Here is a 57,671-nt window from a genome sequence, read left to right as displayed (position 1 = left end):
CCAGCACCTCCATTGCCTCAACGACTACGGCCGGGCATCGCTTGTTATTCAGGAACTTGGCCAGGGCGACACCGATACGGGCAAAGGCCTTGTCTTCGGGTGACTGGCCGTCGAAGGCCTGCGCGACGCGCATCCCCAGCGTCAATGCGCCCTCCCAGTCCAGCACGAGATCAGCCAGCACAGCGCGCATCAAGGGCTGGTCGATCAACCGGCGCTGAAAAGCGCTGCGGTGGGCGACCCAATGATGCGCTTCGCTGAGGGCTGCGCGCATCAGGCCCGCCGGGGCCACGGCTGTATCCAGTCGGGTGTGATGGACCATCTCGATAATTGTTCGCACGCCCGCGCCTTCGTCCCCCAGTTGGTACGCCAGTGCGTCGTGATATTCGATTTCGGACGAGGCGTTGGATTTGTTCCCCAGCTTGTCCTTGAGCCGCATCAGGTGAATGGCGTTGCGTTCACCGTCCAGCCAGCGGGGGACGAGGAAACAGGTCAGCCCACCGGGCGCTTGTGCCAGCGTCAGAAAACCGTCCGACATGGGGGCCGAGCAGAACCACTTGTGCCCGCGCAGACGCCAGTGCTCGCCGTCTCGAGTAGCGATGGTGGTATTGGCGCGCACGTCCGAGCCGCCCTGCTTTTCGGTCATTGCCATGCCCAATGTGGCGCTGGATTTTTGTTCGATCGGTTTAGTATTCGGATCATAGCTGCGCGCCATGAGCTTAGGCCGCCACTCGGAGGCGATCTGTTCATTTGCAGCAAGAGCCGGGATTGCCGCGTAGGTCATGGTCAATGGGCAGCAATGGCCCGGCTCAACCTGGCTGGCCAGATACATCATCGCGGCGTGGGTCGTGTGGCCGCCGGACTGACCGTCCCAGGCCAAGGCCGCATAGCCGGCAGATTGGCTGATCTGCATCATCTCATGATAGGCGGGGTGAAACCGTACCTCGTCCAGGCGCCTACCGCCCTGATCGAACAATCGAAGTTCGGGGAGGTGCCGATTGGCCTCGCGCCCCAGCTCGCGGGTTTCCACCCGTCCCAACGTTTCCCCGTAAGCCGCCAAAGGCGCTTCGCGACCGCCCGTGAAATGCACGGCGTTTCGCAGAACGGGATCTGAAGACCAGAGATTAGAATCCGCGCGCACAGGCGGCTGATTCAATACGTCATGTGTCGGCAGGGAATGGCGGGCGTCGGATGTCATCTGAACCTCGGGCAGTACGGGTTCAAGTGTTCAGCGCATGTCCGAATGGGTCAAGGCTGACGGAGGGTCATAAAGATCAGCTGTCGTCTTCCTTGCGGTTGGGTACGGGGTCGTACCCATCGCCGCCCCAGGGATGGCAGCGGCTAATCCGCCGTGCCGCCAGCCAGCTTCCCTTGATGGCCCCATGCTTTTCCAGTGCTTCCAGCGCATAGGCCGAGCAGGTGGGCTGGTATCGGCAATTGAAGCCAACCCAGGGACTGAAGACCAGCCGATAGGCCCTTACAGGTAGAGCCACGATATGAGAGAAGAGGGTCATTTCCGCCCGCTGTGCACTTTGCGAAGCGCATAGCGCAGATCGTCCAGAAGTGCCTCATAGGGTCGCGCGGCTGTGGTTTCGGCCCGACCAATCAGAACGTAATCCCACCCGTCATGTCCAATGACGGGCAGAACAGCCCGAGCGGCCTCGCGCAACCTGCGCTTGGCGCGGTTGCGTGCTACGGCATTGCCAACCTTTTTGGAACAGGTAAAGCCTACCCGAATTCCGGTCGCCTCGTCCGGGGTACGTTTGCGAGCCTGCACCATCATCGAGGATGTGCCCTGCCTGCGGGCACGCGCTGCCTTAAGGAAATCAGATCGTTTCCTGAGAACGGTCAAAAATTCAGGCGCGCAAACGGACGCCGCCGGGGGCGTTTCCCCGGGCTGGTTCTTACCATCCACGAGGGGCCTCCGGCGGCGTCATGTTCATAACCTGATCGGTGAGCGGTTTACGCGCTCAGCGACTTGCGGCCGCGTGCGCGGCGCGAATTCAGGATTTTGCGACCGGCCTTAGTGGCCATGCGCGCGCGGAAACCGTGGCGGCGTTTGCGAACCAGGTTCGAAGGCTGATAGGTGCGTTTCATCGCTCCGTCTCCAATCTATGCGGTCGGGTGCAGCGCGGATTCGCCTGCCCGTGGTGTTCGAAGCCCGTCCTCTACTGGGTAGTGGGGGGTAAGTCAAACCCCTAGGTGGGGGTTTTCGTGGCTTTTGCAACAATTCTGTAGTCGGGTCGGACAAAACGTTTCAAAACAGCGGGATTATCGCCCCAAACCCTCACATTCCTTACCAAAAACATCAAGGCAGCGTGAGCCCCCTGTTGCGTAGGGCGCAAGCAGCGCATGTTGGGGTCAGAATGAAACGTAACAAACCGGACAGCCTTATGAGCGAAACGACTCAGGCACCGCGCAATGGGTTGGCGCGGCATATTCCATTGCTGGTGATTCTCGCCGTCGCTGCGGTGGGGTTCTTCACACTGGGCGACTACCTGACTTTTGAGACGCTGCGCGACAATCGTGAGGCGCTATTGACCTGGCGCGACGCCAACTATTGGGCAATGGCTGCAGCTTTCGTTGGCATTTACATTATCATCGTCGCGTTTTCGCTGCCGGGTGCCGCAGTGGCGTCAATGACCGGCGGGTTTCTTTTCGGCCTGTTCGCCGGAACCGTGTTCAACGTGTTTGCGGCAACCATCGGAGCCTCTGCAATCTTTCTGGCGGCGCGCTGGGGGTTGGGCGAATCCCTGACAAAACGGCTTGAGTCCTCGGAAGGGACGATCAAGAAACTGAAAGACGGGCTACGCGAGAATGAGATCTCGGTGCTGTTTCTATTGCGTCTTGTTCCCGTTGTGCCGTTTTTTGTGGCCAACCTAGTGCCGGCGCTGGTCGGCGTGAGGTTCCGCAACTTCCTGATCACCACCGCGCTGGGCATTATCCCGGGCGGAATCGTCTACACATGGATCGGCGTCGGGCTGGGTGGTGTGTTCGATCGGGGCGAAACACCTGATGTATCGCTGTTATGGGAACCATTTGTGATTGGCCCGATCATCGGCTTGTGTGTGCTGGCCACGCTGCCAATTGTCATCAAATCCCTGCGTGGCCGAAAGGACCGCTGAAATCATGCAAGAATTGAAAACCGACATCCTGGTGATTGGCGCCGGGTCCGGGGGGCTGTCAGTCGCTGCTGGCGCCAGCCAGATGGGGGCCGATGTGATTCTGCTGGAAGGTCACAAGATGGGTGGCGATTGCCTCAACTTCGGCTGCGTCCCTTCCAAGGCTCTGATTGCCAGCGGCAAGGCAGCTTACGGTCAGGCACATTCTGCCGCGCTGGGCGTGGCTGACGTGGTACCGCAGGCCGACTACGCCGCCGCCAAAGACCACGTTCACGATGTTATCGCTCAGATCGAGCCGATGGACAGTCAGGAACGGTTTGAAGGTTTCGGCGTAAATGTGATCCGGGAATTCGGCAGCTTCGTCTCTCCGACACAGGTGCAGGCGGGCGACAACATGATCACCGCACGGCGCATAGTGATCGCGACGGGCTCTTCGCCTTTGGTGCCTCCGATTCCGGGATTGGATCAGGTGCCATTCTATACCAATGAGACGATCTTTGACCTGCGCGACAAGCCTGAACATCTTTTGATTATTGGTGGCGGACCGATCGGGATGGAGATGGCGCAAGCGCATGTCCGACTGGGCTGTAAGGTCACGGTTGTCGAAGGCCTGAAGGCGCTGGGCAAGGATGACCGCGAGGCCGCCGCGGTCGTTCTGGACAGCTCGCGCGCCGAAGGTGTGGTTATTCATGAACAGGCTATGGTCGCCCAGATTCGCGACAACAAAGGGGCCATAGAAATTGTGACCGAGGCGGGTGAGATCTATTCGGGGTCTCATTTATTGTTGGCCGCCGGGCGTAAGGCCAACACAGACCGTTTGAACTTAAAGGCTGCCGGGATTGAACCAACCCGCAACGGGATCAAGGTCGATGACGCGCTGCGCACGACGAATCGCAGAGTTTACGCCATTGGCGACGTCGCTGGTGGTCTGCAATTCACTCATGTCGCTGGATATCACGCAGGGATCATCATCCGTTCTGCGTTGTTTGGCCTGCCCTCGAAGGCAAAAGCCGCACATATCCCTTGGGCGACCTACACCGACCCGGAATTGGCGCAGGTGGGCCTGACCGAGGCTCAGGCCCGTGAACAACATGGTGACAAGGTCGAAATCGCGCGCTTCGACTATCACCATAACGACCGGGCAATCTCTGAGCGGAAAACCAAAGGGTTCATTAAGGTCATGGTCGTAAAGGGTCGGCCTGTGGGGGCCACAATCGTAGGGCATCAGGCCGGAGAGCTGATCAACTTGTGGTCGCTTGCGTTGGCCAATAACCTGAAGATGGGTCAGATCGCTGCGATGGTTTCGCCCTATCCGACGATCGGAGAGCTTAACAAACGGGTGGCGGGTGCCTATTTCTCGCCAAGGCTGTTTGAGAATCAGATGGTTAAACAAGTGGTCAGGTTCGTCCAACGCTGGATGCCCTAGCCAAGAAGGGAGAGCAGATTGAATTCGCTGTCGGGCCGATTTCTGATCCTGACGACGGTCTTCGTGATGTTGGCCGAGATTTTGATCTTTGTTCCTTCAATCGCGCGCTTTCGCGAAGACTTTCTGCTGAACCGGCTTGAGCGCGCGCAGATCGCGTCATTGGCGCTGCTGGCTGACGATATGCTGGCTGAAGACCTTGAGGCCGAACTGCTGGCCAACGCGGGTGTCTATAACGTCGTGCTGCGCCGCGATGAGGTGCGCCAGCTTATGCTGTCTTCGCCGATTCCGGAACAGATCACCAAGACCTACGATCTGCGCGACGCAGGGCCTTGGGTGTTGATCCGCGACGCGCTGGCGCGACTGTTCACTACTGAGAACGAAGTCATCCGCGTTATTGGCGAACCCGTCAAAGGGGCAGGTCTGCTGATTGAGGTCACCATAGAGAGCATGCCGCTGCGAATGGCGATGACAGATTATGGCCTGCGCATTCTGGGGCTGTCCTTCGTAATTTCCATCATCACCGCGTTCTTTTTGTTTTTGGCTGTGCGCGTCGTTTTGGTGAAACCGATCAAAAGTGTTGTTGGTTATATGCAGCGCTATGCAGAGGCGCCCGAAGACGCGAGGGGAATCATCTCGCCCAACTCCAAAGTGACCGAACTTCGTGAGGCCGAGGAGGCGCTGCAGCAATTGCAGACCGAGCTGACGCAGGCCTTGAAGCAACGTGAACGGCTGGCGCAACTGGGCGGCGCGGTGGCCAAGGTCAGCCACGATTTGCGGAACATACTGACTTCGGCACAGTTGTTCACCGACCGGATTGAGACCAGCGATGATCCCTTGGTGCGGCGTATGGCGCCCAAGCTGGTGAACTCGATCACACGGGCAGTGTCGTTGTGCGAAAGCACGCTGGCCTTCGGACGTGCGGAAGAACCTGCGCCGACACTTACCATGGTGCGCATGCACGATGTCGCCGCAGATGTCGTCGCCAGCGAACAGCTGGCTGTTGCGGATGCTTGCGTCGAGATCGTGAACGACGTGCCCAAAGATCTTGTGGCCCGGGCCGACCCAGAGCAGATATTCCGTGTCATGATGAACCTTGTGCGCAATGCGCGTCAGGCCTTGGTGGCATCCGGGAAGCCGGGAAACATCACGATCGCCGGCTGCGAATATAAAGACGACTGGTGCGTCGAGATCAGGGATGACGGCCCCGGATTGCCGCCCAAAGCACGTGAGAACCTGTTCACTCCATTTCAGGGCGGGGTGCGTAAGGGAGGCTCTGGGCTAGGCCTTGCCATCTCGCAGGAGCTGGTACGTGGGCATGGCGGAGACCTGATATTGGCGCATACCGGGGCCGAGGGGACAACCTTTGAAATCAGGCTTCCGCGGGGCGATGGGACTTTTTGAAAACTTTTTGAAGAATCGACTTGCGTGTCCCGAACACCGGGTCTAAATACCGCCTCACCAACGCGGACCGATAGCTCAGCTGGATAGAGTACTTGACTACGAATCAAGGGGTCGGGGGTTCGAATCCTCCTCGGTCCGCCACTGGTTTCCTGTGTAAGGCGACACATAGTTCTGCCACCATCGACAGAACCTTGCCATTTTCGCCTCACTTCCTTCATCCAGTAACCAGACCGATTTCATTGATCCTGACTTCCTTTTGGGAAAATCAGGGTGATTTGCAGATCAGTCGCTGAAGGCGCCTGTTCCTGCTGATCTGCCACGTGGCGAACGCGGATGGGCGCGAATAGTCCCGAGCTTAATCTAAAGGCCTATCTCGATGAGATGTGGAGCGAAGACGAAACTACTACTGTTTCTTTGGGGACTGGAAAGGGTCTCGCTCGACGAGACGAAAAAATTGCGGAAGATCTTGAGGCCCAATTCAAGATGATTTCGGTCGCCTATGCCACTGGAGAATTGGATGAGATCGACCGCGTAGTTAACTACCTAGCGTTCATACGTCGCATGAAAAAGCAGGGCGTTTACGAGATTGGACACTGGAGTGATGAGGACCCAGATGGGTGACGATGTAACTAGAAGGTGGTTCACGTAACACCCGTTCAGCAATGTCCAATGGCTTTTATCTAAGGCCTTCCCTCCGAGAACTCAAAACCTGACATTTAGGCGGGACGCGGCGAATGTCTCGAAGGAGCCCAAAGCAGAAACGCCATGCGATTAAGCAGAAGAACCTGCTAGCACCAAAAATCAGTGGTCAACAATCTTACTCAATTTCCGAGGATCGCGCCCAGAGATTGATTTCCTCTTCCGAGCTTACCTCGTCAATCTTAGCGAGTTCCGCTTCGGTAAATTCCAAATTCTGGACCGCACCTACGCAATCCACGATCTGCTCAGGACGCGAAGCGCCAATAAGGGCTGTCGTAATCCGGTCACCTCTCAGCACCCAAGCAAGCGCCATCTGAGCTAATGATTGACCGCGTGACGCCGCTATATCGTTTAGAGCCCTGACACTCGTCAATGAACGTTCGTTGATCATGCCGTCCAATAGAGACTTGCCTTGGGTCGCACGACTGTCTTCGGGAATGCCGTTCAGATACTTCGATGTCAAAATACCCTGGGCAAGTGGCGTGAACGCAATCGATCCCACGTTCAATTCGTCAAGCGTATCCAACAGCCCGTCCCGCTCAACCCAACGGTTGAGTAGGTTATACGACGGCTGATGAATCAGGCACGGCGTGCCAAGGTCTTTCAAGATGGCCAGCGCTTCGCGCGTTCGTTGCGAGTTGTAGCTTGAAATTCCGACGTAAAGTGCGCGCCCAGAGCGCACTATATAGTCTAAGGCCCCCATAGTTTCTTCCAGAGGGGTATCTGGATCGTAACGGTGGGAATAAAAGATATCTGCGTATTCTAACCCCATCCGCTTGAGCGACTGATCACAAGAGGCCACAAGATACTTTCGTGATCCCCACTCCCCATAGGGGCCCGGCCACATATCATACCCTGCCTTGGTAGATATGATGAGTTCGTCCCGATAGCCTGCGAAATCAGTTTTTAAAATTTCACCGAATGCTTCTTCCGCCGATCCCGGCGGCGGGCCATAGTTATTTGCTAAATCAAAGTGCGTTATACCCAAGTCAAAAGCAGTGCGGCAGAGATCGCGCTTTGTCTGGTGCGGGGTATCCCCACCAAAGTTGTGCCATAGCCCAAGGCTTATCGCGGGTAGCTTTATGCCAGACTGCCCACAACGGCGATAGACCATTTGCTCGTAGCGGTCCGGATTAGGAAGAAATGGGCGTGGCCGAGGCTTCGGGGGGCGTTGTAATTTGCTCATCTGCCCATAATCCGAGATCATCACCCCGTGTCAATTCAACGAGATAGTAATCGGCAATCAGCGAGGCCTGCCGTATAGACGGAACATGCCTCAGGCATTGCCAGCGCAAATTGTCAAACTGCAAACTAGTCCTCGAATAACGCGCGAACCTTCGACATGTCATAGGCATGTTCCGTCAGGTTTTCAGGATCCCATTCGCTCCGCTCAGCTTCAAAAAAATCCCCGCCGTATACGTGGATTGCTCCGGTCAACTTGGGGATAGGGTTTGTAACCGAGTGAATGAGGTCCTTACCAAGGGGAGCATATTCACCCGTCGACAATGCTCGAGCCCCCGCCGCTTCAATGCGTCCGTTAGGGTCATCTGCTACGCGCCGCCAAAAAATGTTATCTTCTCGACCACCATAAGTACCGATCACGGCCCACATTTCGTGATTGTGGGGCATTATGGTCATTCCTGGCTTCCATACGACGTTGACGATTGTCAGATCACCTGACTTGTAAATGGGAAAGATACCGCTTTCGGTCGGCTCTCCCAAGGTTTGCGTCACGCCCGCGGGATCGCGCATCGCCCGGTCCACCACCTCAGCCACCGATTTGTGAGACGCGTCCTGATCTACTGCGGTCCGGCAGTCCGCTACAAACTGTTCCATGTTCCACATATCTTCAGCCCCCAATTGCATACGATAAATGCAACAGGGTAGCACATGCTGTAAAATAGACGAAATTGGGACCCAGATTGTAACTGCATGGATCGGGCATCTAAGACTTCCAATGACTGCTTGGCTTGCTTAGCGTTCTTTCGCCAGATCGGGGCGGATGTCTAATTTGCGGAACCATCCGTCGATTGCATCGCATATATTAGGCTGTCTGTTTGCTTAATCGAAAATGCGTTCGCCCTGCTCGTCGATCACCTGTTTCGCCTTTGCGATGCTGAAGCTTTCGCCCTGATCCCGGGTCTCAAAAACATCCGCCCGGATCACTGTATGGGTCTTGCGATTTCCGCCGATGGTCTTTTCGATACGGGCTAGAAGGCGGTACTTGCCACCTTCGGGCATCAGGTCCGGAAAGATTTCGAACCCTCTGTAAGAGACTGGCTCCGGCTCCGACTTTTCACCACCACCGAAGAGTTTAGAGAAGAGGGACATTGGGCGGCTCCTTTCAGCGTTGCTATGACGGGAGACTAGCGCCGCTTAGGACAGGCGTGAAGCATGTCGTGCTATCACAACATTTGCCTTCGATCCGTTGGCACGCTCCTTGCGTTGCCTAGTACGTCCAGATCCGCGGTAGAAGTCCATTCCCCACACCACGCTCCCTTGTAAGACTGTCCAGACCGCCATTCTTACACGCCGCCGCCGACGACCGCTTTGAGCCCAAATGAGACTAGAGTTTACCCCGTTTTACCTATTTTAAGGAACTAACTCAGGCTCTTGGCAGCACTGATTACACAATGCGACCATAGACAGCCGGATGGGTCACTTGGTTAACCGATCTTCTGAGTATACGAGAGGGTCTATGATCGCGACTATGTCGCTTCCACTGTCCTCCAAGCCAAGTCTTTCGCAAAGCCGTGCAGAAGGAATGTTGCCCGGAGCGATGCCTGTCTTGAACCCTGTGGCCCCAAGCTTTTCATGCGAGTGAATTAGAGCTATCGCCCCCAAGACTTTTGCAATGCCCTCGCCCATGCGTTCAGGTTTGGTCGAGAGTTGCCCCCATTGTGCGCGACTACGCAGCCGACTGCTGGAGGGATGACACAGAACTGAACCCGCAGTTGCGACTGGGGCACCTGATTTATCAACGACGACCATAGCAAATCCGGGCCGAGACAATCCGCGCATCACCGGACCTATTGGCGGTAAAACACCGTGGCTCAACGCGACTTCTGCGAAAGCTTCAAGCCATTCTGGCGGAGAGCTACGATCAATCACTCGTATGGATAAATCTTCGGGCAACGCCTGAGTTGCGACCACTTGCCGAGCGGCTTCGACACAGTTCAGACCGCCAAGATAGCAAGCAATCGTGTCGGTCTTTAAACCCTCGCTTTCAATTCGTTCGCGCGCCAACGCAACCTCCTCACGCGGTATGCTTTCTATCGCCGTGATGCCAAGAATTCGGGCCATTGCGACGGCATCATCCAACGCCCCGCTATATTCGTTGGCAATCTGTATACCACGCCCATGGCTACAAAACCGAGGGTCATCACCCAACAGCTGCATAAGATGCTCGCCCATGGTTGACATGCGTCGTTGTGCTTCACTTCCGAATACTTCCATGAGATTTTCCTCGAAGTACCACATGACAGTTCGGAGATGATCGTTTGATAGGGGTCGTGTCGTCAAGCGGACGTCACGCGCAAGACTGCGACACAAAGAGGATTTTGGGAAAGGGCGAATGGCAGCTATGTCCGCGAGAGAGCCATTCGCAATGATCCCTGTGAATGGCGACCACTCAACCAGAGATCGCTTCACATAACACCCGTTCAACGACGTTCGCGGTTTGTTGCCGAGGCGTCGAACATCCATGGGCAGCAGAACTCCGGGCTCTGTGACGGACCGGCAGCGCCCGGATTGACGTCAAACTTCTAACTGTTGTCTTCCTCGCTTTCACCCAAACATGTTGATCCATCGGATCACCATCGGTGAAAGGCAGATCAGCAGAAGAACGGGCATCATACACATGGCCATAACAGCTGACATCTGCACTGGCAGTTTGTTGGCCTTTTCCTGTGCCCGAAGTTCGCGATCCACACGCATGTCGGTGGCAAACCTCCGTAGAGAAGCAGAAATGCTGGTACCGTATTGGTTGGATTGCAGGAAGGCGTTCGCGAAGGAGTTTACCTCATCAATGCCGACGCGTTCCGCCATGTCCATAAAGGCGGCTTGGCGCTCTTTGCCAGCTTGCAGTTCCAGTTGGAGTATCGTGAATTCTTGCGAAATTTCCGGTGCTGCGTGCGCCATTTCATGCGACACACGCACCATCGCGGCGTCAAATCCTAATCCTGCCTCTATCGCTACTTGCAACAGGTCCAGCGCATTTGGAAGACTGTGTTCAATGGCCTGACGGCGCTTTCTAATACGGTACCGCAGCCACAGAGCAGGGCCGTAGAATCCGACTACCATCAGCGCGGTGACAATCTGCAATGCATTTACCCAGGAGATGCTCTGCAAAAGACTAGCAATACCAAGCTGAACCTGAATTTCTAACGGCAATGCCAACGCCGTAACGAAAGCGGCCGGTAGCACGAACCCCATAACCACACGAAACAAATAGAAAGTGCGGATGGCGTGTTTGCGCTGAATACCAGCCTGCTTAAGCATTCTGCCAATTCTGGAACGCTCACGTTTCGACGAGGGCACAAAAGCCTTTAGAAGACCATGCGGGTCGCTGTTATCCCCCTGGATGAGGTCGAAATCTGCGCCATGCCCCCGAGAAATTGATCCGACCCGCATCCGGCGTGCAGCCGTGTCATCAGTTGCGGTCATGCCGGAAATCCCGAGGATTACAAAGAATACGCTTACGGCGATCCCGCCCAGCACGAGATACTGAAGGGGAAGATCTTGGCTGTTCAGAAAACCTTGAATAAATTCCATTTTTCCGCTCCCTCTCAGAATTTGAACTTTACGAGCCGTTTCAGAATAAGCCCTTGAGCAATTGTCAGGCCGATGATCGCACACGCGAAATAGGGAAATAGCGGATCGTTTCGCACATCGCCGTAGAACGTAGGTGTGGACATCTCGATTGAGAAGTAGATGAACACCGGCAAGACCGTAAGAATAAGGCTGCTAAGACGGCCCTCGGCAGAGATTGCCTTGATCTTTTTTTGCATGGTTTGCCGGTCGCGGATGACTTGGGACAAAATGCTTAGGACACGTGCAAGGTTGCCGCCGGTTCCGTGCTGAATACCGATGCTGACCGCAAGATAGTTTGCGTCCTCTGTTCCGACACGTTTCGAGAAATCCTGAAACGCCGTTGCGACGTCGTCGCCGTAGTTAATTTGGTCTTGAATAATGCCAAACTCGGAACCTATCGGATCCGGAAGATCTGATGCCACATTCCCGACCGTTACAGCCACCGGGTGTCCGACCTTCAGGCCACGGGCCATAAGGTCCAATGCATCCGGCAACTGTTTTGTCAGTTTCCTGGATCGGGCATCCTTCATGGCGATCAGTACCAGCACCGGGAGAATAACGGCCAGAAAGCCGCTAAGAACTGCGGCAATTTCCGGGGCTAGGAGCCGGGATATTGCAACGAAGGCCGCTAGGGCTACACAAGTGGCTGCAAGGACTATCCAGATCGGATTGATCGTCAGCCCGGCTTGGACAAGCAGACGTCGAAAGCGCGCGATCAAACTGGGTTTTTCGCCAGGAGCCATCATTGCAGGGTCGCGTAACAATTGCAGAACCTGATCGGTCGAGGCGCCCCCCTGGATCAGCTTCATGCGCCGGTTTCTGGCCTCGCTGAGGGATTCCTTGCGCAGGAAAAGCTGCTGTAATCCTTCGTATGCAAGAAGAATTCCAAGGAAAATCGAAATGTAGAACAGAATGTTCAGGGTGTTCGGTTGCAGGTCAATCATAACGACATAGCCCCACGAATAAACATGTTGGTATCTACGTTGACCCCTGCGGCAACCAACTGATCGAAGCATTTTGGCCGAATACCCGTAGGCAGGAATTCCCCAAGAATCTGCCCGTCCTCCGACTTGCCGCGACGTTTGAAAACAAAAATGTCCTGCATGGTGATTGTGTCATCTTCCATGCCGGTAATTTCCGAAATGCTGACGACTCTGCGGGAGCCGTCACTAAGGCGGCTGAGCTGGAGTACAATCTGTATCGCCGAAGCAATCTGTGATCGGATGGTTTTCATCGGCAAGTCAGTGCCAAGCATTGTTACCATCTGCTCAACCCGGCTTAGTGAATCACGCGCCGAGTTTGCGTGAACGGTAGTCATAGACCCGTCATGGCCCGTATTCATGGCTTGAAGCATGTCAAAACACTCTGACCCACGAACTTCTCCTACGATGATGCGGTCAGGCCGCATCCTCAGGGCATTGCGAACTAGGTCACGTTGGGTGATTACACCTTGCCCTTCAGCATTCGGAGGGCGGGTTTCAAGACGAACAACGTGGCTTTGCTGAAGCTGAAGTTCGGCAGCGTCTTCGATAGTAACAATACGCTGATTGCCATCGATAAACGACGATACAGCGTTCAGCATGGTTGTTTTACCCGTGCCAGTGCCGCCTGAAATGAGAATATTCAACCTTGCTTCGACAAGGGCCGCAAGGAGTTTGGCTGCCTGATCATTCATGCTGTTCTGATCAACAAGCTTTTTTATTGTTAAAGGGTTGCGGGAGAATTTGCGAATTGACAAAGCTGGTCCATCGACGGAACACGGCCGAATAATTGCGTTAACGCGGCTGCCGTCTTCCAAGCGCGCATCAACCCAGGGCTGAGACTCATCGATACGCCGACCAACTTTGCTGACGATCTTGTCGATAATCCGCAGCAAGTGACGTTCATCGCGGAAGCGAACAGTAGAAAGCTCCAGAAGACCAAAGCGTTCGACGTAAACCTGATCAAAAGAGTTTACGAGAATATCGTTGATAGTCGGGTCTTCCAGCAACGGCTCCAATGGCCCCAGACCCATAACTTCGTGAATAAGCTCATCAACCAGCGCAGTGAAAGCCTCAGAGCGCATGTGCAGGTTTTCAGCCTCAATCAGACCGGTTACCAAAGATGCGATCTGGCGCTTCAATTCCGATCGTTCAACCTTATCGATAACTGAAAGATTGAGCCGGTCCAGAAGCTCACCATGCAAGCGGCTTTTGAGTTCCAGATGCGCCTGCAAATCGACATCTACTGGATCAGGAGTCGCCTTGGATTTGGTGGGCATGTCAATGGGTCGATCCAGTGTCAGCACATTCGACTTGGAAGCAACCTTGCGTGATCTAAATTCGTTGAACACGTTGATCTCCTTTTACGCTTTCTTCGTTGCCACGGGCTGAGTTTCAGCCGAGACCGCAGCGGCCAGTTTTGCCAAGGCTTTTCCAAGATCCGTTTGCCGCTTCAAGTCCACAATCGGCCGTCCAAGATCTACGGAGTTTCTGGCAACTTTCGAATTCTCGGGCAGCCAGTGTTTCAGGCTTGTCTTCAATACCTTCTCGGCCTCGCGGACATGCGAAGGCTTGATCAATGTGTTCCGCTCTCTGTTGACCACGAACTCCACCGGAAGGCCGACGTTTGCCTCGCGGTAGAAATCAATCAACCGCCGCGCCTGGCGCACGCAGGGGACAGTAGTATCGGTAACCAAAGCCAATTTGGTGGCCCGTTTGAAAATAGGTTCAACCCATTCAACGACGGCGCAGGGAAGGTCGATGATAATATAATCATAGCGATGTTGCAGAAGGTCCAGCATCCCTTCGATCAGATCAGGCCGCATCGATTGTAGGGGCACCATCGGGGTAGGCGCGCACAGAACGTCGACGCCAAGCCCATGCTCTTGCAGGATCGAAGACAGAAAATGATCGTCAGGAATCTTAGAGTTTTCGATAAGTTGAAGGAACCCGCCGTTGTCCTCGAGATCTAGAAAAACATTTGAGTTTCCGAACTGAAGGTCAAAATCCAAAAGGGCTACTCGGTTTTTTGCGGACTTCCTGAAGAAAGATCCCCGCCCGCCGACAAGCGAGCAAGCGAGGTTGACAGCAACTGTTGTAGCTCCGATTCCACCGCGCGCCTTTGCGACTGGTATCACCTTGCCCAACGCCGAAGAACCGTCTGAAATAGTGGTTCGCGAAACCGCGCGCGCATTTAGTTTCTCACTGACTGCGGCTTTCAAACCTTCGCCATCAATCGACAGCGGCAAAACCTCATCAATACCGATCTTGTACAATTCACGCGCCTTGGTGATCGACAGATCATTCTGAGTGAGTGCAACAAACAAGGTGTTATCGTCGCGGTGCGTCAGGACAGCCTCGATAGCGCGGAGCTCCCCTGTGTCATCAGGGTCGATTTCAAAGATCACCAGATCGTGCTTGAATGCAAGATCGAGGGCAGTTCCATTCAACATCTGAAACGATGCCCCGTTCCTGGTGACTTTATTTTCCTCATTTACGGGAAAGACATCCGCAACCAGCTGCGCGATCTCTTCGTTTTCCGAAACAAGCATAATTGCCTGCGATTTCGGTGTAAAAACATTCTGATCTCTCATCCTGACTCTCCTAATGCAAGGTCTTCAGCAGGCAGCGAGACGCTGAAGTTTGAGTAACCGACTGTCGAAGATATTGTGCTGTTAGTTGCGCCCGCGGCATTTGCCAGCGCGGCCAACGGTGAAACGAATTGAAAATCGTTAAGGTTCAATTCGACTGAGACCATGGGAGTATACGGGCCACCCAAGAAACCCAGATTGGGGTTGAAGTCATAATGAAACTGTAAGTTGTCTATTGTGGCATCCGGAGGCAAAAGCGGGCTAATCCGCGCCCAGACTTCCGAGGCCGTAGCATTGATTGCGACACCCGAACACGAAGGGGTTTGAGGATCCGCACAAACCCCGGCCGAGGCACTGCAGGACGTGCCAAACCGTGGTGACGAAGTAGAGGTGCCCCGCTGATGCGTCGTGGGTACTCCGGGGCACGCAGGCGGTCGAACGATTGCAATGCGCGCTGCCAGTTGCGAGGCTTTCTGAGCATTTGCAATGCTATAGGACATGCGACCGAAATCCAGTAGCGCCATGAAGAGGAACAGAAACAGGGAAACGACAATGGCGAACTCGACAAGAACGCCGCCGCTTTGATCCCAAAGAACTTTCTGCCCTCTGCGAAGCATGTGCGTGTGGATATGAAGCAGACCTTTCATTGCCCAAAAATCCTTGAAGTGTCCGAAACGTCAGTCGTCACCGAAGACAGCCCGTTGCCAAAGAGAGACAGGATTCCGCCCAAAGGAAATTGAATAGTAATGTTCGCGCTGACCGTACCGACAGGCGCCGGGTTGACCCGATAGGTTCCTGATACACAGGACAGACTGGGTGTCACCGAATTGACCGTTATGCTGGGCGGGAACAGGCTGTTGGCATTTTTGTCGTCCTCGACGATGCCCTTCAAAGTAGTAGTAAGTCCGGCAACATTGCCTCCAGAGGTGCAGATATCTGCGGGTGTCACTCTGGACAGATAGCGACTGGCGTCGCGAACGCCTGCTATGACCGATTGGTAGGACCACATCATGCGTGCAGATTCCAACGTGACCGCCAGCAGCAACAGCATAAGTGGCATGACCAGGCCAAATTCCACGAGGATCGCGCCATCATCCTTTTTTGCAAAGCGTTTGAGGGGGTCTGTGAGGCGGGTTTTCATGATCCTGCGTCCCATCACCGATACAGTTGCACGAGGTCGCGAAAGATACCGCCGAACCCATTGCCGCCGCTGCCGACACCTGAAACGTCAGGGAAGCCGACAACTTCGCCATGGATGTCAAAGCTGGGTGGCGAGCCGCCATCATCCCCAACTGGTTCAGTCAGGAAGACAGCGACAAACTTTGTAACCGGAACGCCCGTGGTCGAGCCGGAAACCGGATTTTGGGTACAATCGATGCCTGCCGCTGTTACGACACGACGGGCCGGGTCAGTCGACATTTGGTTCGAGCACATCGGACGGCCGGTTTCCGCAAGCGAAGGGTCCAGGATCGAATTTGCGTTCGGTGGTGAATGTGGGTTGCTATTGCCGTGCGCGATTTCCCGCAGATACATTCCGTATCTTGTGCCAGCAAACACGCTATCCGTTACGCTAAGAGCCGGAAGGTGAGCATCGCTGCCAATTCCGTCTGCGATACCGTCTGCAAGGTCATGGTTCCGGTTAAGATACCCTGCGCGATCCCAGACGCCGTCTCCGAACCGGTTGCTGCCACCGCATGTGCCTGCCGCCATACAAGTGTCTCGACCAAGAGCGATCGTGTCAGGCGTAACCTCTTCGTTACCCTGAATGCAGGAACCACCCCCCTTTTTCTGTATCCCTTTGATGACGTTCGGAGCCGGTGCAAAGTCCGGGTTGTTTTTTTCACCATTAAGCACGGAGCGGAAAATATCAAAGCGGACATTGAACGCCGCATTGGTGATTCCGACCTTCTGACCCGGTTCGGTATCCAGACCATTAGTCAACACGCATTGCGTAATCTGGCTTTGCGCTGCGATGAGGCAGGCAAGTTTGTTCCCGCCTTCGTCCGCACATACGCCAGAGGCATCTTCAAATGTCGCCAGGTCGATAAACCCAAAGTTACCCGGTCCCCAGGCGGTTCCGTTGCCACCGCTGCGCAGCAAGATTTGATCGCCGACGGTCAGGGTATTTTCCCAATCCGGCGGCAGGCAGAACATCAAAGGTGAGATATCGCAGGCCGCTTTGGAGTAACCGGCGACGGCCTCGGCCGAAACGCTGGCCGAAATGCCGCTTCCACCAAACATTCTGTCCAAAGCCGAAGCAAGGTTCATGCTAAGGGATTTGGGTGTTAACACGACCTGCGCAAATTTGGCTTCTCGTGGGTTGGTGGTGACATCTGAGCCCAACGGCGTGAGGTCCGAAACCGGCAGCGCGGAATGAAACAAAAGCGTATAATCCGACGAGCCCGAAAGCGTGGAAGGACCGTTGGCAAATGTCTGGCTGTCACTGATCAAGTTGGCCGCTGCATTGGTTGCGCGGGTGATAGCGTCGGGTTGTCCGTCCAACTCACCAGCGGCTGCCAAGGCTACGTGGTCCGCGAAGGACTGAAACTCTGCGTGGGTCGAGTTCAATCGGCCAACATCCAGCGTGATCGCAAAGAAACCGAGAAATGCAACAAATGCTGTGCCCCAAAGGATCGCGACCGTGCCGCGTTCGTCCCTGACAAAGAATGATATGTTGGCTTTAAAATGCATGGCGCAGACTTACTGTGCAGAGTTCTGGCTGACTTCGATCGAGCGGGCTTTTGGCTTGATCTCTGGGCTGACAGTTATCGGGGTGGACGAGGCATCCGTCTGATTGCTGGATTTCGTCTGGGGGGTCGTCTCCGCCTCTGTCGCTTCTTCGGCTCCGCGGGAGTTCCTCTGGATGATGACAACTTCGGATTCCGTGCCGCGATTCAACCTAACCGTCGGTTGAGTTTCAACTTTTTCAGCTGGACCTTCTTCTTGCAAAAGATCGCGCAGGCGAACCATTTCCATTGGCTCATCCTCGACACCGTCCAGCGTTCTTAGAGTGAGGCTCAGGGTCCCGGCTTTTTGAGCCAAAGCCAGGCGCTGTCCTTGCTGAGGTGTCACTTCCACTGTGATCGTGCGGGCAATTTCGGGTTGATCGCTCAGTTCTTCGGATTGCTGGTCGACGCCAATCACGCGGATATTCTGCAAAATAGTAACAGCGCGCAAATCCATCCTTGCGCCTTGAGTCAAAACGATGTCGACCCAATCACCCGGAGTGACAAATCCGCCGACCGCGGTCACGGCATCCACTTCGATCGCCATCGCGCGCGTGTTTTCACCCAGCTTTTGAACCAGCGTGACCTTCTCTCCGAAATTCGAAACTTTCGAAAGAAGCATGACTTCACCGGGATAGAACCGCCCCTTTGCGCGACGCAGCTTTTGGCGACTATCCGGAACAAGTACCCCTAACTCGGTAAAAACCCCTGCAGGTAGCGCTTCGCGTGGCCAGAGATGAGTTGTGACGTGATGATTTTCTATTGTTTGACCAAATGCAATCTCTGAGCGCGCAACGTAGATCTCAACGAGATCGGCGTTCGTCGTAGCACTGGGTGCAGTCGTGTTAAATTGGATGTAGTCTTTCGCCAGGAACACAGAGCCTGAAGCAATCGCAATTCCGAAAAATGTGGTAATAATTGGTCTGATACGCATCTCTGTCTCCAAAAGTTACGCTCAAAAATCTCGAAACTTCTACAAATGTGATTTCGAAAATCCCGGCGGTGTATTCTGCGCCGCTATACGGATGGGACGGCGCAGAATGTTGTTGTGGTTTGTAAATCGCAAGGAACCAATGGCTCAGCAGGTTGCGCTACCCAGAGCTGCGCAAGCACCCGTCACGTTCGTGTTTGTAGTGGTGCCAAGATAAGAGAACGCACCAACCGCAATTGACGCGACAACCAAAAGGGCAAGGCCATATTCAACAATTGCCGCGCCGCTTTCTTCTTTGACAAACTTCTTCATAAATTTGGTCATGTTTCCCCCGAAAGGTTAAATTGAAATCCACGTTGCGTTTGTCGCAACGCAAGCCAGACATTTTGCATTGGCTCTGAAATAACGGTAGCCGTGATAAAAATTCCCGCCTTCCGCGAAGAATAGGAAAAATACACCTTTAAAGTGTGTTTTTAATTTCACTAGTTACCTGAAGGTGATAAAAATAAACCTTGCATTAACAAGATCTTAACATTCACTCGAATCAGCATGTTTGGAAACAATTTAGTGATTCGAGGGGTAACTGTAGTCTAAAATCTCGTTCTTTGGATCGATCGGATGTCGACGTTTAATTTTCACGAAATTGAATTTTTAGTAATAAATTCAGATAATTAATATTTAGTTCGGCGCCATGCTTTATTGTACATCTTCATTTGAGGCTTCAAAAACCAGTTGCTGAGCTGATGAGACCTGAACAAGTTTGTAACTGCGGCGGGGGCTGCGAAAGAAATTTTGACCAGCAAAGTTTGCTGATTTGGTTGGTAGAGTAATGAGTGTCAGTTTTCCCAGAAGCGCCCAGGCGCAAAACAGCTTCAGATTCGTTATGGAATGGACACACGCTTTAGCGGGTAATAATTCCATTCCACAAGCTTTAAGAAAATTAATAGAGTTGGTTAATGCAGACGCTGCATTAATTGCGCGAACATTTAAGCTGGACCGAAAAGTAAAATACGTTGCTCGGTGTTGCAAAGAAGAAGGTAAAGTCTGGCCCTCTCAATCTCAAACTCAGGCAGAGCTGGTTTTGGGTGATAATTTTGCGACGGCAAAGGCTGGTTCAATTTGGACATTGTCGGATGCATTGATTGCAGACAAAGCAGCAATACCACGACATCTTGAGGGCGATTTAAAGGATTTGGGTGAGGTGATCATCGTTCCGCTTGATACGAGTGGCGGGCATGTGGATCACATCGAGCTGCATTTCCGGCATAAGCCTGCCCAATTTGATTTGGACTTACTGGCCATAATGGCGTCGACACTAGCGTCCGGTTGGAGCAATCGAACGCCTGGTTCAGCTTCCGCGATTTTTGAGAAGGGCCGAAATCACCATCTTAAGGAGGTTTCGGGAAACAAACGTGTTCCGATACTGGGTCCTCAAAATCCAGCAGGCCTGAGCCGGTGTGAATTTCGGGTTTGTGCCATGTTGAAGGAAGGATTTACGGTCAAAAAGGTTTCCGAAGCCCTGACTGTCTGCCCAACGACTGTCCGGTCGCATCTGAGTTCAGTTTTTTCAAAGACGGGCGCTTCTAATCAAGTTGAACTGCTGCATTTGTTAAATCGAAGAAATGATGCAGACCGCGGCTCCAACAATGCTGAAACAGCACGTATCGGCTGACGGCTAGTGAATGCGATAGCTGTAAAGCACCAAGTTAGCCGCACAGGTTGGCAAAACGTTCCTTTGTCTGTTCAACTACACAGCGATGGTGCAAGGCCAAATACGACAATTGCTGCTCATCTACTATCAAGGGTTACTTAAACCATCAGTGGGGATTTGAGCAGCGAAGAGCAACTTAGACTATTGTTGACGTATCGGCTACAACTTTAACCAAAGATGAACAATGTGTTCTCGCAGTGTTCAACAAACATCGCGCATACTCATTCTACCGAGCCGAGACGGTTAAGGGCGCTTGGCTCTCTGGAAGGGGAACAGCATGATTAAGTCTGCCACTGAAAAAGCTTTGGATCCGATTCCTGTACGAATGAAACCATCACGTTCCACCGCGCACAAATGCGTGTCGAACACCACGAAATCCGGCAGCGGGCGTTTCTCGCCTGTCGAGATTGCTCTGACGGCTATCGTAAATAGCGAACAGTTTGAAAGAGCAAAAAAGGACGTCTGACCCTACATAAAGACGTCTGCAGTTTTCCAGGGACACGTCCTACCCGGGAAAACACCAATGCAAAAGCCCGCTCTAATCAGAGCGGGCTTTTTTTACAGTGAGAGGCAGGGTAAAGAATCCAAATGGTTATTGGGGAATGATGCGAACCCGTGCGATATTGGCGCGGACCAGGTCTTTACCAACACCCTTCTGACCTAGCACTTAGCCATTACTAACAAGTTCTTCCTCTTCCTCTCCATCAGGCGTCTGATCTTCTTCGGCCGGATCGATACTGACTTCTTCGTCATCGTACTTGTCTTCGTCATACGAATTGCCAAGAGCGGTTTTGACGGCTTCCTCGTCAGGATTAGAGGCTCGTACAGCGTCGAGAACACTGTCTTGCTGCTGCGCTGCGATGGCGTCATCTTCTGAAAACCCGCCCTTGTGGTGATCCAAAAGGTTGTCTTCTGCCTGATGCACGGCTTCTGCGGACGCCAACTGATCTTCCGTAGGTCGATCAATCGGATTACCATCTTCATCCGTGGTTAAGTCGTGCGCATCTTTAACGGCTTGCGCGTCTTCCAAATCTTCAGGATCAGTTGTCCCAGGGTTGGCTTCCTCATTGGCAAGGATATCCTCGGCTTCTTCCAGGGACAGGGGGGCTTCGTCCAAGTAGTCCAGCGCTGCGTTGATTTCTTTCACGTCTTTGGGACTCAACGTGTTGTTTTCACCCATGATGTGATTGAATTTGGTGTCCGCAACGGCAAGGCCTGCTGCAAGGCTGACCGGCCCCGTACCTTTCATATACTGACCGTTGGTAATATGCGCGAGCTTTGCCTTGGGGCTGGAGTTAGTGGCGCCGTTCAACTTGCCGAGGTTGCGCGGTTCAAGCGCAAGCGTACTATCTTCTAGAATCGTTGCTTTCCTGCTCGGCGGGCGCAAAGACCGCTTAACTGAAGTAGTTTTTGTTCGTTTTGCAGTGGTGACTGGCTTGCTACCTTTGAACAGGCCGGCAATTCCCTTCCTTTGTGTCTTCTTGGCAGTTTGTTTTTTATTGCCGCCAAACAATCCATTCAGAGAGAATTGACCCTTCTTGGAAGATTTCGAGGAGCTCCGTTCAGAGCCTTTTGACTTGTGACCAGATTTCCCGGCAGCTTTGCTTGCGCCGTTTGTGGATGCGGTTGATCCTTTACCTTTATCTTTTCCGCTACTCGCGCTGCTGCCGTGGCCTTTGCCACCGCTGTTGCCTTTGTCGCCCCCGTTACCATTGCCACCGCCGTTACCATTGCCACCGCCGTTACCATTGCCACCGCCGTTACCATTGCCTTGCTTGGCATAGGCGGTATCGGGGAATGTGAACGCCCCAATAATTGCAGTAGATCCCAGCAAAGCGATTGCTATTGCAGAGGCTTTCATTAGGCCGGTCGTTTTGATCTTCATGACGGTCCTCGTTTGTTAAATGCGAATTTCCACACACGATGAAATGCGTAGAAAAATGACAGCACGAGTGTGCGTGCCGGAATCAGGAACTAACTGACAGATTTAAGCCTATTATCGTTGAACCTGCGACGAACCGGCCGTTCATCGCCAGTTCATCTTAAAATCTGTAGAATTGAGGCGCAGTTACGCGATATTGAGTACTGAGGATGAGAAATTTTTTTATCATCGCTTGTCTGTTCGCCTTTCTCCAAGTCGGGGACGGGCATGCTGCTGTGCGCGAACTAAAGCAGTCCGAATTGCGCAAAGTGACAACGTCGGGCAGCACCATCAGGTTGAAGAGGGTTCTTAAAGGCGTTGAAAGAGTCTTTGGCGGAACGCCGGTTGATGCGCGTGCGTTTCAGACTGACAAGGTCTACTATCGGATCCTTGTAAAGAAACCCAACGGCAAGATCATCAGTGTTATCGTGAATGCTCAAACCGGTGTGGTTGTGCCCAATCGTTCAAATATCGGACGCCAGATTTCCAATGCAGCCAAGTCCACACCCGGCAATTCTGCCAAATCCAACTCGCAAGGACAGGCCAGCAGTAAGGGCAATCAGAGCAACAATAGCGGCGGCAATGGTAACGGCAACTCCGGCGGCAACGGTAACTCTGGCGGCAACGGCAACTCCGGTGGCAACGGCAACTCTGGCGGTAACGGCAACTCAGGTGGCAACGGCAACTCAGGTGGCAACGGCAACGGCAACTCTGGCGGCAACGGCAACAGCGGTGGCAACGGTAACGGCAACTCCGGCGGCAACGGTAATGGTGGTGGCAAAAAATAGTGGTTAAAATTTCGGTCGCAGGCCTATAGAAAAAAGTATGAGAGTATTACTCGCTGAAGATGAACCGCACCTTTGTGAGCAGATCAAAAAGCTGCTGAACGCTGAAGGCCGAGTGGTCGATATCGTCCACAATGGCATTGACGCCCAGCATCTGGGAACTACAGAACCATATGATATGATCATCCTCGATCTCGGGCTTCCGGAACGAGATGGCATCTCTGTTTTGCGCGACTGGCGCAGCGCAGGCGTAAAAACTCCGGTATTGATCCTGACGGCACGTGATGGGTGGAGCGAACGGGTCGACGGGTTGGATGCTGGTGCGGATGATTACATGACCAAACCATTCCATTTGCCCGAGCTGGCCGCGCGTGTCCGCGCCATCTTGCGCCGTCAGAGTGGGCAGCTTAACCCCATTATCGAGATGGGCAACGTCATTCTTGATACACGTAATGGACGGGTGACTGTTGAAGGTGTTCCGATCGATTTAACCGCCCAGGAGATTGCTGTTCTGACTTACCTGGCCCATAACGCCGGTCGCCTGATTCCAAGATCCGAGCTTTCAGAGCATATCTACGAATACAATGGTGACCGGGACTCGAATACCATCGCGGTTTTCATAAACCGACTGCGTAACAAGTTGGGACCTGACCTGATCACGACGGTTCGGGGTCGCGGATACATGATCGATTCACTCTGATGTTGTCATTGCGTCAACGGGCATTGCTTGGGGGGATTGCGTCCGGGGCCTTGTCGGTTGGCGTGGGCACACTCGCGGTGTTTTCATTCATCGATTCCCGAGTTTCAAACAGGTTCGACGCCACGCTTCTAGATCGCCACACCCAGCTTGTTGTCGGGCTGAGCGTCACGACCCAAGACCCGGATGCCCTGCGTGATCTCATGTTTGATCCGGCATACAGTGCGCCATATTCCGGCAGATACTGGCAGGTCACCAGCGGCGACGGAGAGGTTTTCACGTCGGCGTCTCTGTTTGATGAAACAATCGCCGAGCCACCCAACGCCTCAGAAAACGCAACCCTTTGGAACACTTCGGGCCCCGAGGGCGAAGCGCTGCGCAGCGCGTACCAACAGATTACCTTCGAAGATGACACTGTCTGGGGCATAAGTGTTGCTGAAAGCCAGGCGCAATTGGTCAACGAAAGACAGGCGGCACAGCGCAGTCTTCTGCCAGTGTTTGGGTTGGTTGGCCTGATCGGCGTTGCGAGCTCATTGATGCTGATGTCTGTCATCCTGGGGCCTCTTCGTAAATTGCGCAGGGATGTGGCTTATCGTTGGGACGCTGATGACGACCTGAAACCAAAGGATTATCCGGAGGAAGTGGCCCCTTTGGTTAATGACTTGAATCAGCTTTTGCGTCGCAATAGGGACATTGTGTCCGGATCACGCAGGCAAGCCGCTGATCTGGCACATGCTTTGAAAACACCTGCCACTATTCTGAGAAATGAATTGCAGGCTATGTCCCAGTCCGGCGTCGACACAAATATCGCTGACGAAGCTCTTGATCGAATCGACGCTCAACTCGGTCGGTCACTCGCGCGCATCCGAGCTCTAAACACAGCTGAGTTGACGCATTCGCGAACGGATATTTCACACTCAGTCGAACGTCTCGCACGGCTGTTTTCAACGATTGCCGAAAGAGAAGGCAAAAAGCTGGACGTCAAAAGCGACCCCGAACTCTGGGTGCGCATGGATACGCAAGATATCGAAGAGGTTCTTGGAAACTTGTTGGATAACGCAGTCAAATGGTGTCGCGGCCAAGTAAGACTGATTGCGAAACGTCGGGAATACTGCGTCGAGATCTGTATCGAAGATGACGGGCCGGGTATTCCAGAGGACGCAATACGCGAAGCATTGCGCTCTGGTGGGCGGCTTGACACTTCGGTGAGAGGCAGCGGGCTGGGGCTGGCAATAGCGGTTGATCTTCTCAATGCATATGGTGCGCACTTTGACTTGGGAAAATCTGTCTCGCTTGGAGGTTTAAGCGGTCGGGTGGTGATTCCAACCAAGTCATAAGCGGCGACGGCTCAGAGAATGAGTGGCTCAATGTGTGGATTTCTGAGCAGCCTCATCTGACTGGTCCAGTTTGATTGTTAGTGCATTGTTGGCCTCTGATCCATTGGGATTATAGTTTCCGGGGCTGGTGGGCGATAGCCCAGTGCGCTGTGGGGTCTCTTGATGTTGTTGTGCTTTCCTTGAGATATTGGCTGCAGCGTCGATGAATGGCCGCCATTCAATTTGGGTCAGAAATGCTTGACGTTTGGGTCAGAATTGAATGACGTGATTCACCGATTTATTGAGGTTTTGACAGTCGATTGAGTCAAAGGTCAGTGACGTTCCACATTTCCTGTTGAACGTCACACGAACCTGACCCAACCGTCATAGTTGGACCAGAAACTAGGTGAACGTTCGACATCCGAAGGCGCCCCCCAACGTTGGACATCAGTTGAATTTGACCTTTGCGTCATCAACTAACACACCGTTCCCATTTTATGCTCCCGCACGCAGTTTGATTTGTTCTGACTTCCCTTTCGGAAAATCAGATCTGATTTGTAGGTCAGACAGCGAAGCTGCCTGTTCCTGCTAATCTGCCACGTGGCGAACGCGGGAGGGGTCAAGGCAACGCTATTCGACAGGGGTGGTGCGGCCCGCAGGCACAGCCGAGGATACGGCCCTGTCTAATAGGGTTACCCGAGGGGGAGGGCAGCGCCCTCACCCTGACGGCCAAGGGCGTTTGGCTTGTCCAAATCCCGCTGGCCCGCGAAAGGAAAGCGGCGTGAAGGGTGATAGCTACTATTGGCGATCATTAAATTACCTAATAGCGAAAGTGACATTCGGCCCTAACCTGCCGTTCGGTTGCGGTCGCCTTAGCCGTTGTGCGGCGCGTCAGAGGAGACATTCGCCGCAAACGCGAAACTGGGACGCGAGTGTTGGTCTGGAGCACGGGCGAAGCCATCGTCTGACCAAGTTGTTCGAACCGGTTAGGAAGGCCCAATTTGATCTGTTCTATAGATGAATGGAACCTGCGCTGGCTTTGAAAACCAATCATAGCGGACCGCAGTACCGTTCAAAGGAACCTTGAATCTACGCGGATTGTTCTTGCCGGCAGTTCTTCTGTTTGTTGCGGATTGATTTCGAATGCTCGGTGAGCAAGTCTGCCAACTCTGGCCGGCAAGACCCGCAATTCGTTCCAGCCTGAAGGGTATCTCCGATATCGTCCACACTGATCATATGTTGGTCATGAATGGCACGGATGATGGTTTTTAGCCCGACTTCGAAACAGGAACAGACAATTGGTCCGCAATCTTCTGAAGACGCAGAGGAACGGCCAGACAAAATCTGCTGAGGCGTCACCTTGGGAAAGCTTGCCAAATAGTCTCGCATCAATGTGATAGGTTGGCGCGAGACGAAGAGCGCTGCCAATACGCGCTGCCCGTCTGTCAGCGCTATTCTGTACGAGCCCCTCTTTGGATCTTCTACTACGGTGGCCTCGGCATCCGGTAGCCCAAACCATTCGCGGGCAGTGCTTTCCCAATTGTCTATGATCTGCATGCCTGCAAACTCCATCCTGTAGCCGGTGGGTGTTTTGGCAGTTGCCCAGTACTCTGAACCAGGGGTCGCCGCGTCAACTGAAACGGCAAAGCCGTACCACGCGGCATGCATACGCCGTACAGATACCGCAGTTGACTTACTTTCCGGCTGTCCTGAGATCGGATCAGTGACACTTGGAACAAGTACATCCACACAGGCTGATGGGGCCGTTTCACCCGTCCAGTGAATTGGCGCAAACACTTGACCTGGTGCCACAGACTCCGTGATGCGAAGCCGAAATATACCGCTTCCAACTGAGCTGTTGAGTTCAACCAAATCTGCGGCACTAAGGCCCAATCGATCAACGTCGTTGGGGTTAACGTCAACATAAGGCTCGGCAAGATGGGCAGACAGGCGCGGCGACAACCCGGACCTTGTCATGGTGTGCCACTGGTCCCTGTTTCGTCCCGTGTTCAAAAGAAACGGAAATTGTTCAGAAGTCGTCGCCTTAGGTGGACGATGGGTAACAGGCACAAAACGTGCTTTGCCATCAGGATGGAAAAACTGCCCATCGCCGAAAAAACGGCCATCTGATTTACGAGATGTCGTCGGCCACCGTGTTGCGCTCAGCGCTTCATAGTCTTCGTCATCAAGGTCCGAAAAATTTGTAATATCCAGATCCTTGCCAAATGATACAGCGAGCGAAGTCATCTTAGCGTATTCTCGAAAAACCTGTGCTGGGGTTTTATAGCTGAATGCTTCTGTCCAGCCCATGCGGCGGCCCACTTCGGCCAAAATATCCCAATCCGCGCGCGCTTGTCCCGGAGGCGCCAAAACGGCGCGTTGTCTGCTGATCGTGCGGTCTGAATTGGTCACTGTACCGCTTTTTTCGCCCCAACCCGCTGCTGGCAGCAATATGTCTGCGACACGCGCGGTATCTGTTCTGGCGGTCAGGTCGCTGACAACTGTGAATGGACAGCTTTCGATGGCCGCCTTCACGCGGTCTGCATCTGGCATAGTGGCCGCGGGATTGGTGTGGATGACCCACAGTGCTTTGATCTGGCCGCTTTCGACAGCGCGAAACAAGTCAACCGCTTTGAGCCCCTGCTTCTGTGGCATGTTGGGTGCTTTCCAGAACTTCCGGACGGCTGAATTGTGGGCTTTGTTTTCGATATCCAAATGACAGGCGAGCATGTTGGCCAAGCCGCCCACCTCTCGACCACCCATGGCGTTTGGCTGACCGGTGACTGAAAACGGACCCATCCCCGGGCGACCGATCCGTCCGGTGGCCAAATGGCAGTTCAGTATCGCGTTGACCTTGTCGGTTCCGCTAGAAGACTGGTTCACACCCTGACTAAAGATCGTCACAACGCGCTCGGTACCGATCCATAGATCGCAGAAAGCTTCAATCTCACCAGGGCGCAGCCCCGTCTCATCAGGATCGTCAAGCTGTGCCAGCTCGACGGCCTCATTGAACCCAACGCTGCGATCCAGAAATTCCGCAGACACATGCCCGGTTTGGTGAATTCTGGCCAACAATCGGTTGAACAATGCGACGTCGCTGCCCGGTTGAAGCGCCAGATGGAGATCGGCTTGATCGCAGCTTGCTGTTCGACGTGGATCAATAACCACAATCTTCGTTCCGCGCGCCTGACGCGCAGCTATGACCCGTTGATAGAGCACAGGATGGCACCAAGCGAGGTTCGAGCCGACCAGCACAACCAGGTCAGCCTGATCCAGATCCTCATAGGTTCCAGGCACCGTATCTGTGCCGAAAGCGCGTTTGTGCCCTGCCACTGTAGATGCCATACAAAGCCGAGAGTTGGTGTCGATATTCGCCGAGCCCATAAAGCCTTTCATCAGTTTGTTGGCGACATAGTAATCCTCGGTCAGCAACTGCCCCGAGACGTAAAAAGCGACGCTGTCCGGCCCGTGTTCAGTTATCGCGGCAGAGAACCGGTCTGCAATCAGTTGCAACGCGTTATCCCAGCTGGTGTCCTGACCAAAGGCGCGAGGAGCCAGTAACCGGTGTTCCAACCCCACGGTTTCACCCAAAGCCAACCCTTTCGAGCACAAACGACCATGGTTCGCTGGATGATCCGGGTCGCCCCGGACAGTCAGCCCTCCAACTCCATCTGGTCGCAGAAGCACGCCGCAGCCAACGCCGCAATACGCGCAGGTCGAGCGAACTTCGGGCAGACCACTTCCGTCCATCAGGCCGCGCTCCGCCGGGAAACCGCGCTGTCGTCCAATAGGATACGACCGTCTTCAAGACGCACCGGATAGGTGGTGATGCTGCCATCATCCGCGCCTTTAGCTTCGCCCGTGTTCAGGTCAAAGACCCAGTTGTGTAGCGGACAGGTGACTGACTGGCCGTGGACGATGCCCTCGGACAATGGGCCGCCCTTATGCGGACAGCTGTTGGTCGCGGCGAATACTTCCGCCTCGGCGGTGCGGAAGACGGCGATACAGCCGATATGGGTTTTCACCAGACGCGCTCCGCGCACCGGCACCTCATCAATATGTCCGATGTCGATCCAGCTCATTCCGCGGCCTCCAATGTAAAATCTGCAATCGGCGCGTAGGTCTGCGCTTTTTCTTTGACGTGTTCGGCCCACGGGTCTTTGCGGTAGATGCTTTGCGACAGTTCGAAACGGGCGACCAAAGCAGCGCGATTTTCAATGTCGTCCACGACCTGAGCTTTGACCCAGTCCATGCCGACCTTGCCCAACCATTTGTACAAGCGGTCCAGATACTTGCCGCCTTCGCGATAGGCTTGGGTGACGGCCATCACGACCTCGATTGCTTCGTCCTCGGTGGAGACTTGGCAGAGCAACTCGGTCTCTTTTACGTCCATGCCTGCGGCACCGCCGATGCTGATCTGATAGCCCGAATCCACGCAGACCACGCCGATATCCTTGCACGTCGCCTCGGCGCAGTTGCGCGGGCAGCCTGACACGGCCAGCTTCAGCTTGTGCGGCGTCCACGCCCCCCACAGGGTCTTCTCCAGCTTGATACCCAGCCCGGTGCTGTCCTGCGTGCCAAACCGGCAATGATCCGTGCCGACGCAAGTTTTGACCGTGCGCAGACCCTTGGAATAGGCATGGCCCGAGACCAGACCAGCCTTGTTCAGATCCGACCAGATCGCAGGCAGGTCCACACCCTTTACGCCCAGAAGGTCGATGCGCTGACCGCCCGTGACTTTGACGGTTGGCACGTCGTACTTATCGGCAGCATTGGCAATGGCGCGCAGCTCTTCCGGTGTCGTGATCCCTCCCCACATTCGGGGCACGACACTGAATGTGCCGTCTTTCTGAATGTTGGCGTGTTTGCGTTCATTGACGAAGCGGCTTTGCGGGTCGTCTTGGTATTCCAGCGGCCAATCCGCCAGTAGATAATAGTTAATCGCCGGGCGGCAAACATGGCAGCCGTTGGGCGTGGTCCAGCTGAGTTCCTGCCAGACAGCGGCCTGGCTTTTCAGTTCCTGCCCCTTGATCAGACGACGTACATCCTCATGCGTCAGGTCGGTGCAACCGCAGATCGGTTGCGCGGTTGGCATTTGGAAGTCGTCACCCAGCGTCACCTGCAACACCTGTTCCACCAGTCCAGTACAGGTGCCGCAGGAAGCACTCGCCTTGGTGCCTGCACGTACCGCGCCCAGATCGTCGGCACCTGCGTTGATCGCCTCGACAATCTCGCCTTTGCATACGCCGTTGCAGCCGCAAATCTCCGCCTCAGGCGGCAATGCTGCAACGGCTGAGAGAGGGTCCGCGGTGTCGCCCCCCTGATAGGCCGGGCCGAAGATCAGCGTCTCACGCATCTCGTCGATGCTGGTGCCGTCCTTGATCAACCCGAAGAACCAGCTACCATCGGCGGTGTCGCCATACATGACAGCACCAACCAGACGATCTTCTTCGATCACAAGGCGTTTGTAGACCCCGCGCGACGGGTCCCGGAACACGATATCCTCGCGCCCCGGCCCATCCGCGAAATCACCCGCACTGAACAGATCGCAGCCGGTGACTTTCAGCTTGGTCGAGAGGGTTTTCTGCGCGAATGCAGCGTCTTTCGCCAGCAACGACTGCGCCGCCACCTTCGCCTGATCGTAGAGCGGTGCAACTAGCCCGAATACCTCTCCGTCATGTTCGACGCATTCGCCCACGGCGTAGACATCCGGGTCCGACGTCAGCATCTGGTCATCCACATGAATGCCGCGCCCGGTGGCCAGACCGGCCTCTTGTGCCAGAGCCGTGTTGGGGCGGATGCCGACGGCCATGACGAGCAGATCACAGGGCAGCTCGGTCCCGTCGTCCAGAAGCAGCGCGCGAACCTTTCCGTCCTGCCCCAGAATTTCCTTGGAGTTCGCCTGCAGGCAGATCTTGATGCCTTTGTCTTCCAGCGACTTCTTCAGCAGGTAGCCTGCGGCTTCGTCCAGTTGACGCTCCATCAGGTGGCCCATTATGTGGACAACGGTGACGTCAACACCATGCGCGACCATCCCTGCAGCGGCCTCGAGCCCCAGCAAACCACCGCCAATTACGACGACCTTGTTTTCCGGACTCATGCCCATCATCTGCTGCGTGTCTTCCAAATCGCGATAGGCGATCACACCATCCAGATCATGCCCCGGCAAAGGGATGATGAACGGGTTCGACCCGGTCGCGACGACCAGCTTGTCGTATGGTACATGTCCGTTCTCGCCCTCGACCACCTTCATCTCTCGGTCGATCTTGGCCACCTTCTCTCCAAAGCGGCAGGAGATGCCCCGCTCGGCATACCAAGTGTCGTCATGGGTGACGATCTCTTCATAGGTCTTCTCACCCGACAGAACCGGGCTGAGCATGATGCGGTTGTAGTTCCCGCGCGGCTCAGCGTTGAACAGGGTGATTTCGAACGCATCCGGTGCGGCGTCGGTCAGGTGTTCCAGCACCCGACCCGAGGCCATGCCTGCGCCTATAACAACTAGTCTTTGCTTCATGATTTCACTCCGCTGCAATCGCCTTAGGGGCGGGCGATTTCGGCTTGGCGCCGTGTTCGTATTCTTCAAGGAAATCGAGAACTTCCTGCCGGTAGGCGTAATAATCCGGGTGCTCCAACAGGGCCTTGCGAGTCCTTGGGCGCGGCAGGTCGACCTTGGTGATTTTACCGATGGTCGCCTGCGGACCGTTGGTCATCATCACTACGCGGTCGGCCAGCAGGATCGCCTCGTCCACATCATGGGTGACGCAGATCGCAGTCACCTTTGTGCGGGACCAGACCTCCATCAGAACTTCCTGCAATTCCCAGCGTGTGAGGCTGTCGAGCATCCCGAAAGGCTCATCCAACAGCAATAGTTTGGGCGACAGAGCAAAGGCGCGGGCGATACCGACACGCTGCTTCATCCCGTTCGACAGGTCAGAGGCAGATTTGTCCATCGCATCGGCCAGTCCGACGCGTTCCAGATAGTACTCCACCACGTCCTGCCGCTCGGCCAGGCTTGCATTGGGGTAGACCTTGTCGACACCAATCGCGACGTTTTCCTTGGCGGACAGCCAGGGGAACAGGTTTGGCGATTGGAACACTACAGCGCGTTCCGGGTCGGCGCCTTCGACGTGACGGCCATCTAACTTGATCGCGCCCTTGGAGATGTCATTAAGACCTGCGGCCATGGTCAGAACTGTGGACTTGCCGCAGCCGGAATGGCCGATCAGAGAGATGAACTCACCCTTGTCGATCTTCAGGTCAAAATCCTCGACCACGGTCAGAGGGCCTTTGGGCGTCGGATACACCTTGTGCAGCTGCGAGAAATCGAGGAAGCGGTTCTCAATCATCCCCTTTTGCGCCTCGGCCACCGCCGTTGGAACCCCGTGGATTGGGGTGACATCCGGCAGGGTACGAGTGCCTTCGACCTTGGCCTCGATCCCTACGTCCATCAGATATTTGGTGACGTCCGCCCGCAAGCGTTTGAACGTCTCATCGTTGTTCATGGCACCGCGTTCGCGCGGTCGCGGGATCGACACGTGGAACTCCTGCCCCAGCGTGCCATCTGGGTTCAGTGCAATGATCCGGTCGGCAAGAATGATTGCTTCATCGACGTCGTTGGTAATCAGCACGCAAGTCTTCTTGTCGGCTTCCCAGATGTGTTCGATCTCGTCCGCCAGATTGGCACGGGTCAAAGCGTCGAGCGCCGACAGAGGTTCATCCAGCAGCAATACCTCAGGGCTCATCGACAGCGCCCTCGCCACGTTGACCCGCTGGCGCATCCCGCCGGACAGTTCCGCCGGGCGGCGCGTCGCGGCATGGCTGAGGCCCACCATCTTGACGTAATGCGCGACTTTTTCGGCTTTCTCGGTCTTGCTGAGATCCGGGAAAACCGTATCAACCGCCAGCCCGACATTGCCGCCGACCGTCAGCCAAGGCATCAGCGAGTAGTTCTGGAAGATCACCCCGCGTTCCGGGCCGGGGCCCTTTATCGGAGCGCCTTTGAACGTGACCTCTCCGCTGGTCGGGCGATCCAGCCCGGCCATCAGGTTGATCAGGGTCGTCTTGCCGGTGCCTGAGAAACCAAGGATCACCAGAAACTCGCCCTCTTGCACGTCCAGATCGATGCCTTTCAGCACATCGGCGCGCGCAGTGCCTTCACCGAAGGATTTAGAGGTGTCCTTGAAGCTTAGAATGCTCATCGCGTTCACCGGTTATTCGTGAAGGTGAAAAGGGATTGCAGGGCATACATCACACGGTCCAGCAGGAAGCCGATGATGCCGATGGTAAAGACCGCAACCATGATCTTGGCCAATGAGCTGGAGGAACCGTTTTGGAACTCATCCCAGACAAACTTGCCCAGGCCGGGGTTCTGCGCCAGCATTTCCGCGGCGATCAGGACCATCCAGCCAACACCAAGCGACAGGCGCAGACCAGTGAAGATCAGCGGCAGGGCCGAAGGCAACACCAGTTTGGTGATCTTGGTATAGGTGTTCATTTTCAGAACCTTGGAGACGTTCACCAAATCCTTGTCGATAGATGCCACACCCAGCGCCGTGTTGATTAATGTGGGCCATAGCGAACACAAAGTTACGGTGATGGCGGAGATCAAAAAGGATTTCGCGAACCAGCCATCATTGGTGACGTAAACGGCCGAGACGATCATGGTCACAATCGGTAGCCACGCCAGTGGCGAGACCGGTTTGAATATCTGGATCAGCGGGTTCAGCGCGGCATTTGCCGTAGGCGAAAGACCTGCGGCGATGCCCAGCGGGACCGCAAGGGCAGTAGCGATCAGAAAGCCGAAAAACACAGTTTTGATCGAGGTCCAGATCTGTTGGTAGTAGGTCGGAGCCCCGGTGAAAGCGACGTCTTTCACCTTCTCCGGCTGGCCAGCATCAATAAACTTTTGATTGCACGTGTCGACCATGGCTTCGAACTTGGCGCGTTTTGCCGCTTTAGCTTTGGCGTCCTCATTCAGGCTGACCATCTCCGCCCAAACCTGCGCTGGCCCGGGGACCGCGCCCAGCGAGGTCTGTACCTTGGGCGCCAGCGTGCCCCACAGAAGCAAAAAGGCGAAGATCGACAGCAACGGCACGATCAGCAAACGCCAAATCTCGGCCATCTGAGCGCGGGGATTGTCTCCGGCGGCGGCTTTCAGAACAGGCGTGGCCCAGCTGAGACCCAACACCTGGAACCATTTGTCGGCTGCATTGATGCGGGTGAAAAGGCGGGCGCGACGCTCCTGGCGTGCAGCGTCTGCGTTGAATTCGGGATCGACGGTCGTCATCTGATGTGTCCTTGCGATGGCGGGGCACTTGTGAAGCCCACGCCCGACCTTGGCCGGACGTGGAGCTGAGGAATTAGCCTTGAACGTCCGAGCCGACGATCTTCTGCTCGCCCTTCAGGCCAATGGACATGCTTTCGAGATAGGCGTTGGGTGTGCGGCCGTCATAGGCGATCCCGTCAATGATATCCTCGGCAGGCGTTGGTGCCTTGTAGCCGTCACTGTTCCAGGGGAAATCGGCCTCATCCGCCAGACCTTCGTCAACCAGCAGACGGGCGGCCTCCAGGTAGATTTTGGGCTTGTAGACCGACTTGGCCACTTCGTCATACCAACTGTCCGGCTTCGCATCGGCGATCTGACCCCAACGACGCATCTGGGTCAGGTACCAAACCGCGTCCGAATAGAACGGATAGGTCGCGTTGTAGCGGAAGAACACGTTGAAATCTGGAACCTCACGCTTGTCGCCTTTTTCATATTCGAAAGTGCCAGTCATCGAATTGGCGATCACGTCATAATCCGCGCCCACATATTCTGCGCGGCTCAGGATTTCGACCGCTTCGGGGCGGTTGGCGTTGTCATTTTCATCCAACCACTGTGCCGCGCGGATCAGGGCTTTGGTCACTGCCAGAGTGGTATTCGGATACTCCTCGGCAAACTCGGCTGTGATGCCAAAGACCTTCTCGGGGTTGTTCTTCCACAGTTCGTAATCGGTAATTACTGGAACGCCGATGCCCTTGAACACCGCTTGCTGGTTCCACGGCTCACCCACGCAGTAGCCATAGATCGTTCCGGCCTCCAACGTGGCTGGCATTTGCGGCGGAGGTGTCACCGAGAGGAACACATCCGCACCGATTTGACCGGTCACGTTGTCTGGGCTGTAGAACCCCGGATGCAGCCCACCAGCGGCCAGCCAATAGCGCAGTTCGTAATTGTGGGTCGAGACTGGGAAGACCATGCCCATGTTAAAGGGCTTGCCTTCAGATTTGTATTTCTCAACGACCGGAGCAAGCGCCTCTGCGCTGATAGGGTGTTGGGGACGACCATCCTCCATCACCGGGATGTTCGGCTTCATCTCTTCCCAAATCTCCTTGGACACGGTGATGCCGTTGCCGTTCAGGTCCATTGAGAAGGGCGTTACGATGTGCGCTTCGGTTCCGTATCCGATGGTGGCGGCCAAAGGCTGTCCGGCCAGCATGTGTGCGCCGTCAAGCTGCCCGTCGATCACGCCATCCAATAGGACCTTCCAATTGGCTTGTGCTTCCAGCGTCACGAACAGGCCTTCGTCCAGAAAGTACCCATTCTCGTAAGCGACAGCCAGCGGCGCCATATCGGTCAGTTTGATAAAGCCAAAAGTCAGCTCGTCTTTTTCCAGTTCCAGCTCGGCCAGTGCCGGAGACACAAGCGCCGTCGTTGCGACGAGGCCTAAAAGAAGCTTTTTCATCTCGATCCCTTTCGGTTCAGCCCAACCTCTTGGGCAAACAAAAAAGCCGCCGACACAGTCCGCCGGGAGGAGGTGGCGGATGGTCGAGCGGCTTTGCTCTTGTAAGGTGCCCTGGATAGTGGGCGAATTCCGTCGGTGGGCGTCGTTGCCTTCCGATGTCCCGATTAAGACATCCTTGATCTGGGCCGTCATCCGGTTTTGAGTGTCAAAGTGTGATTTTTCTGCGCTGCAGCGTGATTTGATGCTGCGCTGCAAAAATTTTGGGCACTCTCACCCCGTTGGCTCGAAAATGCGACGATCGAAGAAGACGTTCGGCGCCAGAATCAAGCTTCCGTTTGTCGAGGCTACGGTGGTCGACTCAGGAAGCGCCCCTTCCAGCTTTTCTGACGCTCCGGGGGTTTCGACACCCAGCCCGAACAACTCGCGCCGATAGAGATCGCTGCGAAAGACACGGGCGGCCTGACGTTCGGCTGTGCTGACATCGATCCCGTTCCGTTGCGCTAGGTGATGCGCGATCCACTTGGCCTGACTGCGCCATGGGAAGGTGGCAGCGCCATCAAAGAACTCGACAAACCCATCCACATGGCGTTGCTCGCCGCGCGCCGAGATTGTGAATTCGCCCATCAATGCACGGTCGATTAGTTCGGGTGAGACATTGAGGTAGGTTTTGCGCGATAGCATCTCGGACGCGGTTGTTCGGCTGTCCGTGTTTGAAAGCCAACGTCCCGCGCGCCAAACGGCCCGCATAAGGCTACCCAGCAAATGCGGCTCAGTTTCGGCCCAGTTGTTTCTAACCGCCAACACCTTTTCAGGTGCGCAGGTCCAGATTGCCTTACCGGGCAGCAGCAAGGCACCAACATTGTCATCCACGGCGAATGAGCCCCAAGGCTCGCCCACGCAGAAGGCATCGATCTCGCCACCTGCAAGCGCCTGCGCCATGAGAGGGGGCGGGACAGTGCGGATTTCGACCTGCTTCGAAGCCAGTTCGGTTCCCGCAACCCAATAGCGCAGCAGTTCAACATGCATCGAAAACGGAAAAGGCACTCCGAACACCAAAACCTCACCGGCAGCCTTTGCCAGTGCAGCCCCAGCCGCAACGGCATCAGTGAAATCGAAGTCATAGCCCTGATCGGTCAGACGCCCTGCCAATTGGGTTCCAACGCCTATGACGTTGCCATTCAGGGATAGGACAGACACTGCGGACAGCGGCGTCGAGATACCGCCCAAACCCAAGGCCATCGCAACGGGTACAGGTGACAGCAGATGCGCTGCGTCCACATGCCCAAAAGCCAGCATATCGCGCAGAGATGACCATGACGGGGCCGGTCGCAGATCCAGAGACACGCCTTCGGCATGGTCAAATCCCATCTCGCGCGCGACAATCAACGGGGCCGCGTCGACCAAAGGCATATAGGCGACAGGCAAGGTCACGGTTCTCATGACAACAAACCCGAGGCCGTGACCAGGGCTTCGGCCACTTCTGCAACCCGGCGGTTCTGGTTCATCGCTGTTTTGCGCAGCAGGGCGTAGGCCTCGTCTTCAGACACACCCTTGGCTTTCATCAACAACCCTTTGGCGCGATCAATCACTTTGCGTTCTTCCAACGCACGGCGGGTCTCGGCCAGTTCGGTCCTCATCTGGCGTAATACCTGAAACCGGGCGATGGCGGTATCGATCACAGGTTTGATGCGCTCGGCTTGCAGGCCATCGACTACATAGGCTGATACCCCTGCCTCAACGGCTGCTTTCGCCAATCCACCCGCAGCGCCCGAGACGAACATGGCCACCGGACGCTCCATCGGACCGGAGGCGACGGTCAACTCTTCCAGCATATCCCGCGATGGATTGTCTATGTCGATCAGAACGATGTCTGGGCTATGCATTGCAATTCTACGTGCCAGCCCGGAAACATTGCCGATTACAGAAACGTCTACGTCTCCAGACTCTTTTAAGGCATCCACAATTGCAAAGGCACGTTCTTGGTTCTGCTCGACGACAACGACAGTAAGGTGTTGTTTCATAGGCACCCAAGTGAGCCCAAGCTTCATCGATCGCAATTCCAAGGCCACTAAGCGTTTCATCAGGCTGCCAGTTTGCCTATTTTATCAGCATATTTTTACATGCAGCGGAATGTCTGCACAGTTTTTCTGCATGTTATCAAAGAAATCTGCTTTGAGCCCTGGCGTGGCGCATTGGATCGACTCTTTGAATTTTCATTTGGTCTAATCTTTGGTTTGGGAGGCCAAATGTACTTCCATCGACGATGCGAAATCGAAGGTCCACTTTGACAGCAAGAACCACGTGACTCCGCAATCGCAGCGAATGATCGCTTTCCGCCCAACTGCTGGAATTCGTGCGAGCGCTGATGAAAGTGTATCCGTCTATCCGGCGCTACGCAGCCTTGAGATGTTCCGAGGCAGCCTGAGTGCCGCCTCCGTGATGAGGCATACCGCTCTTGGCTAGCCCCATTTCTACGCCAGAAAGGGTGGCCATCAACATTAGGTCGTTGAAATCGCCCAAATGACCAATGCGGAACACCTTGTCGGCTACCTTGGACAGACCATTTCCTAGTGAGATGTCATAGTGCTCAAGCGCCGTAGCACGAAACGCATCGGCGGAGTGACCTTCTGGGACCTTAACCGCAGTCAAGACGCCCGATTCCTGACCTTGATGTGTGCACAAAACCTCAAGACCCCAGGCGCGCACGGCAGCCCGTGTCGCGGCTCCGTGTCGGGAGTGACGGGCAAAAACGTTGTCCAACCCTTCCTCGTGCAACATGTCTATGGCCTCATTTAATCCATAGAGAAGATTGGTGCCGGGGGTGTAGGGAAAGAACCCCTTCTGATTTGGTCCGACCATATCTTGCCAATCCCAGTAACTTCGCGGCGTGGTCACGGATTTTGAGTGTTTTAGCGCCCGATCGCTCACGGCGTTGAAGCTCAGACCAGGCGGTAACATCAGTCCTTTTTGCGAGCCGGAGACACACACATCTACCCCCCAGTCATCGAACCGAAAGTCAACCGACGCAAGGCCGGAGATGGAGTCCACGATTAGAAGTGCGGGGTGTTTTGCAGCGTCTATGGCCCTGCGCACTTCCTCAATTGATGAAACTGACCCGGTGGACGTTTCGTTGTGAACGACGCAAACCGCCTTGATGTCGTGCTGCTTGTCCGCACGTAGACGGTCTTCAATCTGATTGGGGTCCGCGCCGCCGCGCCAATCTCCTTCAATCAGCTCTGGTTGCAACCCTAGTTTACCAGCCAAGTTGCACCACATGAAGGCGAAATGCCCTGTTTCGAACATCAGAACTTTTTCGCCAGGCGAAACCGTGTTCACAAGTGCGGCTTCCCACGCACCGGTGCCGGATGAAGGATAGATAAAGACGTTCTGTTTTGTCCTGAAAATCGTCTTCATACCATTGAGGGCCTTATTCCCGACTTCTGCAAAATTGGGTCCTCGATGATCAATGGTCTGCGTGCTTATGGCTCTCAGGATTCGATCTGGCACAGCACTTGGCCCTGGAATCTGCAAAAAGTGTCTACCCGCCTGACGCATTTGAACTGATCCTTACGCTGGTGCCAAAAAAGTGGCGCTATTACCTATTGCAAAAGTTAATTATGAATTCATTATTCAGTCAACGATGAAGTGAAAGGTCTAATTAGGCTTACAGGGAAGGGAAGGCGAACCTGATGGTAGAGAATGGATCGTTGTACCGCCGACTGTTGTCTGATGTACGGGGGGAAGTGATGTCAGATCCGGCATCGCTTGCTCGATACTCGACCGATGCCTCAATCTATCAGATGATACCGGACGCTGTGGTGATCCCCCGGTCCACAGAAGATGTCCAAGCTGTAATGTCCATTGCGCGGGACGAAGGATGTTCGGTTCTGCCTCGCGGCGGCGGCACGTCGCAATGCGGGCAAACAGTCAATCAGGGTGTTGTGCTGGACAGCACAAAACACTTGAATCGTATTCTTGACGTAGACGTTGAGAAACGTATTGCGCGCGTTCAGCCCGGTGTTGTTCTGGATCAATTGAACCAAGCGTTGAAGCAGCATGGCCTTTGGTTTCCCGTGGATCCCTCAACAGCGTCTCGTTGCACTCTTGGGGGGATGGCGGCAAACAATTCTTCAGGTGGAAAATCTCTGCGATACGGGATCATGCGAGACAACGTCCGTGCGATAAACGCAATCATGGTTGACGGCCCGGAAGCGCGGTTCAGCGCTGATACGGCCGCATCAGGCGATTATGCGGATCTTGTTGGTGATATGCGCGCTCTTGGGCGTCGCGAGGCTGCTGAAATTGACGCTCGTTTTCCCAAAGTCCAACGCCGTGTGGGCGGGTACAATATCGACGCCCTCATCGGTAACGACATCAACATGTCCCATTTATTGGTGGGGTCAGAAGGCACATTGGCCTATTTCACAGAACTGGAATTAAGCTTGGCACAGTTGCCGGGTGCGAAAGTTACTGGTGTGTGCCATTTCCCGACATTCCGTGCTGCAATGGAGGCCACTCAGCACATCGTGACACTCAACCCCCTGGCGGTAGAGTTGGTCGACGACACCATGATTGCATTAGGGCGTGAAATCCCAATGTTTCGCGAAACGATAAATGCATTTGTTGAAGGCAATCCCGAAGCCCTGCTGCTGGTGGAATTCGCCGAGGGCAGCGCCGAGGCCAATGCTGCAAAACTAGTCGAGCTTTCGCAACTGATGGGAGATCTCGGGTTTGCTTTCAGCGGTGCGGAAAACCGGTGGGGCGGCGTTGTCTCTGTTACGGACAACTCTTTGCAGAATTCTATCGCCGAGTACCGAAAATCCGGGTTGAATGTCATGATGTCGATGAAAGAGGCGGGAAAACCAATCTCTTTTGTCGAAGATTGCGCTGTCCCGCTACCCGACCTCGCCGAATACACCGCTGGCCTGACCGAAATCTTTGCAAAACATGGCACAAAGGGAACATGGTACGCGCATGCCTCGGTGGGGTGTTTACACGTGCGACCTGTGCTGAACATGCGGCAGGACAAAGACGTCCGGACAATGAGGGCGATCGCTGAAGAAACATTTGATCTGGTCAAAAAATACAAAGGATCTCATTCAGGGGAACATGGTGACGGGATCGTAAGATCAGAATTTCATGAAAAGATGTTCGGTCAGCGTATCGTTTCTGCGTTTGAGCAGGTTAAGAACCGGTTTGATCCCGACGGAGTGATGAATCCCGGCAAGATCGTGAACGCGCCCGCCATGGATGACCGCCGACTGTTCCGCTACGGCCAGGACTATTCGGTTCCTGAATTCGAAACGACGCTGGACTGGTCTGCTTGGCCGGGTGCCGGAGGAGGGTTTCAGGGCGCCGTCGAGATGTGCAACAACAATGGTGCATGCCGCAAGCTCAAGGGTGGGGTTATGTGCCCATCTTTCCGAGCGACCCGAAACGAGCGTGATGTTACGCGTGGACGGGCAAATACGCTGCGGTTTGCGATCAGCGGGCAGATGCCGGGCGGTTTGTCGTCCGATGCCATGTTGGACACAATGAAGTACTGCGTGTCCTGCAAAGCTTGCGCTCGGGAATGTCCGACCGGCGTCGACATGGCGCGAATGAAAATCGAAGTAATGTCAGCAAAACGTAAAAAAGATGGGCTGACGTTGGCAGACAAATTGATAGCTTACCTGCCCCGATATGCGCCAAAAGCCGCGAAAGTCGCGTGGCTTGTGAATCTACGAAACAAAATTGCACCCTCGCGTAAGCTATTGGAGGGACCGACTGGTATTTCAGCGCGACGTGATCTGCCAGTGTGGTCTTCTGCTCCGTTCCGTGATGCCGAGGCTCAGGACAATGATCCGCAGGTGTTGCTGTTTGCCGACGTGTTCAACCGGTATTTCGAACCGGAAAATTTACGCGCCGCTGTCCGGGTTTTGCGGGCAAACGGACTTCGGGTGGCCGTGGCGCGAGACGATCAATCCGACAGGGCATTGGATTGCGGACGTACTCTTTTAGCTATGGGCTGCGTCGACGAAGCGCGTCACGAGGCACAACGCGTGATTGACGCGACGCGAGAGGCGGTTGCAAAAGGTGTTCCAGTAGTCGGGCTCGAACCTTCCTCTATCCTCACGTTCCGGGATGAGTTTTTGGCGCTTTGCCCGGGGCCGGAAACGGAGATGTTGTCGAATGCAACGCGTACCTTTGAGGAATTTCTGGCCGATCAGCCGGACTTGGCCCTGAAGCCGTTGGATCGCCCGATCTATGTGCATGGGCATTGCCACCAGAAAGCACACGATGCCGTCACACCGATGCTCAACCTTTTGAAGCGTATTCCGGAGGCACAGGTTCACATGATAGAAAGCGGTTGTTGCGGAATGGCCGGGGCTTTTGGGTATGCGCCCGACACTATCGATGTTTCGATAAAGATGGCACAACTTGACTTGTTCCCGGCGTTGGAAGCAGCACCTATAGATGCAGTTATCGTGGCCGATGGGACATCTTGCCGCCATCAAATCGCCGAAGGTACGCAGCGGAAGCCCATGCACGTCGCGCGCCTGTTGGATCTGGTTCTTGATGTTTAGGAAATGGAAATGAACCTGACGGACAGCATTAATCGCCCGACCCTTCATGAAGAACTGGTCGAAAGGCTGCGTAACCTGGTTGTCGAAGATGTGCTAAAGCCGGGTGAAAAAGTGCCCGAGAAGCAGCTTTGTGACTCGTTGGGGGTCTCGCGGACACCTTTGCGAGAAGCTTTAAAGGTGCTTGCATCAGAAGGCTTTGTGGTACTTCAAGCCAACCGGGGGGCCCGCGTCGCAAGTGTCACGCGAGAGGAATTGGAGAATACATTTCCAGTGCTTGCGACGCTTGAGCAACTGGCGGGAGAGTTGGCATGTCAGCACCTGGATTCCGCTGAAATTGAACTAATCGAACGTCGCCACGCCGATATGCTGAAAGCCTATAAGTCACATGACCGACAGGCATATTTTAAGGCCAATCAGGACATTCATCAGGCACTGATACGTGGCGCGCGAAACGATATCCTTGCGAGCCACCACAAGCTGTTGGCCGCACGGGTCCGCCGCGCACGTTTTATGGCCAACTTGTCGGACGAGCGCTGGGCGCAGGCCATTTACGAACACAAAGCCATGATGGAGTTACTCAGGGCCCGTAATGCAGATGGGCTTGGGAAATCCATGAAGCTTCACATGATGAACAAACTTTCTGCTCTTGTGAAAGCGCTGGAGGCAGAGGACGAGACACCTCGCTAAACCCTAGTAAAAAGCGCCTACCAGCTTCCCACGGATGCGCTGCTAGTCGGCGCTGAGACTAGGAAACAGAGGGGATAACCCACAGTCCTCAGCAAGTTTGTTGAGGTCTCGACAAAGAGCGGGATTCAGCCTCACACCGTCTTTGCGGCGGGCCTCTGCGGCAGCCGTTTTGCCGTCTCCGGGCAAGCGCACCGGGTCATGACCGGGCAGGGGGGCGGATGCGCGCATTTCAGAGAAGACGCGGGCTGCGTTAGAAGCAAAGTCATTGCCCATCCCAAAGGCTGCCGGATTGAGCGCCATAACGAACTGGCCGGTGTTTGTGGATGAAGTTGTGTCCGAGGTGAAATTGACCACATCGGAACCGAAGGCCGCGCGGTTTAAGACCCCGGCCATCAACCCGATAGCTACGGAAAGACCGAACCCTTTCGGACCCCCAATCGGCAACAGAAATCCTTCTGACTTGAGGGCGGGGTCCGTCAATGGATTTCCATCACGCCCAACCATCCAGCCTTCGGGCATAGGCTTGCCTTGCTGCAACAGGGTTTTGATCTTGCCCATCGCGGCTACGGTCGTCGCCATATCAAACACAAACGGGTCGGGACCATCGGCAGGGGCGGAAAAAGCAATGGGATTGGTGCCAAGAAGCAAATCGCTACCGCCATAAGGCGGGACGTGGTTCGCGCTGCCCACTGCCGCGGCCATACCAAGCAGCCCTGCCTCGGCTTGCGGACGTACATAAAGTGCGAGTGGTCCCGCGTGATTGCCGCGCCGAACACCAACCCACCCGATACCGGTCGCTTTTGCCTTTTCAATTGCAAGATCCCGCGCCGCCAACATAGCCAGATGGCCGAGGCCATCGTCTCCGTCGATCAAAGCGGTTGCGACAGTCTCATGTTCTACAGTTACTTTTGGCGTAGGATTGGAGCCACCTCCCGCCAGCCGGGCAAGGTACTGGCGCAGGCGAAAGACACCATGCGTGCCGTAGCCATAAATGTCGGCCTCGACCATCAACGAGGCCACCTTGTCCGCATCTGTTTTTGACACACCTCGAGTTTCGAGCGCGACCGCCACAAATTCACGCAGGGTGTGGCAGTCTATATTCACAGGCTCAGAAGTCATCTCTTCCCACCTGTTCTTTGTGCCAGAACACCAATTTACGCTGTGTCCAAACCACCGATGCAAAAACCACCAGACCAACAAGGCTGAGATACAGGATCAACGAGAAGACGCGCGGCGTGTTGAGCTGCGAGGCCGCAACTCGGATAAGTTCGCCAAATCCCTTGCCACCGCCAAGGAATTCTCCTGTGATCGCACCAGCCATTACGCCGACTGCTCCGATCTTGAGACCGGTAAAAATCTGCGGCAGGCCAGTCGGCAGTTTCATCTTGAACAATGTCTGCATCCGACTTGCGCCCATTGTCTTGAAAAGCATACGCGCGTTTTCATCGGCGGCGTGAAGCCCAGCCGCAGTACCAACCACGATTGGAAATGTCGCGATAAAGGCAGCTAGCGCGACCTTTGATTCAATGCCAAAGCCTAACCACGCTACAAAGAGTGGGGCAAATGCCACCTTTGGCATGGTATCTATGGCCACCAGGTAAGGCATCACTGCCTTTTCACCAAATGCCGTTTCCCCCACCAATACGCCCAGCGAAAAACCGATCGCGATTGCCAGCGCAAAACCATAGATAACTTCTTTGATTGTGATCCACAGCGCCCCAAGCATGTAGCCGCCAGTCAATAGATTTTGTCCCACGAAGATCATATCTTTTAGGGTTTCCATCGGTGTCGGCAAAATGATTGGGGAAACCAGCCCAAGGCTCGTTACACTTTGCCATGTGCCCACGAAAACCACGAAGACAAAGGTCATCGCCAGCCAGCGTGGAACCGAGTCGATAAAGTGAATTTTCTGTTCCCATACCGTGTCTTCTGCGGTGTCAGAATCCTTTAGGGAAGGTGAGTGGTTATGAACGTCGCTCACATTTCTTCTCCCTTATCCAGGAGGCCGCGAATGTAGTCCACAATAGCGCCAAACTTGGGCGTGGTCATCATATCCAACGTGCGTGGGCGTGGCAGGTCGACCTTCACGATCTCGGCAATCCTGCCTGGGCGTGGTTTCAACACGACGATTTCGTCGGACAAAATCACGGCTTCCTGAATAGAGTGCGTAACAAGAAAAGCAGTCGCATCCTGTTCATGGCAAATCCGCTGCAGTTCCATATTCATCATGTCACGTGACAGCTCGTCCAGCGCGCTGAATGGTTCGTCTAACAAAAGCACAGCTGGTTCAGTGATCAACATACGGCAGATTGAGGCGCGCTGTGCCATGCCGCCCGACAATTCGTTCGGATATACGTTTTCGAACCCCTTCAAACCCACAATGTCCAAAAGTTCGTGAGCCTTGCCCATTGCTTGCTTGGCAGCTGCCTTGCCATCGCGGATCTCGATTGGCAACACGATGTTTTCCACGGCGGTTTTCCAGGGAAATAGTGTCGCCTGCTGGAACATCATACCAATGTCTCGCCGGGGACCGGTCACTGGCAGACCTTGTAGGATCACACGCCCTTTGGTGGGAGGGATCAGACCCGCCATGATCTTGAGCAGAGTGGATTTCCCGCACCCGCTGGACCCAATGACAGAAGTGAAGCTTCCTTTCCGTAACGTCAGATTAATATCCTCAAGCGCAACAACGAGGTTGCGTGCATAGGTTTTGCTTAAATGGGTCAATTCGTAGACCGGCGTGCCCAAGGGCGCGCCGGAAAACTCTTGTGCGGCTGCAGCGTTCATTTGCTGGCGGCCTCGTTGCCAATGGCGGCAAACTCATTGGTCCAGGCGGCGCTCAAGTCATCAAGCGGTCCCGGAATTTCGCCCCCTGCGACAAGTGCGTCTTGCCATTCTTGCCAAACCTCGGCGGGGTACCATCCCAGACCATTGCTTGGATCCGCTGCTATGGTCTTCGAGCGTACGGCATCGAACAGCGCGGCCTGGAATTCTTTGTCTTCGCCTTCCTGCGGGTTGCCGTCCGCCAGATGCTTCAGTACAGCTTCACGGTTAGCGTCATCGAGAGCAAAGGCATGGCCACGTGCGAACGCGCGGCTCCAGGCCTCGACCAATTCGCGATCGTTGGCGATTGTGTCAGCCATTGTGGCGATACCGTTTCCGAAGAAACGCCCGAATTCCGCAGGCGTAATGTCACGCACCTTCATTCCGCGCTGGTTCAGGATTGCTGTATCTGCCGTCGAAGCAGAATAAGCGTCGATTTCACCATTCAGGAAAGCTGCAGTCGCAGGACCGCCGTCGCCAACAGTAAGAAATGTGAAATCCTCACCTTCTTTCATACCTGCACCGGTCAAGACGTTTCGTGCAAAACCCACTTCGGCACCGTCTGCGGTGCCGGTTCCGATGACCTTTCCGCGCAGTTCCTCAACGCTTTGGACTTCAGAGTCTTCCGGCACCGCGATGCCGAAGTTGCTGCGTGCAGCAACGTTGTAGATATGGACGGCATCCACATCGCGCGACCGCGCTGCAATCAGAGGCCCGGGTCCAGGGCGACCGAAATGCGCTTGCCCAGCAGACAACGCCTGAAGCACGGCGCCTGAGCCGTTGATAGCCTCGACGGTCACGTTCAATCCTTCATCTGCGAAGTACCCTTCTCCAATGGCGACAAACACAGGAAATGAGTTGATTGCCGAAGGGCTTGGTTGCACGAAGGTGATTTCACGCAAGTCTTGCGCAAAACCCATTGTTCCTAGTGCTCCTGCTACTGGAACAGCAGTAAGCAGGGACGCTGTGAAAGTCCTTCTGTTCATCATTGTAGTCTTCCTCCCTTGAATGTTGACGCCTCACAGCGATTGCTGCGTAGGAGCCATTATACGGCGCGCACTGTGTTCCTTAGCGTGCCGATTTCGGAAACCTCGCAAACTACGACGTCCCCGTTTTTCAAAAACTGCGGCGGTTCCATTGCGTATCCGACGCCTGATGGCGTACCTGTCGCAATGATGTCTCCCGGTTCTAGTGTCAGGCCTTCTGACAAGGATGCGATCAACGTTGGAATGTCGAATATCATGTCCGACGTCATCCCGTTTTGGCGCTGCTCACCGTTAACTGTCAGTCCGATCGACAGAGCCTGCGGATCGCTGATGGCATCGGCGGTCACGATATAGGGACCAATTGGGCAAGATCCATCAAGCCCTTTGCCTTTGAAGTACTGGCCGCCATGGCGGCGCTGTATGTCACGGGCGGTTATGTCATTCAGAATAGAATACCCAAAGACATGATTAAACGCATCTGCCTTGGTGATGTTACGCCCGCGCTTCCCTATCACGACTGCCAACTCGACTTCGTAGTCGATGGACTGCGACACCGAAGGGAAAAGTAGGATGTCGGCGTCTGGCGCAACGACCGAGGTCGGCGGCTTGGTAAAGAAAACCGGATGTTCGGTGATGCCGATTTTCTCTTTTTGTGCCCGTTCGCCTTCTGCGATGTGTTCAGCGTAGTTTCGGCCCACGCAGAAAACGTTCTTACGTGGCGTGGGAATGGGCGACAGAAGAGGCGCGTCTTCGGGGACGAGCAAGTCCTTGAGTTCGCCTGCCTCACCCGCGGCAACAACTGCACTCAACGCCTCCAGCGCGGTCTGACCGCCTTCGATAATCCGCTGCATTGTGCTTACATCAATAGACGTATCCGGCATGAGCATCTTAATCGCACGCGAAATATCCACCCTGCTTCCGTTAGCAAGCAATGCGACGCAAACGGCGTGGCTATCTACTGAAACAGTCGCTAAACGCACTCGGCTCTCCTCCTACATTCTGGCGCCCACTTAGGTCACCGATCTTGGCCGGCGACTCAGATTTGGTTGTCACTTGCCCTTGAGTTTTTGCCGACTTGGCGTTTCAATCAATCAACCAATCAGCAAATTGGGTGGCAATGTGAGTGAGCCTTCAGAACTTTCGCAACGTGTCCGGGACCTGATCGACAATGCGGGATACCGGCACAACGATAGACTTCCACCTGAAAGGGAACTGTGCCAATGGCTCGGCACAACCAGAAATCAGCTGAGGCGCGTATTGGCCGAACTAGAGGCGCAGGGCCTTATCTGGCGGCATGTGGGTCGAGGCACGTTCGTTGGTGCCCGACCGGTTCTAAATCTGACGGACGTGACCTATTTGGGTGCACAGATTAAGCCTGAACAGGTTGTGGGTGTTCGGTTTACCATCGAGCCGCAGCTTAGCCGCCTTGCCGCGCTTCATTCTACGCGTTCGGACCGCGAGCAAATGAGGCTCTGCGTTGAGAGGTGCCGAGCCGCAGAAGACTGGCGCACATATGAAGCATGGGACAATAATTTGCATCACGCGATAGCCCGGGCAACTCGTAACCAGCTTTTCCTGTACTTCTTCGAGACTCTGAATTCCGTTCGAAGGTCCATTGTGTGGGGACAACCTCGTAAAACCTATAAACCCCCCGATGATTATTCCAGCTTTCGAGAGCATGACTTAATCCTGTCGGCGATATCGAGTGGAGACGGAGAACAGGCGGCGCAGGCCATGTTGGCGCATCTGAGGTCCGTTTACTCCCGCGTGTTGCCAGCTAGTCTTGAGGCCGACCACTAAACTAGCGCCCAACCAATTTGGGAAATGGTTGGGCTAAGCAGCGGCTGAACCTCTTGCAAATCGACGGTCACATTGGCGATGACTGAGACAAGAGCTACGTCTTTTCGGGTGTGGCACAGCATCGATCGGAACAAGGCCACAGATTGGCAAACCGATCTTTGGCAACGATGTGTTCAGGAGGATAGCGATGCACGATCTTGTAATTCCCGCGGTGAAGGTTCACGAAATACCGGTAGAAGGCGGTGGCATATTCCCGGTACGTCGGGTTTATTGCATTGGTCGAAACTACGCGGCGCACGCCATAGAAATGGGCCACGATCCAAATCGTGAACCGCCATTTTTTTTCCAAAAGAACCCTGACAACCTCGATCCATCCGGAGAATTTCCATATCCGGCTCACAGCTCGGACGTACATCATGAAGCTGAAATGTATGTGGCGCTTAAATCCGGCGGCACGAAAATTTCTGTCGAAGATGCTCTGGATCACGTCTACGGCTACGGGCTTTCACTGGATATGACCCGACGAGATTTACAGGGCGAAATGAAGAAAATGGGTCGTCCTTGGGAAATCGGGAAGGCATTTGAGCGCTCAGCTCCATGTGGACCGGTGCACAAAGCAGAAGATGTTGGACCGCTCGACGAAGGCGCAATTCGCCTATCGGTGAACGGAGAAATTCGGCAGGAAGGTGATTTGAACCAGATGATCTGGAAAGTCCCTGAAATGATCTCTTACCTGAGCGATTACTTCGAACTTGCTGCCGGCGATATTATCCTGTCTGGCACGCCCTCTGGAGTTGGTCCAGTAAACCGCGGCGATGTATTGGTGCTGTCGGTCGACAAATTGGGTAGCCTAACTGTCAAGGTAACTTAGCACCCAGACCGAACCCTCTCCGCGAAATTGGCCAATGCTTTTGTAAACGGATCCCAGATGCCCCACTTAGTCGCCGAATTGATCGCACCCCATTCTGGCACAGCAAATGCTATAGGTGCCCCAGGTCGATCTTGGTTGAACTACCTCGGGCTGCGAGAGCTTTGCGCAAAGGTCAAAAAAGATCTCCATCAGATCGGAGTAGGTCGCGGCGACCGAGTGGCAATTGTGTTGCCCAATGGCCCCGAAATGGCGACGGCCTTCATATCCGTCGCCCAAGTGGCGACGACGGCACCTTTGAACCCGGCGTACACTTACGAAGAATACGTTTTCTACCTCAAGGATCTGAATGCCAAGGCCCTTCTCGTAAACGAAGACGAAGATGGACCTGCCGTAAAAGCTGCTAGGGACCTTGGCATTGTTATCTTGAGGGCATCTCAAGATCGCTTACTTTCGGCCGGTCAGTTTTCTATTTTGCCCTGTGACTCAATTGGCCCGGCTGACACATCCGCTCCGGGTAAAGACGATGTCGCCCTGATACTGCACACGTCAGGAACTACGTCGCGTCCCAAAATCGTTCCTCTGACGCAGGCTAATATCTACGCATCCGCGCGAAATGTGGCTTCATCTTTGAAACTGACAATCGACGATCGCTGTCTGAGTATTATGCCGCTGTTTCATATCCACGGGTTGATTGCGGCTGTTGCCGCGTCTTTAGGTGCTGGATCTCAAATTAGCTGCGCCCCCGGATTCAACGCTCTTAGCTTTTTCTCTCAAGTCGCTGAAGTCGACCCGACCTGGTACACCGCGGTTCCGACAATGCACCAAGCTATCCTCGCCCGAGCTGCACGAAACCAATCGATCATAGAGCAGTCGCGGTTGCGCTTTCTTCGGTCTTCTTCTGCTTCGTTGCCGGGCCCGGTAATGGAAGAGTTGGTGGCAACTTTTAATGCGCCCGTCATCGAAGCCTACGGCATGACTGAGGCGACACATCAAATGTGTTGCAACCCTCTTACTCCCCAAACGCAAAAACCCGGATCTGTTGGAATAGCAGCAGGCCCCGAAGTCAGAATTGCAGACGAAAACGAAAATAATCTGATCTCTTCGCGGGACGTCGGAGAAATCGTTATCAGCGGTCCGAACGTGACGCCGGGATACGAAAGCAACCCGCAGGCAAATGCCGCCAATTTCTTTGAAGTGGACGGAAAAACTTGGTTTCGCACTGGTGACCAGGGTTCATTCGACGAAGAGAATTATCTGCGACTGACCGGTCGACTTAAAGAGCTTATCAATCGCGGTGGAGAGAAAATCAGCCCACTTGAGGTTGACGCTGTACTCTTAAGCCACCCAGACGTTGCTCAGGCAGTTTGTTTTGCTGTTCCCCACGAAAAACTGGGTGAAGACATAGCGGCCGCTGTGGTGCTTTCAGAAGGCGCGACGATCCAAGGTCAGGAGGTCAGGGCTTTTGTTGGCGCGCGGCTCGCAAAATTCAAGGTGCCGAATTCAGTGGTTATTCTTGAAGAAATTCCAAAAGGCGCGACTGGCAAGATACAAAGGATCGGACTAGCTGCTAAATTGGGACTGGCAAAGGCTTAGACACATGAAAGTTTGTATCTTTGGTGCCGGAGCTATCGGAGGTTACGTTGCCGCGAAACTTGCACAAACCGATACCGAAGTCAGTGTCGTCGCGCGTGGGCCCCACTTGGCGGCAATGCAGGAAAAAGGACTGACCCTTCTTGAGGAAGGGCAGGATCCGGTCAGCGTTCCAATACGCGCTTCAGACAATGCTGCCGATCTCGGCCCACAAGATTATGTCTTCATCACACTGAAAGCGCATTCCGTCCCAGCGGTCGTAGACTCAATGCAGCCGTTGATTGCAGACGAGACAACCGTGGTAAGTGGAGTGAACGGCGTGCCCTGGTGGTACTTCCACAAACTGGGCGGCCCGTACGAGGGAACGAGGTTGGCTTCAGTCGATCCGGGAAATGTGCAGTGGGACGGTTTTGGACCAGATCGCGTCCTCGGATGTGTTGTCTATCCTGCCGCCGAGGTCATAGCTCCAGGATCAATCAAGCATATCGAAGGCAATCGTTTTTCGTTGGGCGAGCCCGATGGTACTAAATCAGACCGTGCTGCCAAGCTTTCGGCTGCTCTATCCGCCGCCGGACTGCGTGCGCCCGTCAGACCAAGAATCCGGGATGAAATTTGGTTGAAACTGTGGGGTAACTTGTCGTTCAACCCGATTTCCGCTCTTACCCACTCAACACTTGATGTCCTGTGTGCCGACGAAGGCACACGCTCCGTGGCACGCGGAATGATGCTCGAGGCTCAGGAAGTCAGTGAAAAACTTGGTGTAAAGTTCCCGATAGACGTTGAAAAACGCCTCGACGGTGGAGCGGCTGTCGGTGCGCACAAAACCTCTATGTGGCAGGATTTGGAGTTGCACCGACCGATGGAAATTGATGCCTTGGTCACTTCAGTGCAAGAACTGGGGCACCTTACGGGTATCTCAACGCCCACAATCGATACCGTCGCATCACTGATCAAACTGAGGGCAAAGGTCGCAGGTCTCTATTAAAGTCTCTGTGGGCCTTGTACCGCGCGCATGCTTGAGGCGGGTAACGGGGGCTGGTTCGAACGTGTCACACAGCGTCTTTGGGAGTATTCCTGCACCTTCGATGTCATTTCGCTCCTCGTTTTGGGTTTGAAATGCTTGACGTTTGGGTCGGAATTGAGTGACGCGATTTACCCATTTGTTGAGGTTATTGACGCCGATTTAGGCAGGAATCAGTGACGTTCCACACGAACGCGGGAGGGGGCGAGACAACGTTATTCGACAGGGGCGGTGCGGCCCGCAGGCAAAGCCGAGGACACGGCCCTGACTAAAAGGGTTGCCCGAGGGGGAGGGCAGCGCCCTCACCCTGACGGCCAGGGGCGTTTGGCTTGTCCAAATGCCGCTGGCCCACGAAGGGAAAGTAAGGGGAAAGAGCGCCCGCCGCCATTTGCGATTGTACCATTCTGTCAAACTGCAAAAAGCAATAGGAGGCCATCCGCATTTGTCCACGATGTATTTTGGAGACCATGGAGGCTTCTGGCTCCGAGAACGCGTTTCAACTTCTTGAGTGGTTGGTGCTGCCGATTGGGACCTGTGCCAAACATGGCGTACCGTTGCTCCTGCTTCCCAACGCGGCGTACCGTTGCTCCTGCTTCCCAACGCGGCGCATGCGCATCTCACCTACGACGTGATTGAACAGGTGGCCCGCCACAAGGATCTGATCTTTGAGGCCGCACAAGACGCAAAGACGCTTCGACGTTCTTTGTTTGAAACTTACTTAAGCCGCCGTATCGAGTTTGAGGTCGCGGATGATTGGTTGGACCCACTGGACCTGACGCATCTTCATCAGGCGTGTTTGACACTGGGAATGTCAATCGCCCTGGTTCGAGGCGTCGGTCGTTTGGACTTGGACTTCGAACAGGAGCGTGCTGCCATGTCGGCCGGGTTCGAGGTTTTGAAGAGTGGGCCGGAAGCCCTGATATCTGAGTTGGACCGTGCCAGGCGTCGGTCTTCCTCCAAGCGATCTTATTTCACGACAGATATGGGCGAATGCTATACCTGGCTGAAAGACACTGAAGAGGACCCGGCGACAGTAGTCCTCAGGGCTTGGGTGCAGGATTTTGTGCGGGAGAATTATCCGCTGCAGACCGGTGCGAAAGTTCTGGGTACGGAAATCTCAGCACCCAAACTCATCACGCTAGAACGCGCGCGGGAGCTACATGGGGTCGGCGAGGTTCGGGTGCGAGGCATTCTCGCCCACTTTCGCGGTCAAAACGCGAGCGAGCTGTCAGATATGAAAGATGTCAGCCATGAGGATCTGGCCGCCGTGCTCGATTTCTGGTCTGGACTGCAGAATATCAAATCCACCGCGACCTAGCTGAATATCCATCCGGTCCAGGTGAAAGCGCTGATCCGGCAGGACGTTTTGAAAGCTCATCGTTTCGGAACGTCTCTGCGCTACGTGACATCGTCTTCTGTGCAAACCTAGATGACCCGTCTTGAGAATCTGCAGTTAGCATCATCGACACGTCGTAGGTTGCCACTCAAGGAATTCAGCCGAAAGAGCCGGGTTCCTTTGGCACGCGTTGTCGCCGATTGGGCGGCAGGTCGATTGACCGGCGTGTCGCGTGATCCAGAAGCCGAAGGTTTGGCTGGGATGCTGATCGATCAAGCTGAAGGCTTAGAGAGGCAGGAGCGTGCATTTTCTGGTGACCTGCCGCTCTTGGATGCGGCGGCACGCTTGAAAATGAATGTGATATCGATCCGACGGTTGCGGGATGGTGGCTTTCTTAGTCAGGTCACGGTGCGAAACCCGGACACGCAGCACAACCGGTGTTATATCATGGCCCAAAGCCTGCAAGCGTTTGAGGCGCGTTATGTAACACTGGGTCAAATGGCTGAGCAGTTTGAACTTGCCGCGATCCATCTGGCTCGGGCGTTGGACCGAAGAGAAATCGAGACTATCCGCTGTGAGGCCGGGTTTGTTCGCGCGTATCCGAAAGAGATACGAGATATTGTTCGGGAATTGACGATGAGGGGTTACACGTCAGACCAACCCGAAAATACCAACGACTGTTTGAACCAAGAAAAGCAAGTGGCGGAGCCAAGCTGATGCTCCGCCGTGCATGCTCACCAGTAGTAGTGATGGGTTTTGCGGCTATCCGGCCAAGCAATGTCATTAGGATCAGCGCCTTTCAGGATGCCAAGCGCAAGGGCCTTGGATTTGAGTCTTGTTGGACGTGTGTGAAAGATGATGTCGTGGCCGCGCGACCAATTGCCGAGCCACCGGACATCATCCAGGTCTTTTCCGAGACGACGGCTCAGACCCAAGAGCGAGTACCCGTTCCCAGGCACGGTGCGGGGACGTTTGCGTTTGTAGTGGGCCATGTCTTTGGCCTTTCATGCAGTTTCAGAACTACATGGCACCCTCCATCGTTTGGTTTGCTGGTCTTGGGCTGGGCTCTGCTTTGACACTGAACACGCAGCCGGACTGGATATCGGACTGGGTCTTCAAAATCAATCGAAGGGAATAGGACGGCTTTGCAAAAGAATTTGTGCATCGGCTCTGGCAACCGGAGAGGCCCTTTAGTCAGGGCAGTTTACAGGCAACGGAACGTTACAAGTATTTCATGTGCGTAGGCCGTTGCCAGTTTTTCCTAAAGGCAAACTACAAGCATTTGTTAAACTGCGAGGTGCAGAGACATGACTGATGGTCGAAATGATCTTTTTGAACGCCTCATTCCAATTTGGGAGGCCGTGGTTAAGTTGGGCGAGAACACCCCCGAACTCAGTAAGAAGGCCTACCTCAATGAGATGAGGGGTGAAGTGTACAAAGCACGGACCGCTTCATTTGGGACTGAAAATAGTGCGGATCGGTGTGACGAAAAAGTAGCGGAGGATCCTGAAGCTCAGTTCAAGATGATTGCAGTCGCCTATGCCACCGGAGACATGGATAAGGTCGATCAGGTGATAAACTACCTTGCTTTTATACGTCGTATGAAAAACAGGGCATTTATGAATTGGGGCACTGGAGTGATGAGGGCCCAGGTGGGCGATAATACAACCAGAGATCGCTTCACATAACACCCATACTGCGACGTACGCGGTTTGTTATGACGCTGCAATTCATGCGGCGCTCGCGAAACCCGCCAATCGAAATCCAGATCGACGAAGACCGCAATGCGGACAAAGCTGCCGTCTGTATTTGCCCGAAGCCAAGCTATTGACTCTTGCAACTCTTGCCCAAGGCGAACATCTGGGCTGCCGAAAATGCACGAATGAATTTTTTCAAGGTTTCTTGGAGTCGCCGGAACAGCACCTCAAACTCATTAGGTGCAGGCTACCCGAACAACTAGGTCCGCCTCGCATTTGTTTCTCTTGGTGCAATTGCCTTCAGAATTTCTACCGCTCTCATAGACACACATTGGCGGTTTTGTTGACCAACCCTGCTTCGTGCTACACTCGTCTTTGCCCGTGCATTGCGAGCCCCCACAAGTTTTGGGGTGCCATTGTCTGAGCGACTGATATGTTTTTCATTCACTTGGGCAAGTTCTGCTGCGAAAAGAACATACCGCTTCTCCGTTTGTCATTTCGGTAACCCTCCGGCGTTGCTACACTCCACCGCTGTGGCTGCCGCACCGCTAGTGGCTGAAACTGCCACAGCAAGGAAGAAAATTCCTGCAAATAGTTTTGCCAAATAGCGCACCACTATTTTCCTAACGCGATCATACGCAGTCAGATAGCAAGAATGAGACCAAGAAAAAGCTCTCAAACTCACTGTCAATTGGCACCATCAGTGGACGTTCAGCAAGACCTGGGCGATACCTGCTCCACATTAAAATAATCCAATGACCGAGTTTTCACTTTTCCGTGTGCACTCCGTTCACGCAATACTCAAATCCCAACGACTTGCCCTTTGAGGCTATATAGAATGTACAAAACTTCCTCTTGCTCCCGCTGACCAACGTCGTTTGCCTGTAGTGCGTTCACGGCGTCGTCCAATACTGCGACAAACTCGTCTCCGCTGATGTTCATGTGCCGATGCGCGGCAACCATATCCTTGCCTGCATAGATCTCAGGTCCACCAGAACCAGTAATAAAGAAGTCTCCTGCCATTTGCTTGAGGTGCTTCATATCACTTCCTGCAAATCGAGCAGAGACAACTGGGTTTTTGGAGTGATTGTCCACCAGCGTGTCAACTATTCGCCGAATACCATCCGTTCCCCCCAAACGATCATAAAGTGTCGCAGGCATTGTCTATCCCTTTTTTTTGATCGGCGTTTCTCAGACGCTAGCATGGTATTCTAATTGGAGCCAAATCTATTGCATTATGGCCACGCAATTGATCGCAGCTCACCTTGAAAAACGATGAGCGCTTTGGGCTCTCCTGGCACCTTCGCCGCGATCTGCGCCAAGGGTGGGTCTGATATGGATCGACTTTCGCTGAACGCCGCATGAACAAGCAAGACGCAAACTTTGCGGCCATTCGCATTTTTTGTCCGTAGGACGCAGTACAGCCCGAAGCGGATCTTCGACGCTGAGCTTTGCTAATTCAACTGCGCGGGACGGGAGCTACCATTGATGCGAATGGCTTGAACGTATCGAGCGCTGCACCACGGCGACAATGTAAGAGAGAATTTGACCGCTAAAGGCAAGGCGGCTGAAACAGCACTCTTAAAGGAAGCAGGCGTCACCGCACACTTTCGGGCAAAACAGGCTTAACCCAAGGTGTTGCCGGTGACGAAGGTGTACGAACTTTCGACTAGATCGATGACGACATCCAACTCTTCTGGTGTGGTCGGTGTGTATATCATCACAAAGCCGCTCCACCCAGAACGTTGCTTGGCCCAAGGGTGTGCAACGGCCCAACCAGCCTCAATTGCCTGTCGCGCCATTGCGGGGTGCAGCGAAGCGTGCAAGCTGCCATCAGGATGCATATGCGCAAATTCAAACCCACCGACGATAGAGCTCGGTTGAGACAACAACATGTCGGGATCAAGCTGAAAGCCAATCGCGCCAGGTAGCGAAATGCGTGTCGGTCCAAGTGTGACCCCTGGGAATTGCGCAACACGCTCCAGCAATAGCCGTGCCAAATCGGCATCAATCTCGACACCCATCTGAGTATGCGGTACGCCGCTTGTTGTTTCAGGACGGGGCGAGGAGCGCTCCGGCAAGGAGCGCTCTTGTGCGAATACCAAAGGGCACGTTAAAGCCAGTGCTGTCGTTGCAACCGCCAGTTGCCTCAGGAACACATTCATTTTGTTGTCAGCCCGTCAAAAGTAAAGATTGAGTGCTCAGCGCCGTATCGGTGCCCCTGCACACATCATTCAGCTTTTAACGCTTCGATATTGATCAAGAGCTCTATTTCGTCGCTGACCGCTGGTGCAAAGGCCCCAAGTCCGAATTCAGACCGCACGATAGTCGCCGTCGCTGCCAGCCCCACGGTCGGCGTGCCCTCCTTTTCGCCAAAAGGGTATGGCGCTGACTTGTTAAGCGTTGTTTCCAGAACAACAGGCTTGGTGACGCCATTCATGGTCAAGTCGCCAGA

General features: G+C 54.6%; 53 protein-coding genes, 1 tRNA gene and 1 pseudogene (1 of these 55 running past the window's edge). 19 read left to right on the top strand and 36 right to left on the bottom strand.

What is annotated here, in order from left to right:
• From AC2FLJ_RS20795 to rpmH, 4 genes and pseudogenes are all read right to left on the bottom strand, one after another.
• Positions 1-1,195 carry the 5' portion of an acyl-CoA dehydrogenase family protein gene (locus tag AC2FLJ_RS20795; RefSeq protein WP_496707445.1) on the bottom strand. The gene continues 422 nt to the left of window position 1, outside the view, so the window shows 1,195 of its 1,617 coding nt (coding positions 1-1,195); it begins with the start codon at positions 1,193-1,195; its stop codon lies off the left edge, out of view.
• 76 nt (positions 1,196-1,271) lie between these two features.
• Positions 1,272-1,511 carry a membrane protein insertion efficiency factor YidD gene (yidD, locus tag AC2FLJ_RS20790; protein ID WP_496698172.1) on the bottom strand — a complete coding sequence of 80 codons (240 nt, stop codon included), beginning with the start codon at positions 1,509-1,511 and terminating at the stop codon, positions 1,272-1,274.
• Positions 1,508-1,934, bottom strand: a pseudogene (gene rnpA, locus AC2FLJ_RS20785) (ribonuclease P protein component). Before rnpA ends, yidD begins: the two are co-directional and overlap by 4 nt.
• Positions 1,935-1,959: 25 nt before the next feature.
• Positions 1,960-2,094, bottom strand: coding sequence for a 50S ribosomal protein L34 (gene rpmH, locus AC2FLJ_RS20780; RefSeq protein WP_005632162.1), 135 nt, complete (start codon positions 2,092-2,094; stop codon positions 1,960-1,962).
• 296 nt (positions 2,095-2,390) lie between these two features.
• On the opposite strand from rpmH, the gene AC2FLJ_RS20775 reads away from it, so the two are divergent.
• From AC2FLJ_RS20775 to AC2FLJ_RS20755, 5 genes are all read left to right on the top strand, one after another.
• Complete coding sequence (locus AC2FLJ_RS20775; protein WP_496698593.1) at positions 2,391-3,122, top strand: TVP38/TMEM64 family protein; 732 nt, start codon at positions 2,391-2,393, stop codon at positions 3,120-3,122.
• Between the two features lie 4 nt (positions 3,123-3,126).
• Positions 3,127-4,545, top strand: coding sequence for a dihydrolipoyl dehydrogenase family protein (locus AC2FLJ_RS20770; RefSeq protein ID WP_496707443.1), 1,419 nt, complete (start codon positions 3,127-3,129; stop codon positions 4,543-4,545).
• Between the two features lie 18 nt (positions 4,546-4,563).
• Positions 4,564-5,946 (top strand): ATP-binding protein, encoded by a 1,383-nt coding sequence (locus tag AC2FLJ_RS20765; RefSeq protein ID WP_496698176.1) that lies wholly within the window; start codon positions 4,564-4,566, stop codon positions 5,944-5,946.
• 64 nt (positions 5,947-6,010) lie between these two features.
• A tRNA-Arg gene (locus AC2FLJ_RS20760) sits at positions 6,011-6,087 on the top strand.
• A gap of 192 nt (positions 6,088-6,279) precedes the next feature.
• Complete coding sequence (locus AC2FLJ_RS20755) at positions 6,280-6,567, top strand: hypothetical protein (protein ID WP_496707441.1); 288 nt, start codon at positions 6,280-6,282, stop codon at positions 6,565-6,567.
• A gap of 196 nt (positions 6,568-6,763) precedes the next feature.
• On the opposite strand, the gene mgrA is transcribed toward AC2FLJ_RS20755, so the two are convergent.
• The 13 genes from mgrA to AC2FLJ_RS20690 form a co-directional block, all read right to left on the bottom strand.
• Positions 6,764-7,831 (bottom strand): L-glyceraldehyde 3-phosphate reductase, encoded by a 1,068-nt coding sequence (mgrA, locus tag AC2FLJ_RS20750; protein ID WP_083445396.1) that lies wholly within the window; start codon positions 7,829-7,831, stop codon positions 6,764-6,766.
• Between the two features lie 125 nt (positions 7,832-7,956).
• Entirely contained in the window at positions 7,957-8,481 is a 525-nt protein-coding gene (locus AC2FLJ_RS20745) for a cysteine dioxygenase family protein (RefSeq protein WP_496707439.1), read from the bottom strand.
• 225 nt (positions 8,482-8,706) lie between these two features.
• Positions 8,707-8,976: an HlyU family transcriptional regulator gene (locus AC2FLJ_RS20740; RefSeq protein ID WP_282121391.1), complete on the bottom strand. Its 270-nt coding sequence runs from the start codon at positions 8,974-8,976 to the stop codon at positions 8,707-8,709.
• A 327-nt stretch (positions 8,977-9,303) separates the two neighbouring features.
• Entirely contained in the window at positions 9,304-10,101 is a 798-nt protein-coding gene (locus tag AC2FLJ_RS20735; RefSeq protein ID WP_496700054.1) for a GNAT family N-acetyltransferase, read from the bottom strand.
• A gap of 330 nt (positions 10,102-10,431) precedes the next feature.
• Positions 10,432-11,418: a type II secretion system F family protein gene (locus tag AC2FLJ_RS20730; RefSeq protein ID WP_058278685.1), complete on the bottom strand. Its 987-nt coding sequence runs from the start codon at positions 11,416-11,418 to the stop codon at positions 10,432-10,434.
• A 14-nt stretch (positions 11,419-11,432) separates the two neighbouring features.
• On the bottom strand, positions 11,433-12,401 hold the full coding sequence (locus tag AC2FLJ_RS20725; protein WP_058278684.1) for a type II secretion system F family protein: 969 nt from the start codon (positions 12,399-12,401) through the stop codon (positions 11,433-11,435).
• The gene (locus tag AC2FLJ_RS20720; protein WP_058278683.1) at positions 12,398-13,789 is read right to left on the bottom strand and encodes a TadA family conjugal transfer-associated ATPase; all 1,392 of its coding nucleotides are present in this window, start codon (positions 13,787-13,789) and stop codon (positions 12,398-12,400) included. Before AC2FLJ_RS20720 ends, AC2FLJ_RS20725 begins: the two co-directional genes overlap by 4 nt.
• Before the next feature lie 12 nt (positions 13,790-13,801).
• Positions 13,802-15,031 carry a CpaE/TadZ family protein gene (locus AC2FLJ_RS20715; RefSeq protein ID WP_496707436.1) on the bottom strand — a complete coding sequence of 410 codons (1,230 nt, stop codon included), beginning with the start codon at positions 15,029-15,031 and terminating at the stop codon, positions 13,802-13,804.
• Complete coding sequence (locus AC2FLJ_RS20710) at positions 15,028-15,675, bottom strand: TadE/TadG family type IV pilus assembly protein (RefSeq protein ID WP_058278681.1); 648 nt, start codon at positions 15,673-15,675, stop codon at positions 15,028-15,030. The genes AC2FLJ_RS20715 and AC2FLJ_RS20710 overlap by 4 nt, the downstream gene beginning before the upstream one ends.
• Positions 15,672-16,169, bottom strand: a complete 498-nt coding sequence (locus tag AC2FLJ_RS20705; RefSeq protein ID WP_496698204.1) for a TadE/TadG family type IV pilus assembly protein — start codon at positions 16,167-16,169, stop codon at positions 15,672-15,674. The genes AC2FLJ_RS20710 and AC2FLJ_RS20705 overlap by 4 nt, the downstream gene beginning before the upstream one ends.
• Positions 16,170-16,183: 14 nt before the next feature.
• Positions 16,184-17,719 carry a pilus assembly protein TadG-related protein gene (locus tag AC2FLJ_RS20700; protein ID WP_496707434.1) on the bottom strand — a complete coding sequence of 512 codons (1,536 nt, stop codon included), beginning with the start codon at positions 17,717-17,719 and terminating at the stop codon, positions 16,184-16,186.
• Between the two features lie 9 nt (positions 17,720-17,728).
• The gene (gene cpaB / locus AC2FLJ_RS20695) at positions 17,729-18,688 is read right to left on the bottom strand and encodes a Flp pilus assembly protein CpaB (RefSeq protein WP_496707432.1); all 960 of its coding nucleotides are present in this window, start codon (positions 18,686-18,688) and stop codon (positions 17,729-17,731) included.
• Positions 18,689-18,832: 144 nt separating this feature from the next.
• A complete protein-coding gene (locus tag AC2FLJ_RS20690) occupies positions 18,833-19,009 on the bottom strand; it encodes a Flp family type IVb pilin (protein WP_145975006.1) in 177 nt (58 codons plus the stop codon).
• Between the two features lie 559 nt (positions 19,010-19,568).
• Between AC2FLJ_RS20690 and AC2FLJ_RS20685 the strand changes: the two genes are divergently transcribed.
• The gene (locus tag AC2FLJ_RS20685) at positions 19,569-20,357 is read left to right on the top strand and encodes a helix-turn-helix transcriptional regulator (protein ID WP_282171116.1); all 789 of its coding nucleotides are present in this window, start codon (positions 19,569-19,571) and stop codon (positions 20,355-20,357) included.
• 316 nt (positions 20,358-20,673) lie between these two features.
• On the top strand, positions 20,674-20,862 hold the full coding sequence (locus AC2FLJ_RS20680) for a hypothetical protein (RefSeq protein WP_282120596.1): 189 nt from the start codon (positions 20,674-20,676) through the stop codon (positions 20,860-20,862).
• A gap of 201 nt (positions 20,863-21,063) precedes the next feature.
• On the opposite strand, the gene AC2FLJ_RS20675 is transcribed toward AC2FLJ_RS20680, so the two are convergent.
• A complete protein-coding gene (locus tag AC2FLJ_RS20675) occupies positions 21,064-22,281 on the bottom strand; it encodes a hypothetical protein (RefSeq protein WP_496707429.1) in 1,218 nt (405 codons plus the stop codon).
• 206 nt (positions 22,282-22,487) lie between these two features.
• Here AC2FLJ_RS20675 and AC2FLJ_RS20670 point away from each other — a divergent pair, with 206 nt between their 5' ends.
• From AC2FLJ_RS20670 to AC2FLJ_RS20660, 3 genes are read left to right on the top strand one after another with little or no spacing between them, the layout of a single operon-like run.
• A complete protein-coding gene (locus AC2FLJ_RS20670; RefSeq protein WP_496707428.1) occupies positions 22,488-23,105 on the top strand; it encodes a PepSY domain-containing protein in 618 nt (205 codons plus the stop codon).
• Between the two features lie 37 nt (positions 23,106-23,142).
• Positions 23,143-23,802: a response regulator gene (locus tag AC2FLJ_RS20665; protein WP_058278674.1), complete on the top strand. Its 660-nt coding sequence runs from the start codon at positions 23,143-23,145 to the stop codon at positions 23,800-23,802.
• Positions 23,802-25,136 carry a sensor histidine kinase gene (locus tag AC2FLJ_RS20660; RefSeq protein ID WP_282120599.1) on the top strand — a complete coding sequence of 445 codons (1,335 nt, stop codon included), beginning with the start codon at positions 23,802-23,804 and terminating at the stop codon, positions 25,134-25,136. Before AC2FLJ_RS20665 ends, AC2FLJ_RS20660 begins: the two co-directional genes overlap by 1 nt.
• Before the next feature lie 1,068 nt (positions 25,137-26,204).
• On the opposite strand, the gene AC2FLJ_RS20655 is transcribed toward AC2FLJ_RS20660, so the two are convergent.
• From AC2FLJ_RS20655 to AC2FLJ_RS20615, 9 genes are all read right to left on the bottom strand, one after another.
• A complete protein-coding gene (locus AC2FLJ_RS20655) occupies positions 26,205-28,865 on the bottom strand; it encodes a nitrate reductase (protein ID WP_282171119.1) in 2,661 nt (886 codons plus the stop codon).
• Positions 28,865-29,197 carry a nitrite reductase small subunit NirD gene (gene nirD, locus AC2FLJ_RS20650; protein WP_282171120.1) on the bottom strand — a complete coding sequence of 111 codons (333 nt, stop codon included), beginning with the start codon at positions 29,195-29,197 and terminating at the stop codon, positions 28,865-28,867. Before nirD ends, AC2FLJ_RS20655 begins: the two co-directional genes overlap by 1 nt.
• On the bottom strand, positions 29,194-31,629 hold the full coding sequence (gene nirB, locus AC2FLJ_RS20645; RefSeq protein WP_496707425.1) for a nitrite reductase large subunit NirB: 2,436 nt from the start codon (positions 31,627-31,629) through the stop codon (positions 29,194-29,196). Before nirB ends, nirD begins: the two co-directional genes overlap by 4 nt.
• A gap of 4 nt (positions 31,630-31,633) precedes the next feature.
• Positions 31,634-33,313: an ABC transporter ATP-binding protein gene (locus AC2FLJ_RS20640; protein WP_496698241.1), complete on the bottom strand. Its 1,680-nt coding sequence runs from the start codon at positions 33,311-33,313 to the stop codon at positions 31,634-31,636.
• 5 nt (positions 33,314-33,318) lie between these two features.
• Positions 33,319-34,401 (bottom strand): ABC transporter permease, encoded by a 1,083-nt coding sequence (locus AC2FLJ_RS20635; protein ID WP_496707422.1) that lies wholly within the window; start codon positions 34,399-34,401, stop codon positions 33,319-33,321.
• 73 nt (positions 34,402-34,474) lie between these two features.
• A complete protein-coding gene (locus AC2FLJ_RS20630) occupies positions 34,475-35,839 on the bottom strand; it encodes a CmpA/NrtA family ABC transporter substrate-binding protein (protein WP_496698245.1) in 1,365 nt (454 codons plus the stop codon).
• Positions 35,840-36,109: 270 nt separating this feature from the next.
• Positions 36,110-37,279 (bottom strand): ABC transporter substrate-binding protein, encoded by a 1,170-nt coding sequence (locus AC2FLJ_RS20625; RefSeq protein ID WP_496698247.1) that lies wholly within the window; start codon positions 37,277-37,279, stop codon positions 36,110-36,112.
• Positions 37,276-37,860, bottom strand: a complete 585-nt coding sequence (locus AC2FLJ_RS20620) for an ANTAR domain-containing response regulator (RefSeq protein WP_282120623.1) — start codon at positions 37,858-37,860, stop codon at positions 37,276-37,278. Before AC2FLJ_RS20620 ends, AC2FLJ_RS20625 begins: the two co-directional genes overlap by 4 nt.
• 370 nt (positions 37,861-38,230) lie before the next feature.
• Complete coding sequence (locus AC2FLJ_RS20615) at positions 38,231-39,394, bottom strand: pyridoxal-phosphate-dependent aminotransferase family protein (RefSeq protein WP_496707419.1); 1,164 nt, start codon at positions 39,392-39,394, stop codon at positions 38,231-38,233.
• 134 nt (positions 39,395-39,528) lie between these two features.
• Between AC2FLJ_RS20615 and AC2FLJ_RS20610 the strand changes: the two genes are divergently transcribed.
• Together AC2FLJ_RS20610 and AC2FLJ_RS20605 are read left to right on the top strand one after the other, a co-directional pair.
• The gene (locus AC2FLJ_RS20610; RefSeq protein ID WP_496707417.1) at positions 39,529-42,405 is read left to right on the top strand and encodes an FAD-binding and (Fe-S)-binding domain-containing protein; all 2,877 of its coding nucleotides are present in this window, start codon (positions 39,529-39,531) and stop codon (positions 42,403-42,405) included.
• A 9-nt stretch (positions 42,406-42,414) separates the two neighbouring features.
• Entirely contained in the window at positions 42,415-43,092 is a 678-nt protein-coding gene (locus AC2FLJ_RS20605; protein WP_496698254.1) for a GntR family transcriptional regulator, read from the top strand.
• 42 nt (positions 43,093-43,134) lie between these two features.
• On the opposite strand, the gene AC2FLJ_RS20600 is transcribed toward AC2FLJ_RS20605, so the two are convergent.
• The 5 genes from AC2FLJ_RS20600 to AC2FLJ_RS20580 form a co-directional block, all read right to left on the bottom strand.
• Positions 43,135-44,211 carry an Ldh family oxidoreductase gene (locus AC2FLJ_RS20600; protein WP_496707415.1) on the bottom strand — a complete coding sequence of 359 codons (1,077 nt, stop codon included), beginning with the start codon at positions 44,209-44,211 and terminating at the stop codon, positions 43,135-43,137.
• Entirely contained in the window at positions 44,201-45,073 is an 873-nt protein-coding gene (locus AC2FLJ_RS20595) for an ABC transporter permease (protein WP_109312708.1), read from the bottom strand. The genes AC2FLJ_RS20600 and AC2FLJ_RS20595 overlap by 11 nt, the downstream gene beginning before the upstream one ends.
• A complete protein-coding gene (locus tag AC2FLJ_RS20590; protein WP_108859902.1) occupies positions 45,070-45,879 on the bottom strand; it encodes an ABC transporter ATP-binding protein in 810 nt (269 codons plus the stop codon). Before AC2FLJ_RS20590 ends, AC2FLJ_RS20595 begins: the two co-directional genes overlap by 4 nt.
• Positions 45,876-46,835: an ABC transporter substrate-binding protein gene (locus tag AC2FLJ_RS20585; protein ID WP_234416594.1), complete on the bottom strand. Its 960-nt coding sequence runs from the start codon at positions 46,833-46,835 to the stop codon at positions 45,876-45,878. The genes AC2FLJ_RS20590 and AC2FLJ_RS20585 overlap by 4 nt, the downstream gene beginning before the upstream one ends.
• A gap of 125 nt (positions 46,836-46,960) precedes the next feature.
• Positions 46,961-47,881 (bottom strand): fumarylacetoacetate hydrolase family protein, encoded by a 921-nt coding sequence (locus tag AC2FLJ_RS20580; RefSeq protein WP_496707412.1) that lies wholly within the window; start codon positions 47,879-47,881, stop codon positions 46,961-46,963.
• A gap of 139 nt (positions 47,882-48,020) precedes the next feature.
• Between AC2FLJ_RS20580 and AC2FLJ_RS20575 the strand changes: the two genes are divergently transcribed.
• From AC2FLJ_RS20575 to AC2FLJ_RS20550, 6 genes are all read left to right on the top strand, one after another.
• Entirely contained in the window at positions 48,021-48,701 is a 681-nt protein-coding gene (locus AC2FLJ_RS20575) for a FadR/GntR family transcriptional regulator (protein WP_108859904.1), read from the top strand.
• Positions 48,702-48,888: 187 nt separating this feature from the next.
• A complete protein-coding gene (locus AC2FLJ_RS20570; RefSeq protein ID WP_496698262.1) occupies positions 48,889-49,572 on the top strand; it encodes a fumarylacetoacetate hydrolase family protein in 684 nt (227 codons plus the stop codon).
• 57 nt (positions 49,573-49,629) lie between these two features.
• Positions 49,630-51,165, top strand: a complete 1,536-nt coding sequence (locus tag AC2FLJ_RS20565) for an acyl--CoA ligase (RefSeq protein WP_496698597.1) — start codon at positions 49,630-49,632, stop codon at positions 51,163-51,165.
• A 4-nt stretch (positions 51,166-51,169) separates the two neighbouring features.
• Positions 51,170-52,147 carry a 2-dehydropantoate 2-reductase gene (locus tag AC2FLJ_RS20560; RefSeq protein WP_496707410.1) on the top strand — a complete coding sequence of 326 codons (978 nt, stop codon included), beginning with the start codon at positions 51,170-51,172 and terminating at the stop codon, positions 52,145-52,147.
• Between the two features lie 619 nt (positions 52,148-52,766).
• Entirely contained in the window at positions 52,767-53,501 is a 735-nt protein-coding gene (locus tag AC2FLJ_RS20555; RefSeq protein WP_496707409.1) for a hypothetical protein, read from the top strand.
• Positions 53,502-53,699: 198 nt separating this feature from the next.
• Positions 53,700-54,236, top strand: coding sequence for a hypothetical protein (locus tag AC2FLJ_RS20550; RefSeq protein WP_496707407.1), 537 nt, complete (start codon positions 53,700-53,702; stop codon positions 54,234-54,236).
• A 17-nt stretch (positions 54,237-54,253) separates the two neighbouring features.
• Here the strand turns inward: AC2FLJ_RS20550 and AC2FLJ_RS20545 are convergent, their stop codons facing one another.
• Positions 54,254-54,511: a hypothetical protein gene (locus tag AC2FLJ_RS20545; protein ID WP_496698269.1), complete on the bottom strand. Its 258-nt coding sequence runs from the start codon at positions 54,509-54,511 to the stop codon at positions 54,254-54,256.
• A gap of 315 nt (positions 54,512-54,826) precedes the next feature.
• On the opposite strand from AC2FLJ_RS20545, the gene AC2FLJ_RS20540 reads away from it, so the two are divergent.
• Positions 54,827-55,207, top strand: coding sequence for a hypothetical protein (locus AC2FLJ_RS20540; RefSeq protein ID WP_496707405.1), 381 nt, complete (start codon positions 54,827-54,829; stop codon positions 55,205-55,207).
• A gap of 810 nt (positions 55,208-56,017) precedes the next feature.
• On the opposite strand, the gene AC2FLJ_RS20535 is transcribed toward AC2FLJ_RS20540, so the two are convergent.
• The 3 genes from AC2FLJ_RS20535 to AC2FLJ_RS20525 all read right to left on the bottom strand — a co-directional run.
• A complete protein-coding gene (locus AC2FLJ_RS20535; RefSeq protein ID WP_282121406.1) occupies positions 56,018-56,377 on the bottom strand; it encodes a group I truncated hemoglobin in 360 nt (119 codons plus the stop codon).
• A gap of 464 nt (positions 56,378-56,841) precedes the next feature.
• Positions 56,842-57,297 (bottom strand): luciferase domain-containing protein, encoded by a 456-nt coding sequence (locus tag AC2FLJ_RS20530; protein ID WP_496707403.1) that lies wholly within the window; start codon positions 57,295-57,297, stop codon positions 56,842-56,844.
• A 149-nt stretch (positions 57,298-57,446) separates the two neighbouring features.
• On the bottom strand, positions 57,447-57,671 hold a 225-nt coding region (locus AC2FLJ_RS20525), incomplete at its 5' end, for a YceI family protein (RefSeq protein ID WP_496707401.1).

This window comes from Ruegeria sp. CDSA034 (assembly GCF_059612275.1).
The sequence above is the reverse complement of the archived record's forward strand: the minus strand, read 5'-3'. Positions and strand labels throughout refer to the sequence as shown.

Excerpts from the sequence above, each read along its gene's own strand:
- AC2FLJ_RS20680 (WP_282120596.1), top strand. The coding sequence starts at position 20,674 with ATGATTAAGTCTGCCACTGAAAAAGCTTTGGATCCGATTCCTGTACGA.
- AC2FLJ_RS20665 (WP_058278674.1), top strand. The coding sequence starts at position 23,143 with ATGAGAGTATTACTCGCTGAAGATGAACCGCACCTTTGTGAGCAGATC.
- AC2FLJ_RS20605 (WP_496698254.1), top strand. The coding sequence starts at position 42,415 with ATGAACCTGACGGACAGCATTAATCGCCCGACCCTTCATGAAGAACTG.
- AC2FLJ_RS20545 (WP_496698269.1), bottom strand. The coding sequence starts at position 54,511 with ATGGCCCACTACAAACGCAAACGTCCCCGCACCGTGCCTGGGAACGGG.
- nirD (WP_282171120.1), bottom strand. The coding sequence starts at position 29,197 with ATGAGCTGGATCGACATCGGACATATTGATGAGGTGCCGGTGCGCGGA.
- AC2FLJ_RS20615 (WP_496707419.1), bottom strand. The coding sequence starts at position 39,394 with ATGCGTCAGGCGGGTAGACACTTTTTGCAGATTCCAGGGCCAAGTGCT.
- AC2FLJ_RS20690 (WP_145975006.1), bottom strand. The coding sequence starts at position 19,009 with ATGACCAAATTTATGAAGAAGTTTGTCAAAGAAGAAAGCGGCGCGGCA.
- cpaB (WP_496707432.1), bottom strand. The coding sequence starts at position 18,688 with ATGCGTATCAGACCAATTATTACCACATTTTTCGGAATTGCGATTGCT.
- AC2FLJ_RS20700 (WP_496707434.1), bottom strand. The coding sequence starts at position 17,719 with ATGCATTTTAAAGCCAACATATCATTCTTTGTCAGGGACGAACGCGGC.
- AC2FLJ_RS20660 (WP_282120599.1), top strand. The coding sequence starts at position 23,802 with ATGTTGTCATTGCGTCAACGGGCATTGCTTGGGGGGATTGCGTCCGGG.
- AC2FLJ_RS20560 (WP_496707410.1), top strand. The coding sequence starts at position 51,170 with ATGAAAGTTTGTATCTTTGGTGCCGGAGCTATCGGAGGTTACGTTGCC.
- AC2FLJ_RS20585 (WP_234416594.1), bottom strand. The coding sequence starts at position 46,835 with ATGGGTTTTGCGCAAGACTTGCGTGAAATCACCTTCGTGCAACCAAGC.
- AC2FLJ_RS20635 (WP_496707422.1), bottom strand. The coding sequence starts at position 34,401 with ATGACGACCGTCGATCCCGAATTCAACGCAGACGCTGCACGCCAGGAG.
- AC2FLJ_RS20725 (WP_058278684.1), bottom strand. The coding sequence starts at position 12,401 with ATGATTGACCTGCAACCGAACACCCTGAACATTCTGTTCTACATTTCG.
- AC2FLJ_RS20705 (WP_496698204.1), bottom strand. The coding sequence starts at position 16,169 with ATGAAAACCCGCCTCACAGACCCCCTCAAACGCTTTGCAAAAAAGGAT.
- AC2FLJ_RS20565 (WP_496698597.1), top strand. The coding sequence starts at position 49,630 with ATGCCCCACTTAGTCGCCGAATTGATCGCACCCCATTCTGGCACAGCA.
- AC2FLJ_RS20770 (WP_496707443.1), top strand. The coding sequence starts at position 3,127 with ATGCAAGAATTGAAAACCGACATCCTGGTGATTGGCGCCGGGTCCGGG.
- AC2FLJ_RS20640 (WP_496698241.1), bottom strand. The coding sequence starts at position 33,313 with ATGAGCATTCTAAGCTTCAAGGACACCTCTAAATCCTTCGGTGAAGGC.
- AC2FLJ_RS20630 (WP_496698245.1), bottom strand. The coding sequence starts at position 35,839 with ATGAAAAAGCTTCTTTTAGGCCTCGTCGCAACGACGGCGCTTGTGTCT.
- AC2FLJ_RS20685 (WP_282171116.1), top strand. The coding sequence starts at position 19,569 with ATGGAATGGACACACGCTTTAGCGGGTAATAATTCCATTCCACAAGCT.
- AC2FLJ_RS20535 (WP_282121406.1), bottom strand. The coding sequence starts at position 56,377 with ATGCCTGCGACACTTTATGATCGTTTGGGGGGAACGGATGGTATTCGG.
- AC2FLJ_RS20715 (WP_496707436.1), bottom strand. The coding sequence starts at position 15,031 with ATGAGAGATCAGAATGTTTTTACACCGAAATCGCAGGCAATTATGCTT.
- AC2FLJ_RS20655 (WP_282171119.1), bottom strand. The coding sequence starts at position 28,865 with ATGGACGGAAGTGGTCTGCCCGAAGTTCGCTCGACCTGCGCGTATTGC.
- nirB (WP_496707425.1), bottom strand. The coding sequence starts at position 31,629 with ATGAAGCAAAGACTAGTTGTTATAGGCGCAGGCATGGCCTCGGGTCGG.
- yidD (WP_496698172.1), bottom strand. The coding sequence starts at position 1,511 with ATGACCCTCTTCTCTCATATCGTGGCTCTACCTGTAAGGGCCTATCGG.
- mgrA (WP_083445396.1), bottom strand. The coding sequence starts at position 7,831 with ATGAGCAAATTACAACGCCCCCCGAAGCCTCGGCCACGCCCATTTCTT.
- AC2FLJ_RS20540 (WP_496707405.1), top strand. The coding sequence starts at position 54,827 with ATGACTGATGGTCGAAATGATCTTTTTGAACGCCTCATTCCAATTTGG.
- AC2FLJ_RS20740 (WP_282121391.1), bottom strand. The coding sequence starts at position 8,976 with ATGTCCCTCTTCTCTAAACTCTTCGGTGGTGGTGAAAAGTCGGAGCCG.
- rpmH (WP_005632162.1), bottom strand. The coding sequence starts at position 2,094 with ATGAAACGCACCTATCAGCCTTCGAACCTGGTTCGCAAACGCCGCCAC.
- AC2FLJ_RS20570 (WP_496698262.1), top strand. The coding sequence starts at position 48,889 with ATGCACGATCTTGTAATTCCCGCGGTGAAGGTTCACGAAATACCGGTA.
- AC2FLJ_RS20625 (WP_496698247.1), bottom strand. The coding sequence starts at position 37,279 with ATGAGAACCGTGACCTTGCCTGTCGCCTATATGCCTTTGGTCGACGCG.
- AC2FLJ_RS20775 (WP_496698593.1), top strand. The coding sequence starts at position 2,391 with ATGAGCGAAACGACTCAGGCACCGCGCAATGGGTTGGCGCGGCATATT.
- AC2FLJ_RS20710 (WP_058278681.1), bottom strand. The coding sequence starts at position 15,675 with ATGAAAGGTCTGCTTCATATCCACACGCACATGCTTCGCAGAGGGCAG.
- AC2FLJ_RS20730 (WP_058278685.1), bottom strand. The coding sequence starts at position 11,418 with ATGGAATTTATTCAAGGTTTTCTGAACAGCCAAGATCTTCCCCTTCAG.
- AC2FLJ_RS20735 (WP_496700054.1), bottom strand. The coding sequence starts at position 10,101 with ATGGAAGTATTCGGAAGTGAAGCACAACGACGCATGTCAACCATGGGC.
- AC2FLJ_RS20620 (WP_282120623.1), bottom strand. The coding sequence starts at position 37,860 with ATGAAACAACACCTTACTGTCGTTGTCGTCGAGCAGAACCAAGAACGT.
- AC2FLJ_RS20755 (WP_496707441.1), top strand. The coding sequence starts at position 6,280 with ATGGGCGCGAATAGTCCCGAGCTTAATCTAAAGGCCTATCTCGATGAG.
- AC2FLJ_RS20590 (WP_108859902.1), bottom strand. The coding sequence starts at position 45,879 with ATGAACGCTGCAGCCGCACAAGAGTTTTCCGGCGCGCCCTTGGGCACG.
- AC2FLJ_RS20610 (WP_496707417.1), top strand. The coding sequence starts at position 39,529 with ATGGTAGAGAATGGATCGTTGTACCGCCGACTGTTGTCTGATGTACGG.
- AC2FLJ_RS20675 (WP_496707429.1), bottom strand. The coding sequence starts at position 22,281 with ATGAAGATCAAAACGACCGGCCTAATGAAAGCCTCTGCAATAGCAATC.
- AC2FLJ_RS20670 (WP_496707428.1), top strand. The coding sequence starts at position 22,488 with ATGAGAAATTTTTTTATCATCGCTTGTCTGTTCGCCTTTCTCCAAGTC.
- AC2FLJ_RS20600 (WP_496707415.1), bottom strand. The coding sequence starts at position 44,211 with ATGACTTCTGAGCCTGTGAATATAGACTGCCACACCCTGCGTGAATTT.
- AC2FLJ_RS20745 (WP_496707439.1), bottom strand. The coding sequence starts at position 8,481 with ATGGAACAGTTTGTAGCGGACTGCCGGACCGCAGTAGATCAGGACGCG.